We start from the raw sequence: 57,671 nt of genomic DNA, 5'->3' as shown, positions 1-57,671 counted from the left end.
TTTGTTTGGCTGGGGAATCAAAAGGCTGTGCCTTCTCTTTCTGAAAGCAGCACTGTGCTTTATATCGATGTTCGGGAACGGTTGGAACAATTTTAGATTGGCGATTTGAGATTTTAGATGGATTAGTAATGGGTAAACACAGAACCCCGACTTTTTTAATCAGTCGGCGTTCTCAAACAACTACTTATTAGCTTAAAAATACAGATATTTTACTTATTTATCACTGACATAATAGAACTCATGATTTTTTGGAACACGGAAGCTATAAAATTACTCTTACATTAATCCAATTCAAATTTTTCCGGTATCAAGCATGACAGCAACTACCCCGCAGGCAACGTCAACAACGCCCGCTTTTTGCGAAGGCATTCAATATTTTTCTGAAACAGTCCCTGGTTTTGAGACTTATGGAAAAGCACCTGCGATCGCCGATGGGAGCAAGTCGATCGCCGATCCTGCCGATCCCGCAGCCGTCTTTCAAACGATGCTGGGAGCAGACGCCCTGCGCTACCTGACGCTGCAAGTCACCGCCAGCAAGGCATCGGGACATCCGGGGGGTTTTGCTAGCCAAGCTGAGGCTTATGCCGCTTTGGTGATGCTCGGACACAAGAACATTGTCACCGAAGTCGGCCATCACGCCCCCGGCTTTTACAGTGCCATGTTTCTCGATCGATCTTTGGAGGATATGGGAATTGTTAACGTGCAGCAAATGCGCGATAAATTCCGAGAAAAAGACGGTTTGTTAGGACATCTTTCCGGTTTCATTCCCGGCCTTTTAGCACCGGCCGGCCCCCTCGGACAAGGGCAGCATTTCGCAATGGCTGGAGCGCTTTTGCACCCCGAAAAACTGTTTGCTTTCACAATAGGCGACGGCGGTATGGGCGAACCCTATCCGATGAGCAGCATGGCGCATTTCCACACTGCTTATCCCAGCGTTACTAACTTTTTGCCCGTGTTGGTTTGGAACGGATATTCTCAGGAACATCACAGCATGGTTTCGACTAAAACTAATGCTGAAATGATTGCTTATTGGCAAGGCAACGGTTTTGAAGAAGTTATCTTAGTTGATGCTAAGGAATTTGACGATAAAAATCAACCGGAAGATTATGTTGACAGCACTGCTTTTTCGCTCGAACACCGCATGGCATTTACAAAAGCTGTTTTAGAAGGAGTTGACAAAGCGGCAAAATCTGCTCTCGGCGGCAAATTAACTGCGTTTATTATCAAACAGTTGAAAGGTGCCGGCGTCCACGCGCGCGGAGCAAAATCTCACAACCTTTATCCGAAAGATACGCTGGATGCTCCGCACATTATCAGTGCTTTAAAAGAGCGCGCTTTGACTGCTGCTGCTTGGGAGTTGGTGCGGACAAATGCTGAACGTGCGGGCGGCGGGCCGGCGGCAAAAACAGTTGTTACTGAGTTTACATTGCCGCTGCCAGATTTAGGCGAATTGCCTTTAGAAGAATTTGCAGTTGGGGGAGAACCGAAGATTTCGACAACAGCAATGGGACGTTTGGTAGGGAAAGTCGGCGAGCGCGATCGTACTTTTATTGTGACTAATGCTGACGGCAATGAAGCATCGGCAATTGCCAATATCAACCAAGCTCTCAAAATTATTCACCCCACGACAGATGACCTGTACAATCAATCGCCAAACGGTCAAGTTTACGAACCTTTGAGCGAAGATGCTTGCGCCGGTTTAGCCGCAGGTTTATCGCTATTCGGAGCGCGGAGTTTGTGGTGCTCCTACGAATCTTTTGCCATCAACGGTTTACCAATTTGGCAAACTGTCACCCAAGCAATGGCAGAATTGCGCCGTCCAACTCCGGCAACTGTCACCTTATTTACAGCGGGTGCATTGGAACAAGGCCGCAACGGTTGGACGCACCAGCGGCCGGAAATAGAGGCTTATTTTGCTGCGATGATGCGGAACGGAAATGTGTTTCCTTTGTTCCCACCGGATGCTAACAGCATTCAAGCTTGTTACGAGTGGGCTTTGACTGCTAAGAATAAGGGAGTTGTGATTACTGCAAGCAAGTCGCCGCTGCCAATTCGCACTACTTTTGAACAGACTCGCCAAGCTTTGCAAGACGGTGCAATAGTCCTGCACGAAATAGCAGGAGATAAGACAGTTGTGTTTGCAGTTGTCGGCGACATGACGTTAATGCCAGTGTTTGAAGCGGCGGCATTTTTGGAAACAGAAGGCATTGGAGTGCGGATTGTTTCTGTTGTGAATCCCCGGCGTTTGTACCGCCCAACAGATGTTGCTTGGGATACTTGTTCCGAAGCTGACGGCGGCTTTTTGAGCGATGAGAAATTTGCCGAATTGTTTGGCGGAGATGCCTTGATTGGCGTGACAGGCGGTGCTTCTGGGATGTTGGAACCTGTGATGCTCCGCAGCAATTGCAAGCGTGATACTTTCGCTTGGAAGCGGGGGGAAACTACTGCTAGTGCTGGCCAGTTGATGGCGTTTAACGGGTTGACTGCTGAGGCGTTGACTAAAAGGGCGATCGAGCTAGTTCATTAAGTTAGAATGTGAGTGAATGCCCCTGCCTGGTTTTGGCTAGGTAGGGGCTAGTAATATTTAAAATAGGATGGTGATACCTGTGACTGCACAACTTTTAGAAGAAATAGGTACGCTTGCAGAACAGCGATTGATTCTCCCCGGTTATTATACTTGGGAGCAATTTGAGGCGATCGAATCTTTGATGGCTGACTCTCCGGGTTTGCGGATAACTTATCTTGATGGGTGGATCGAGTTTATGACTGTGGGCGAAGCACATGAAAGCTTTAAAAAAGCGATCGCTATATTACTGGAAGCATACTTTTTTGAACTCGGAATAGAATTTTTTCCTGTAGGGATTGCAACTCGCAGAGACCGGGCAAGAGATGTATCATTTGAACCTGACGAGTCTTATTATATAGGTTCAAGAAAAGAGCATCCCGATTTAGCCGTGGAAGTAACGATTACTAGCGGGAGTACAAATAAACTCGCTAAATATCTGCGACTTCGCATTCCTGAAGTCTGGTTTTGGGAAAATAATCAGTTGGCTGTCTATCGGCTGCGCCAGGATGATTACGAGCAAATTTCCAGAAGTGAGTTTTTGCCGGAGTTGGATTTAGCATTGTTAGTACGCTGCGTTTTAATGCCTTCAATAATTGAGGCCAGGAGAGAGTTTCTTAATGGGGTTCGGCAAGTGGGTTGAATGCTGAGGAGTTGGTAAAAAGTGCGATCGACCTGATTGGTTAAGTTATAATGCGAGAATCTCCCAGTTTTTAGCCGGGAGAATTTCTACTTTTTCCTAACTTCTAACTATACAATCATGACAGCAAAAGTTTTAGAAGAAATAGTTACGCTTGCGGAACAGCGATTGGTTCTCCCTGGTTATTATACTTGGGATCACTTTGAGGCGATCGAATCTTTAATGGCAGATTCTTCTGGTTTGCGGATAACTTATCTTGATGGGTGGATCGAGTTTATGACAATGGGCGAAGAACATGAGACAATCAGTTGTCTTCTTAACTTTTTGCTACAACTCTACTTTTGTGAAATGGGAATTGAATATATTCCTGTAGGTAGTGCGACTCGCAGAAACCGGGCAAGAGATGTATCATTTGAACCTGACGAGTCTTATTATATAGGTTCAAGAAAAGAGCATCCCGATTTAGCCGTGGAAGTAACGATTACTAGCGGTAGCACAAATAAACTATCTAAATATCTGCGACTTGGCATTCCAGAAGTCTGGTTTTGGGAAAATAATCAGTTGGTTGTCTATCGGCTGCGCCAGGATGATTACGAGCAAGTTTCAAGAAGTGAGTTTTTGCCGGAGTTGGATTTAGCATTGCTGGTGCGCTGCGTTTTAATGCCTTCAAGGATTGAGGCCAGGACGGAGTTTCTTAATGGGGTTCGGCAAGTGGGTTGAATGCTGAGGAGTTGGTAAAAAGTGCGATCGTCTATGAGGGCTTCGCTAACGGCTTGATTGGTTAAGCTAAAATGTGACAGACAACCACTGGCTCTCACAAACAACCTGTGCGCGATCGGCTCCAACGATTTGTTAGACTTGTATGTGTAAAGTTACTAAATTATTCCTATCTCTCTTCCTTCATCTGCGTGAATTAGCGTCAATCCATTGTCATCTGCGGTTCATAAATTCTCTTTGTTTAACCGCAGATGAGGGCAGATTAACACAGATTAACGCAGATAGATTATCTCAAGTCCGGTTGCACCATCCGTGATTTTTTGCTATTGACTAGATTTGACGGCCGACGATACTACCGGATTTGATATGATAGGATTCTAGAGCTATACGTGCAGCTTTAACCTAATGCTGAGGGGGCAATTTATTCTGAAGTTTTTCCTGGTTGGCTGTTAAATAAGTTTGCTTTGTTAGCTGGGAATGTAGCGAGAGTGCTAGAGGTTGTGCTGCGACGGTACATCAATATTGTGTGAAATATCTATCTTAATTTTATTGCTTTTTTTCCCCGCACGCCATCAACCAAAAACTCATCATCGATCGATCGCCCGCAGCTACAAACTCATCCCGCGAAACCAGATAGCTGGCTATTTCCGACTCTGAAATCAACCCCTGTTTGACCATCTGCAAAATGGGGCCGGAGTCAAGCAAAGGTTGAAACGCCTCTATTCCGATGATATCGCTGTGGCTGACAACGGCTTCTAAATCAACGCTAACAAACCCAGCTTCTTGGAGAATGCGGCACAGCTTTCTCCCGGTGGATAAATCGCCGCCCCGCGATGCCATTACCTGCTTGAATTTCTCCCTGACAATCTCGACTGACAAAGGTGGATTTGTCAGCCAAAACAGATCCGCATCGCTATCGATAATCACCAGTTTGCCGCCCGGTTTCAAGATGCGGAATATTTCTCTAGCTGCTGCGACGGGTTCGGGAAGGTGAACGAACAGCAAACGGGCGATCGCAAAATCGAAAGTGTTAGCCGCCAAACCAGTATCCGCAACCGATGCTTGGATGCGATCTACTCGATCGCCCCCTTTGTCCTGCAAATACGCTACTGCTTTTTCGTGCAGTACCGGGTCAATTTCTAACGCTGTTACCGAACTGTTTGGCAGCAATTCTAACAGTTTTTCGGTAAAAAATCCCGGCCCGCTACCCGCTTCCAAAACATTCATCCCGTCGGCTAAACCAAACCACTTTAAAGTGCGCGCTTCCTTTTCCCAACTGAGGAGAACTTGAGCTTTTAACCGTTGAATTTCTCCCTCAAATTCTAGATTGTACGTGCTGGCTTGATACGAACCTTCTGCTTGCATGAAATTATCCTTCTTCTTGCTCGGATACCAGGATCATAAGAGAAATACAATCAAATCTCCGCTCGAGTTATCTGTGCGTAATATCGTTTCCGGTGGCATCGGAATGATTTAACCACAGAGGACGCAGAGAACGCAGAGTTCGAGAAGAGAGAGATGAATAATTCCAATGAAGTGCGGATTTTGGAACACAATCATCAGAACTGCGCTTTAGCGCAATTCTCGTTGCCGACCTCCACAACCACAGTTGGCGGACAGATGCAGGACGGAAACCCGGTAATTCCTCTATTGTAAGAAGATGACGGATTACCTAAACTAAAGACGCTGATTTTCCCGCATCCCTTACTATTTTTATTTTATGCACTATGGCCAAAACTCTAGCTCAACCGCAGAAACGAACATTTTTAGTTGTGGATGACCATGCGATGGTGTTAGGTGGCACGCTTAACATTCTGAAGCAAGAATATCCAGAGGCAGACATTCTGACGGCTCCGACGGCTCAGGCAGCCCTTGAGCAAATAGCGCAGATGACCCCGGATTTGGTGATTGTGGATCTGGTGATGCCAGAGACGATCGGCGAAATAGCGCAAGCGAATTCAGGGCTTCAACTCCTCAAAACGTTGATGGAGAAGTATCCGAGTCTGAATATTGTGGTGCAGAGTGCCCATGTTCGGACTTTAGTTTGGCTGAAACCGTCGATCGACAATCACATGGGCGGCTTCACAGTTGTCGATAAGAGCCAGCCGATGAAAGACTTGCTGGCAATGGTTGATTGGGCGCTGCACGAGCGGATTTATACACCCAGAGAGATCCGCAATGGGCTGCAACTCAAACCCGCCTGGATGCAGGTTTTGCAATTTGCTTTTCACGAGAGCTTGCAGGATACTGCGATCGCCAAACGGATGAATGTTTCTGAACGCACCGTGCAGTATTACTGGACTAAAATTCGAGATGTGCTAGAGGTGTATCCTGATGATGATAAGAATCTGCGGATTCAAACGGAAGTTCGAGCTAGAGAAGAAGGACTGATCGATTAGTGAAGCGCGATCGATGGCAAGCAGTGAAAGCGGGTGTCACGACTTGGGGACGAGGAGGGCTTCCAGGGGTGATGGTGATTGTCGCTGTGACGATCGCTCGATTGACCGGTGCGCTTCAGTTTTGGGAGTTGGTGACGCTCGATCGATTTCTGCGGCTGCGTCCCCCTGAACCAATGGATCAACGGATTGTAATCGTAAGTATCACCGAGGAAGATATTCAACGCGCCAGAACTTATCCGATTCCCGATCGCGAAATTGCCGATTTGCTTAAACGGTTGCAGACTTATCAACCGATCGCGATCGGGCTGGATATTGTCCGCGATATTCCGGTTGAACCGGGTAATGCTGAACTGACATCGGTGTTTCGCAGCAGCAAGAATGCGATCGGAGTGGAGATTGCCCTGCCCGATCGCAGTGGCTTTACCGTCGCACCTCCGCCCGCGCTGCCATCGGAACAGGTTGGCTTTGCAGATGCCGTTCTCGATGCGGATGGCTACCAGCGCCGGGGTTTATTGGGCGCTCACAATCCCCAGCAGGAATACCGTTTTTCGTTGGCAATCCGGCTGGCAGAACGCTATTTAGCAGCCCGAGGAATTGAGTTGGGTAATGGAATTCGCGACCCAGAGGCGAAGCGCTTTGGCAGCATAGAATTGACCAGAGTGCAGTCAAACTCTGGCGGATATGTGGGGGCGGATGCTGGCGGCAACCAAGTTTTGCTGAATGTTCGCAGCGGGACAATGCCGTTTCGCGTGCTTTCTCTCTCGCAAATCAAATCGGGACAGGTCAACCCGGATTGGATTCGAGGCAAAATTGTGCTGATTGGGATGATGTCTTTTAGCGCGAAGGATCTGGCAAGTTCGGGCGCGATCGCAGGCATCAATCCCGGACAGATTTACGGAGTGGAAATGCAGGCACACGCCACCAGTCAGATCGTTAGCGCGGTGCTCGATGGGCGATCGTTGCTTCGGGTTTGGGCAGACGCATGGGAATATCTCTGGATTGTGGCATGGGGAGTTTTGGGGATAAGTCTGGGACGGTTTTTGCGATCGCCCTGGAAAATTTTGATCGGGCTCTTAATCGCTAGTATTAGCCCGATCGCGCTCTGTTACTGGCTCATTCTTTTGGGATGGTGGGTGCCAATCGTACCTGTATTGCTCGTACTCGTGTTGAATGGGGCTGGGTTGACGGCAGCGTTATTTTATCGCCACGAACAGGAACTCCGACTGCGGTTGGAGGAACGTCAATTTGCGATCGAGCAGACCTTTAACGCGATTCATAGCGGGCCCTTACAAACATTGGTGGCGATTTTGAGAAGCGCTCAGGAACCAGCAACACCGCCGCCATTTCTACCGGAGTTGCAACGCCTGAATCAAGAATTACGGGCAGTTTACGGATCGGTGCAGCGAGATGCGATCGCGGATGAACCGCATCTTCGCATGGGAAGCGCGATCGAATTGGCCCTGCAGGCTCCACTGCATGAATTGCTCTACAAGGTCTATTGCAACACGCTAGAACAAGAACTGCCTTACCTCAAAACGCTCAAATTCAAAATTGTGCAGTTCGATGCCTTGAACACCTCGCATCTGCGGTTGGAACACAAGCGAGGACTCTGCCGCTTTCTGGAAGAAGCGCTCTGCAATGTCGGCAAACACGCGATCGAAGCCACTCGCTTGACCGTTATTTGCACTCAAGAAGGCGATCGGCAGGTGATTCGGGTGGCGGATAATGGCAGGGGGAACCCGTCTGACGCAGAAGCGCTGAGTTCCGGTGAAACGAACTGGGACAGGGAGACAACTCAATATCTAAACTCTCAACTCCAACCTTCAGGATTAGGAACGCAATTGGCAAACAATTTAGCCAAACAATTAGGGGGAACATTTCGGCGCTACCCAAATGTACCGAGGGGGACAGTGTGCGAGTTAACTTGGTCAGCCAAACGGCGCTGGTTCTGGTAATTAGTTCCTCAGAGTTAGCATCCGAATTATTCATCTCTCTCTTCTCTTCCTCTGTGTTCTCTGCGTTCTCTGCGGTTAAATCATTCCGATCCAACTGGAATTGATATCACACTTGCTATATCTTTGCGCTTTCCCGCAAACGAAGCTTGTGGGCAGTCCTCTATTCTGTTTGTGTATTGTTGATTACTGTAGAAATAGTTACAGAGGGAATTGCGATGATGACTCACGGATTGAAGCGTCGAACCATTTACTCTGCGGGCATTGCGAGTTTAATGCTGAGTGTTTCGATCTGGATCGCTCCTGTAGCGCTGGCAAAATATACTCCCCCTAAAAAGCCTTCTGCGCCGAAACAAACGAGCCCGAATACCACTCGCGGCGGCAGTTGCGAAGCTAATTCAGCGGCGGGATTGACTGTCTTGGTGCCGTTTAGCCATGTGGGAGAGACGATTTCTCAGCATCCGACCTTTACCTGGTTTGTACCCGATCGCACTCCTCATCCCCTGCAATTCCGCCTGTTCAGCTCTACGGGACAAGCACTCTACAGAACCCAGATGCAGAGTCAGCCTGGAATTATGCAGTTTTCGCTCCCGCCAAATCTGCCCCAACTGTCGATCGGGCAATCCTATAAGTGGCAAGTGGTGTTGGTGTGCGATCGGAATGTACCTTCGCGGAATGTGGTGGCGGCGGCAGAAATCCAAGTAGTTCAGCCTGCGGAGTCGTTGCAGACTCAACTTGCAGCGGCGCAAACTCCCCAACAGCGGATCGATCTGTATGCCCAGGCCGGGCTCTGGTATGACGCGATCGCCGAAGCGCGCAAAGCCTCTGAGACTTCTCAAAACCAAGCGGCTGTGCTGGAATTGCTAGATGCTCTCGCTAGTTCCGAAGCCGAACCGCTAAAGGAATGGAGCGATCGATTGCGACAAATTAGGGCGATCGAACAACAACGTCAAGAACAGCGCCAACCTCCTCAACCCAAACCCTAAAATCCCATGAAGCCTGACTCGTTAAAACTGCTCAAGTCCAGTAATTGTAAGGTGCGATCGCGCTTTCTCTTTCCCCTAGCCTTTTGCCTTTTGTCTGTTGGCTTTGATATTCCTCCCCAGTTCTCACTCCCGGCTAGTGCTCAGGCGATCGAGGCGAGTGAAGCAGAGGGCGATCGGCTGATACAGCAGGGGCTTCAACAGTATCAGACTAGCCAATTAAGAGCAGCGCTGAATTCCTGGCAACAGGCACTCCAAATTTATCGCGCCCTCAAAAACCGCCAAGGGGAAGGTGCAGCACTAGGCAATTTGGGAGCCGCTTACGACTCTCTAGGCAACTATGCTAAAGCGATCGAGTATTCACAGCAATATTTAGCGATCGCCCGCTCCATTCAAGACCGCCTTGGGGAAGCTACAGCACTGGGCAATTTGGGAGCTGCTTACATCGATCTGGGCGACTCGACCAAAGCCATTGAGTATACACAGCAGAGTTTAGCCATCGCCCGCGAAATTAAAAACCGTCAAGGGGAAGGTGCAGCACTGGGCAATTTGGGAGCTGCTTACATCGATCTGGGCGACTCGGCCAAAGCGATCGAGTATGCACAGCAACAGTTAGTCATCGCCCGCGAAATTAAAAACCGTCGAGAGGAAGGTGGAGCACTGGGCAATTTGGGAATCGCTTACCGCTCTCTAGGCGACTCGGCCAAAGCGATCGAGTATTCACAGCAACATTTAGCGATCGCCCGCTCCATTCAAGACCGCCAAAGTGAAGGTACAGCACTGGGCAATTTGGGAGCTGCTTACATCGATCTGGGCGACTCGGCCAAAGCGATTGAGTATTCACAGCAACATTTAGCACTCGCCCGCTCCATTAAAGACCGCAATGGGGAAGGTGCGGCACTGGGCATTTTGGGAGCTGCTTACATCGATCTGGGCGACTCGGCCAAAGCCATTGAGTATTCACAGCAGTGGTTAGCCATCGCCCGCTCCATTAAAGACCGCAATGGAGAAGGTGGGGCACTGGGGAATTTGGGAGCCGCTTACTTCTATCTGGGCGACTCGACCAAAGCGATTGAGTATGCACAGCAGAGTTTAGCCATCGCCCGCTCCATTAAAGACCGCAAGGGGGAAGGTGCGGCACTGGGCATTTTGGGAGTCGCTTACGGCTCTCTGGGCGACTCGGCCAAAAGGATTGAGTATGCACAGCAACATTTAGCACTCGCCCGCTCCATTAAAAACCGCAATGGGGAAGGTACGGCACTGGGGAATTTGGGAGCCGCTTACTTCTATCTGGGCGACTCGGCCAAAGGGATTGAGTATGCACAGCAGAGTTTAGCCATCGCCCGCTCCATTAAAGACCGCCTTGGGGAAGGTGCGGCACTGGGCATTTTGGGAAACGCTTACCAATCTCTAGGCGACTCGGCCAAAGCGATCGAGTATACACAGCAACGTTTAGCCATCGCCCGCTCCATTAAAGACCGCCTTGGGGAAGGTACGGCACTGGGCAATTTGGGAAATACTTACCACTCTCTAGGCGATTATGCCAAAGCGATCGAGTATAGGCAGCAACAGTTAACCATCGCCCGCTCCATTAAAGACCGCCTTGGGGAAGGTACGGCACTGGGCAATTTGGGAAATACTTACCACTCTCTAGGCGATTATGCCAAAGCGATCGAGTATGCACAGCAGACTTTAGCGATCGCCCGCTCCATTAAAGACCGCCTTGGGGAAGGTACGGCACTGGGGAATTTGGGAATCGCTTACAACTCTCTAGGCGATTATGCCAAAGCGATCGAGTATGCACAGCAGACTTTAGCGATCGCCCGCTCCATTAAAAACCGCCTTGGGGAAGGTACGGCATTGGGGAATTTGGGAATCGCTTACAACTCTCTAGGCGACTCGGCCAAAGGGATTGAGTATGGGCAGCAGAGTTTAGCGATCGCCCGCTCCATTAAAGACCGCGACATGGAAGGTACGGCACTGGGGAATTTGGGAATCGCTTACAACTCTCTAGGCGACTCGGCCAAAGGGATTGAGTATGGGCAGCAGAGTTTAGCGATCGCCCGCTCCATTAAAGACCGCGATGGAGAAGGTAGGGCACTGGTCAATTTGGGAGCCGCTTACCTCGATCTGGGCAACTATGCCAAAGCGATTGAGTATGCACAGGAGACTTTAGCGATCGCCCGCTCCATTAAAGACCGCCGAGTAGAAGGTGCAGCACTGGGCAATTTGGGAGGTGCTTACCTCAATTTGGGCAACTATGCCAAAGCGATTGAGTATGGACAGCAGTGGTTAGCTATAGCACGCGAAATTCAAGACCGCCTTGGAGAAGGTATGGCACTCAACAACCTCGGAGTGGCCCTATTGAAAGCTGGCAACCCAACAGAAGCTGAAAAAATGCTCGTGAATGGGATTCAAGTTTGGGAATCGATGCGGCAAATGCTCGGCTCCAACGACGCGAATAAAGTCTCCATCTTTGAAGGACAAGCTCGCACCTATCGGACTTTACAACAAGTCCGGGTGGCTCAGAATAACCCGATCGCCGCTTTAGAAATTGCCGAACGGGGACGTGCCCGTGCCTTTGTCGATCTCCTGACACAACGCTTATCAACTGGTGATGCCAATTCGGTCATCCCCCCTGCTCCCAACCAGGAGCAAATCCGCCAAATTGCCAAAGCGCAGAATGCCACTTTGGTTCAGTATTCGATCGTCTACGAAGAGTTTCAGATTCAGGGCAAACAAGAAGGGCGTGAATCCGCGCTCTACATCTGGGTGATTCAACCCACAGGCGAAATCACCTTCCGCCAGGTAGACCTCAAACCCCTCTGGCAAAAGTACAAAGTCTCCCTCGCCAACCCAGTCATTTGCACACAAGAATCCTTGGATATCCGCAGTCGCAGCAGCACGGGCTTGACCGAATGCCCAACCGACTTACCCACCCTGCATCAACTGCTGATCGATCCCATTGCCAGTCTCCTCCCCAATGATCCTAATGCCCATGTCATTTTCATTCCCCAAGGTTCCCTGTTCCAGGTACCCTTCCCTGCACTCCAAGATGCTAACGGTACTTACTTAATCCAGAAACATACGATTCGGACTGCCCCTTCGATTCAAGTATTGGATTTGACAAGACAGCAACGGCAGAAGTTAGTACAGAAGCCAGTCAACAGCAGCAGGGCTCTAGTCTTGGGCAATCCCACGATGCCGAGTGTGTCTCTCTCTCCGGGAGAACCCAAACAGCAATTGTCTCCTCTACCTGGAGCCGAAGCCGAAGCAAGAGCGATCGCCCCTCTGCTCAATACTCAAGCGATCTTAGGCGCACAAGGAACAAAAGCTGCGATCGTCCAAAAAATGCCTCAAGCATCAATTATTCACCTCGCAACGCATGGATTGCTCGATGATGTAAACGGATTGGGAAGTGCGATCGCCCTGGCTCCCTCTGGCACCGATGACGGCTTATTGACCGCAGCAGAAATTTTCGACATGAAACTGCAAGCAAACTTAGTTGTTTTGAGTGCTTGCAACACTGGAGAAGGCAAAATAACTGGGGATGGCGTGATTGGTTTGTCGCGCGCTTTGATTTCGGCAGGAGTACCGAGTGTAATTGTTTCTTTATGGGCGGTTCCCGATGCGCCGACATCCGAATTGATGCGATCGTTTTATCGAAATTTGCACAATAATCCCGACAAAGCACAGGCATTGCGACAGGCAATGTTAACCACGATGAAAAACCAAAACCATTCCAATCCGCGAAATTGGGCGGCATTTACGTTGATTGGGGAAGCAGAGTAAGTTTTTATGAAGGGCGATCGCTCTTGGATTAGGGTTAGTTTGTGCGTTGCAGTAGAGTTGGGCGATCGTAGTATTTTCGTAAAAAAACTCGTTTCTCGGCCCCATGTAATTTTATTTCTATCCCCGTAGGGACAAGGCATTGCCGTGTCCCTACAATAAAGCCGTGTCCCTACAATAAAGTTAATCAGGCGGCAAGATATTTTTGGATTAGTTGCACTTTCCCGCAATCAACATTGCACCCCTCTCTTCATCAGGTCTGTGGGTAGAACGAGTGAAATTCCCATCAGGGTTGCTTAAGATTTAAGTAATGAAAGACTCGAATTAAAAAATAGTTTGGCACTACATAAATTCAGTCTTCTGTTTACTAAAAGTCGCTGTTCATTGCAGATATTTGCAAGGTAAAGCCGATGAAAAAACAAAAATCAATTCTGCCAACCAAAGCAAAATGGGTCTCTAAAGTCATTGGATTTTCACTGTTGAGTGTTCCACTCATGTCCAATCTTACCCATGCACAATCCGGACCGCCTACCCCTCAAATTGGATTCAGATTTCAACAATCTGAGGAATTTAATATGGGTGTAATCACTACATCTGTCACTCAATACAATGACTCCGGCGGGTGTCAGTCCTACTCTACCACAGAAGAAATTGGTGGACAAGCAGTATTCATTTCTAGCACGATTCCGCCTGCTCCAGGGTTGCGCGTTGCGATCCGAAATGTCACCCCTAGAATTGACCAAAACCCTTCTCCCTATACCGATCGTGAATACGACAAAGCTCCCAATTCGGACGGATTTAAAGTGTCTCTTGGCACAATTCATAGCGGTAGATATTTAGCGGTGCAACCCGGAGAAAACCACTTTTACTATGAGATAAAAAGCGGTAACACCATCATTGAATCTGGTACTTTCAACGTCAGAATTGACCAAAAAACTCAAAATATTGTTCGCGGAAGTGATAAGGAATGTCAAAGAGAAAATGCCTGGCCGATGGAAGATACCCGGCCGAGGGAAAATGCCTGGCCGATGGAAGATACCTGGCCGAGGGAATTTGATCCGCTGAGAGAAAATTACCTGATGAGGGAATATCACCGACAGAAGGAGAAGCCAAGAAGAAGGCGTTGATTAATAAATCTTTTTAACTCATGAAAGGAGTTGAAATTAAATGAATCGATCAACGCCCAAAAAACACAACAGCAACATCAATAATTGGTTGGAAAAGATATTCTTTTTCATACTCTTGCCTGGTTTTTTCTGGTCATTAGCTGGATGGATGTATGTGACGATTCCCGATCGCTATCGAACCGAAGTGGACTTTCGAGCTAGAGCAGTTAGAACTGACGGCCTCGTCACTAAAAAAAATAAAAAAACAACTTGTTATGGAGGATACGGTTGTTCTTCTAGTTGTGACGTAACCGTGAAATTTCAGACCAACCGGAGAAGAACCATTGTGTTTTCCAACAGTTGCACGTCTGCGAATGAAAATCAAACAGTTCCAGTATTGTATGACCCAAACTCTTCCCCCGTCAAAGCTCGGATTGATATAGGGGATAGTCCTGAAAGTCGAAGAATAAACGATTTTATCTGGTCTTTCATTCTTTTCCTTTTTGGACTCGGTTCACTCATTACTGACTTTTCAATCTATAGAAAAAAGCACACACAGGATTGAAGGGTTGATTGCTTTGTCAATTCAGATGTATTTCACGCACCGTTTCCTCGCCCAGGTGCTGTCTAGTTTCGCAGGAACAGTCTTGGACGCACTCCGACTCCTCGAAACCGGTTTTTACGAAAATATTTGGTTGCGACCCGCAGATTCGCTAAAAAACCCGGTTTCTGACCACCCGTGCGATCGTCCTAATGAATAAATTTTGTAATTTGGAGCAACTTCCATGAAAAATGATTTTGCAGATATAACCTTGTCTACTTCCCTCGCTCAAAACAATCTTCTTCTCGACAGCAACAGCGCTAGCCCGATCGCATTCCCGAATAATCTGAACAATCAGATTCAAGGATTCAACCACTTAAACGATGCGATCGACCGACAAGGCGGCGACGATCGCATGGCTGGACAGGACTGTGATGACATCGTGCGCGGCACTACTGGCAACGATACACTCTGGGGCAACGCTGGCAAGGATATACTCTTGGGCTATGCTGGCAAGGATATACTCTTGGGCAACGGTGACAGCGATACACTTTGGGGTAATGCTGACAACGATACACTCTGGGGCGGTGCGGGGCGAGATGTTTTAATCGGTGGGAGCGATCGCGATATCTTTGCGCTGAAACCACAGGAAGGAACTGATACGATTGTTGACTTCAACCTGAGTGAGCGCGATCGGATCGGTTTAGCTGGAGGGTTAACTTTTGATGAGTTGACCATTTCTCAGGGCACAGGGGACAATCGCAACGATACATTAATCAGCACCGAGACCGGTGAGCTACTGGCAATTCTGAACAACACCCCTGCAAGCACGATCGGCAATGCAGCCTTTCTCACCTTGGGGAATCGAGGATTAGTAACCAGCCAGGGCGATCGGGCAATGCGATCGGATGTCGCGCGCGATGGTTTTCGGGTAGACGGCACGGGCATCAAAATCGGGGTTTTATCTAATAATTTCAACAGGCTGGGTGGCGCGGCCCAAGACATTGCAAGCGGTGACTTGCCCGTAAAAGGCAAGCTGTTGGCAGAAGATTTGGGAAATAACTTTTTTACGCCGACCGATGAAGGCAGAGCCATGCTGCAACTTATTCACGATGTTGCTCCAGGAGCCGATTTGTTGTTTCATACAGGCTATGCCAGCGGTCAGTTTAACAGCCAGCTAGAATTCTACAAAGCAAGTGAAAAGGCTATGGCTGATGGTATTCGCGCATTGGCAGCTCAAGGAGCGCAAATCATTGTAGACGACCTGCGCTTCCCATCTCAACCGATGTTCCAAGATGGCATCATTGCCCAAGCGATCGATGAGGTCGTCAAAAAGGGTGTTTCCTACTTTACTACTGCGGGTAACTCTGCTCGCGATAGCTATCAAAGTGATTTCAAGTCGGCTGGGTTCTTCGCGAATTATGGAGAACTTCATGACTTCGATCCAGGAACTGGGGTCGATTTCTATCAAAGCATCACACTGGCGAAAAACGATTCCCTCACGCTCTCATTCCAATGGGACTCGCCCCTCGATCGTTCAACCAACGACCTCGATATTTACCTGGTTGACAATACAAAACAAAAAATCTTAGCTAGCAGCAAACTGTCAAATGTGGGAGGAGATCCGATCGAGAATTTCACATTCCGCAATGATGGTTCGTTTGGCTCCGATCAGTTCAATCTCATGATTGCCAAGCGATCGGGTTCTGCTCCCGGTTTGATGAAGTACGTGGCGAGTGGTTCCTCTACCTTCAAAATCAACAATTACAACACCCATAGTTCAACTATATATGGCAACGCAAATGCCAGAGGAGTTGCAGCAGTCGGAGCCGCCCCTTACTTTGGCACTCCTGCTTACGGTGTAAATCCGGCAAGATTAGAAGACTTTTCTTCGGCTGGCGGGACTCCGATTCTGTTTGACGAGAGGGGTAATCGTTTACCCAAACCTGAGTTTCGCCCGCAGCCGAAGTTTGTCGGGCCTGACAACACCAATACGACGTTCTTTGGCACAGACATTCCTCAAGATGCTGACGGTTTCCCCAACTTTCGGGGCACATCGGCAGCGGCTCCTCATGTAGCGGCAGTTGCGGCTTTGATGCTGCAAGCAAATCCCCGCTTAAGTCCTGCGGAAATTAATCGAGCACTAGAGCAGACGGCTCTGGAGATGGACGATCCAAACACGCCCGGTTTTGATGTTGGATTTGACTATGCTAGTGGATCTGGTTTGATTCAAGCCGATCGCGCGATCGCTAAAATTGTCGTCTAATTCAGATTAGAGTCCCCATTCCCAGCCGCGAGATCGGGGAGACAGAGTAAGCTTCTATGAAAGTCGATCGCCTGTGGCAGATTGAGGCGATCGCACGACGACGGCAGAAAGGGCGATCGGGCTAATTCTCTAAATTCCAACTCTAGAATCCTATGCTGTATTCCCCATTTAAGCGACTCAAATCGACCCACTCTAGGCTCACTCATGTTTTCCTAGCTTCCATTTCCCTGTTCTTGCTTGCTACTATCCCGCTATTAACTACTCCTGACTCTCTCTTCCCAGCGATCGCTCAAACTACTGATGCTCGTCAAGCAGAGGCCGATCGGCTTGTGGAGCAGGGAATTCAACAGTATAAGACTAGCCAATTCCCAGCAGCGCTGAATTCCTGGCAACAGGCACTGCAAATTTATCGCATTATCAAAAACCGTTACGGGGAGGGCTGGGCGCTGGGCAATTTGGGAGCCGCTTACAACTCTCTGGATAACTATGCCAAAGCCATTGATTATGGACAGCAACAGTTAGTCATCGCCCGCTCCATTAAAGACCGCGAAGGGGAAGTTGCGGCACTGAACAATTTGGGACTCGCTTACCGCTCTTTAGGCAACGATGCCAAAGCCATTGAGTATGGACAGCAACAGTTAGTCATCGCCCGCTCCATTAAAGACCGGAACGGGGAGGGTGCAGCACTGGGCAATTTGGGACTCGCCTACTACTCTCTAGGCGACTATCCCAAAGCTACTGAGTATATGCAGCAGTGGTTAGCGATCGCCCGCTCCATTAAAGACCGTCAAGGGGAAGGTCTGGCACTGGGTAATTTGGGACTCGCTTACGGCTCTCTGGGCAACGATGCCAAAGCCATTGAGTATATGCAGCAGAGTTTAGCGATCGCCCGCTCCATTAAAGACCGCGAAGGGGAGGGTGCAGCACTGGGCAATTTGGGCGCCACTTACCACCGTCTAGGCAACTATGCCAAAGCCATTGAGTATGGGCAGCAACAGTTAGTCATCGCCCGCTCCATTAAAGACCGTGACGGGGAGGGTTGGGCGCTCAACAACCTCGGAGTGGCGTTCTTAAGGGTTGGCAACCCAACAGAAGCTGAAAAAATGCTCGTCAATGCGATTCAAGTTTGGGAATTGATGCGTCAACTGCTCGGCTCCAACGATGCGAATAAAGTCTCCATCTTTGAAGGACAAGCTGGCACCTATCATACTTTACAACAAGTCCGGGTAGCTCAGAATAACCCGATCGCGGCGTTAGAAATTGCCGAACGAGGACGTGCTCGTGCCTTTGTCGATCTACTCACACAACGCTTATCAACGGGTGATGCCAATCCGGTCATTACCGCTGCTCCCTCTGGCGAGCAAATTCGCCAAATCGCCAAAGCACAGAACGCCACTTTGGTGCAGTATTCCATAATCTACGACAACTTTCAGATTCAGGGAAAAAGCGAACCGCGAGAATCCGCGCTCTACATCTGGGTAATTCAACCTACGGGTGAAATTACCTTCCGCCAGGTAGACCTCCAACCCCTCTGGCAGCAGCACAAAGCCTCTCTAGCCAGCTCGATCGTTGGCAATCAAGAATTCCTGGCTGTTCGCAGTCGCAGCAGCGCTGGTTTTGCCCAACCCCAACCCAACTTACCGACACTGCATCAACTGCTGATCGACCCAATTGAAACGCTTTTGCCAAAAGATCCCAATGCTCATGTCATTTTTATTCCCCAAGCTTCCCTGTTCCAAGTACCTTTCCCCGCCCTGCAAGATGCCAGCGGCACTTACTTAATCCAAAAACACACGATTCTCACCGCCCCTTCGATTCAAGTATTGGATTTGACAAGACAGCAACGGCAGAAGTTAGTACAGAAGCCAGTCAACAGCAGTAACGCTCTAGTTTTGGGCAATCCCACGATGCCGAGTGTGTCTCTCTCTCCGGGAGAACCCAAACAGCAATTGTCTCCTCTACCTGGAGCAAAAGCGGAAGCTAGAGCGATCGCGCCTCTGCTCAACACCCAAGCCATTACGGGCGCACAAGGGACAAAAGCAGCGATCGTCCAAAAAATGCCCCAAGCATCAATTATTCACCTGGCAACGCATGGATTGCTTGATGATGTAAACGGATTGGGAAGTGCGATCGCTATGGCTCCTTCTGGCACCGACAACGGCTTATTGACTGCAGAAGAGATTTTTGACATGAAACTGCAAGCAAGCTTAGTCGTTTTGAGTGCCTGCAACACTGGAGAAGGCAGAATTACCGGGGATGGGGTGATTGGCTTGTCGCGCGCTTTGATTTCGGCAGGAGTGCCGAGTGTAATTGTTTCTTTATGGGCGGTTCCCGATGCGCCGACATCGGAATTGATGCAGTCGTTTTATCAAAACTTGCAAAATAATCCCGACAAAGCGCAGGCACTTCGGCAAGCAATGTTAGCCACGATGAAAACTCATCCTGGGCCGCGAAATTGGGCGGCATTTACTCTGATTGGGGAGGCAGAGTAAGGACGATCGCGACAAGCAGATTACAGAGTACGATCGGGGATACTGCTCCTATCGCGAAACTGGCGGCTGCAAAACTTCAGCCTCCTTTGCTATTTCCATTTCCTCCAAAACCGGCTCTAAAACTGGAGGAGGAATCGGTACTTCTTCAACTACCTGATGCTTTTCCAAAGTCAAGCGAGACTGCGACGAACCCGACAATCTTTTCAACAATTTCGGTGTCGGATCGTACAGCAAATAAATAATTCGATCGCCTGCTTGCCAAATCTGGGTCGCCGACACTACTTGCAAGTACCCCTGCCTTTCCAGCAGCAGCGGTGCCAACTCCCCGGCTTGAACCAAAGCTTGCAAGTGAGCAATCTGAAACTGCAACCCCTCGCTTTTTAACTCAGTTTCCCCCAACTTTACTTCGCCGTCGCTCAAATATTTGTTCCAATCCTTCAGCGACAAATCGGAGACAAAAGCTTGATTGATTTTAGCCTGATTTGCAGGCGTATTTGCTTGCGGATCTTTGGGGAATATTGCCAAAACTCTCGGCGGTGCAAACTCTTCGGCCGCTCGCTGAGCTAACACTAAGTTTACCTCTCCGTTGTTAGTCATTGCCAGAAAAGTTCCCATCGAATCAAGTCCGGCTTCTTCTAACACGCTGTGGTCGAGAGCACTGCTCAAAAACACTCGCAAACCTTCTCGTTCTGCTTGTGCGCAAGCTTCCGGGTTTGTGTCGATAATTGCCACAGATTCTCCGCGTTCTTGAAACAAGCGAGCAATTAATCTGCTTAAAGGATTTGATCCCACAATTGCTGCACCGGTTACAGATTTTGAGGTGATGCCCAAAAGTTGAGCTATCCATCCGGCGGTTAATCCCTGCACGAAAACTGTCATAATAATTGTTAGGAAAACTAAGGCTTTAATCGAGTCGCCGCCGTTGATTCCCCGCTGGGTGAGCAAAATTGCAAATAAAGATGCGATCGACGCTGAGACAATTCCCCTCGGCGCTACCCAACAAACAAATAATTTCTGCCGCCAATTCAGTCCGCTGTTCCAAGTACACAACCAAACATTGATCGGCCGGACTATCCACATTAAAGCTAAAACTGTAAACAAACTTCCCCAACCGAGGGCAACCACACTAGCGAGGGATAAATCGGCCGCCAGCAGCACGAACAGCACAGAAATAGCAAGGACTGTAAGTTGACCTTTAAACCTCCTCAGCAGCCTTTCTTCAGGGACAGCAGCGGTTTTGAGGACGATGCCGGAGAGGACTGTTGCCATCAGTCCCGATTCGCTGCGGATTTCTTCTGCTAAGCCGAAAAATCCCCACAAACCTGCTAAAACGACTAAGTTTTTGAGGTCTTCTGAGAGAAATTGCGATCGCTTGAGAATGAATCCCAGCAACCAACCGCCTGCTACTCCGACGACTGCGCCAACGAAAAGCCGCACGATTAAATCTCGGAACAAAACCAGCAAATCAGGATTGCCGTTTAAAATAATATTCAGCACCAATACCGCCAGAATTGCTCCGACAGGATCGATTAAAACGCCTTCAGCTTCTAGCAAGGCGGCAACTTTTTTGTCAACGGATACTTGTTTGAGCAAAGGGCCGATTACTGTCGGGCCTGTGACCACTACTAGAGAAGCATACAGAAATGCGATCGGCCAGGGAAATTCCCCCAACCAGTGTGCGGCCATTCCGCCGCCAATTAGCGTAATTAAAGTGCCTACCGTAACTAAATTGCGGATGCTGCCGGAAACTTTGCCCAAATCTCGCAATTCCAAATTCAAGCCGCCTTCAAACAGAATTAACGCTACGCACAGCGATACCATAACTTCCAAACCGCTGCCCAACAGATTTGGGTGCAGCACTCCCAAGCCGTCTGGGCCGGCTAAAATGCCGAAGAGCAACAAAAATACGATCGCCGGAACTTTCAGATAAGCTGCCAGAACTTGAGCGCTGATACCGCAGGTGACGGTCATGACCATCAACAGGGTGATGTTAAAGGGGATTTCCATAGATACAATTGTTACAGGCTGCCCGCTTAGTTTTCAATGTTCGATCGCGGGTAATTTGAGTGCAGGCGCTATATTCGGCGCAGCTTACAAACTCGGCAGGGCCTTGGATTTTTGCGAATAAGATTAAAAAACCTTGATATTGGCTACAACTTTATCAGATAATTCTCTTAGCGTCAAAGATTGGAGCAGCCCCTTCAGAAGGTAGAAGCTATAAGGCTCAAAGGTGAAGACTTTTAGGCTCAAGAGTAAAATCTCAATTACCAATTACAAATTACCAATCTGTACCTCACGCAAATGAGATTCGTTTGTATTGAGGACTTTGTTCCTCAAATTTTTTATGAGGAATCAAATCTTCAATACAAACCTTACAAGAGTTATTTTACCGGAGGAAATATTACTTTCCGTCACGGCTGGCAGTCTGCCACCTGCGAAAAAACTCCGAGAGAATTGCCGGGGAAATTCGCCCTTCCAGCCAATCTAAAGCCTGGTTTTGGTTTGGTGCGGCCCGATAAAATTTGCACGCATCTATCAGCCGAATCGGAGAATTAGTGACAATAGATTGAGAGCGCCATTTTTGTGCAAACTCGGTAAGAATAGCCGGAGAAATTTGTTTTTGCAGCCAATCTAAAGCTTGGTCTTGTTGTGCTAAACCGCGATAAAATTTGCCGACATCTATCAATCGCAAATTAGTGTCTGGAGGCAAGGCAGTTGCCCGCCATTTTTGAGCAAATTCCCCTAAAACAGAGGGAGGAACCTGACTTTGCAGCCAAATTAAGGCAGTATCTTGGCTAGCCTTAGCTTGATAAGACGAGAATAGCTGAGTCAGCCGCACGTCTGATATGGGAGGGGGAGTGGGAGTGGGAGTGGGAGTGGGAGTGGGAGTCGGCCGGGGGGTGGGTGTCGGGGCTGGAGGGGGGACAACTACTTTGGGAGATTTTCGCATCAAAGCGGCCCAGGTTTTGATGCCTGCAATGCCGTCTGGATTGAGACCTTGAGATTTCTGAAACGAGATGAGCGCCGCTGTGGTGGTGGCTCCAAATTTACCGTCCATCGCGCCTTGATAGAAACCTTTGATTCTTAATTCTCTCTGGATGTCTGCAACTTTATAACTTACGGCGCCTTCTCGGACGCTTTCATAAATATTGGTGTCTACATTGCCCGAGACGCCGGAGACGCTGCCGGTGTCGCTGTACTGCCAAAAAGTCCAAGTTTTCCAGCCACCGGGCACCCAAGGTTTCTCAGCACTGGTATAGTGAGCAATCCACAGCGGGTAATCGGCAAACCGTTTTGTCCCCAAGTTGTCCCAGAAAGCTGGGTAGGTGTAGATAATCGGTCGCATCAAGGTGGCTTTTTCGACTGCTTCTAACCAAATTGCGGCTCGATCGCACAATTGATCTGCACTCAAACCGCCTGTAGTTTCCAAATCCAAGACGGCCGGCAAATCCCCCGCTTCGAGTTTTACGGTTTTCAAGAACAAATCTATTTGTCCTTGAACGCTGCTGGCAGGTCGAAAAAAGTGGTAAGCACCGCGTTGAATCCCCGCCGCTTTCATAGCTGCCCAATTGCGGGCAAAAGTTTGGGCAACGAAAGTTGCACCCTCCGTCGATTTGACAAAAGCGAAGACTATGCCTCCCCGGGCAACTGCTTGCCAATTGACATTGGGCTGGTAGTCGGAAACATCTATACCGCGAATACTCATATTACGGAGAGTTGAGAAAAGCTGGTTTGGTCTGAAGCAGCGACTCGATTAAGGGTACATTTAATTGTAATGCTAAGTCGCTAATTGTTTTTTTTTGCAGGGGAGATTGTGCAAGTGAACTTCGATCGAATAGAGCCCGGTCCAGGTCAAGAGTCTGTTTGGGATTACCCGCGTCCCCCTCGCCTTGAGCAATCGACCAAACACGTACAGATAATTTTTAATGGAGTGACGATCGCCGATACGCGCCACCCTCAGCGAGTATTGGAGACAAGCCACCCTCCTGTCTACTATATCTGCCCCGAGGACATTCAAATGGAATATTTGCACAAAACTTTACGGGGCTCTTGGTGTGAGTGGAAGGGACAAGCCGGTTATTACACTGTGGCGGTAGAGTCAAAAGAAGCAGTAAATGCTGCTTGGTTTTATCCCAATCCCAATCAGGTTTTTGCAGCTATTAAAGATTATGTGGCTTTTTATCCGAGCAAGATGGATGCCTGTTATGTGGACGGGGAATTAGTGCAATCTCAACCAGGGGATTTTTACGGCGGCTGGATTACCAAAGATATTGTCGGCCCGTTTAAGGGAGGGCCAGGAACGTGGGGGTGGTGAGGGAAGGTTGAGTTTTGAGTTTTGAGTTGAGGACAGGGGCAGACACCGCGTTTTTTTACGCAAAATCTCGTTACAGCCTCGACCCCGGTTTAACAACCAGGTTTTTTGAGTTTTTGTGCGCCGCGAATGAGTTGAGGACTCGTGCAGAAACTGGTTTTTTTTACGGCGCAAAAAACCAAGAGTAAAAAATTCAGTAATATTTTAATAAATCTATAATTGAGTGAGGATGAATCAACGCAAAGCAATGCAGGCAGGGCATAAACTAACGCAGGAGCTTACTTCCCTAAATATATAGTGTAGTTAAAAATACAGCCCCTGGGAATAAATACTTATAAGTTAATAGTTTAGACTAGGTTTGTTGCTTTATTATTTATTCGGGTCTGCGCTGTGTCTGTTGAATTTATCGCGCCATCTAACTCGCCAGAAAAACCACCTGAAAATTTATCTTTAGAGTCTACTCTTAAGGATCTGGCTGTATTCAATTTTCAGGTTGACTCCTCATATCTTGCCAAAGAAGTAGCCCGGTTTTTTCAATCTTACCCGCTGCTTCCGGGAGTTATCTTGACCGTAAATGGGGAATTTTTAGGGATGATATCGCGTCGGCGATTTATGGAACGCATGAGCCGCCCTTACGGAGTAGATATATTTGCTTGCAGACCGATTATAGCCTTGTATCAAATAGCTCAAACCGATGTTTTGATTTTACCAGGAGTAACCTTAATTGTCTTGGCAGCTCAGCGAGCCATGCAGCGACCGCCTGAACTAATTTACGAGCCAATTGTTGTACAGTTAGAACCTCAAGTTTACCGATTGTTAGACGTGCATCAAGTGTGGGTAGCTTTATCCCAAATTCACCAACAAGCTACTTGGTTTCTAAGCGAACTTTATTACAACTTATCGCTCACGCAATCCCAGCTAGAAGCAGCTAATTCTCAATTAAGAGCAGCTAATAGCGAACTGTATCGCCTTGCCAACTTAGATGGCTTAACTCAGGTTGCCAACCGTCACTGTTTTAACGAATACTTAGAGAAAAAATGGCAAGAATTGGGAGAAGCAGCAGCAGAAATATCTTTGATTTTATGCGATGTTGACTTTTTCAAGAAATACAACGATACTTACGGACATCAGGCAGGAGATGCTTGCTTGCAGCAGGTTGCCCAAGCTATTTTGGCTGCGGTAAATTACTCAACAGGCGAAGTTTCGGGCGAGACTCTGGTAGCCCGTTACGGAGGCGAAGAATTTGCAATAATTTTGCCTCGGACTTCGCCTGAAATAGCTGTCTGGATTGCAGAGAAAATTCGAGTGTGGATTAAAGAACTAGAAATCGAACACATTAATTCGGAGGTGTGTTCTCGCGTGACGCTGAGTTTGGGGGTAGCGAGTACGTTTCCTCGATCGTCCGCAACACAAAAAAACTTGATTGCAGCGGCAGACCGCGCGCTTTATCAAGCTAAAGACAAAGGGCGCGATCGAGTGATTTTAGATTTGAGATTTTAGATTTTAGATTGGAAAAAGCGATCGACGGATTTATCCGTGGGGTTGTTTAATGGTTTCCATCACAGATTGTCTGGCAAGCCCTCGAGTGATTTTAGATTTTAGATTTTAGATTTTAGATTGGAAAAAGCGATCCGCAGATTTATCCGTGGGGTTGTTTAATGGTTTCCATCACAGATTGTCTGGCAAATCGCCGATCGACCTCCCGATGCTAGCCAGCAATTTCTCCAAAGCTTTCATCTGCTTGACGGTGAACGTCGGCACATTCTTCCCCAACTCCCAACGGCTGATTGTTTGCGACGAAATGCCAAGCTCTCGCGCCAAATCTTCCTGGCTCATCTCCAGTTCTTCCCTGAGCTTCTTCAAATGCGACTCTTCATTTTCTGGTCGCGGAACGGGCTTTTTCGGCATAACCTCGATCGCACATTTTTTATATAAGATGCTTAAGCATCTTAACTAAACAATAAATTGATTAGACAATTTTGGAAAGGAGCATGAATCGATCATGCCTTACAAACAGCATCTGAATTCCTAGGTTATTGTTCGCCAGCTTCCCAATTGACAATAGAAGCGTCGTGAGTCGGATTTGGACAAGTATTTAGCTTAAAGGTGTGCAATACTGCGTAAAAATGTTATCGGGCGATCGTCCCGCGCCTACAAAGACTCGCACCAAGCACGCTCCGCCGTCCAGTGTCTGTCCGAAGATTCGTAAATCCTCAATCCATCCAACCCGGCATTTTGCATCATCTCCTCAACTTCATCCAGCGTAAATGCTGCTTGCAGCGAATCGCTGAATAACTGTTTCTGATGCGCGTTGCAATCTCCCGCATACAGCTTGACTAAATTATCCCTGATTTCCGCTTTTTCCGGCCGCAGCAAATCCCGCAAAAAAATTGCTCCCTGCGGCTTCAACACCCGCTTGACTTCCTGCAAAAACGGCAGCGGATCGGGCAAATGGTGGATAATGCTGTTGGAAATCACCATGTCAAAATAACTGTCAGGGTAAGGCATTGCCTTAGCATCAATTAATTCCAGACTAATTTGCGATCGCGCGCCCGCCTTTTCCACATTTTGGGCCCCGACTTGCAGCATATTTGCCGACAAATCGATGCCAGTCAATTTCCAGGCTGGCCGGAGTTGACAAAGGGCGATCGGAATTCTCGCCGTACCCGTCCCCGCATCCAAAACGTTTCCAAAAACCGGCCCCAACGCCGCAGCACTCTGAGCAAAAGCAGCATTAACCTCAGTAAAGTCCATCGAATCGTATTCGATCGCCTCTTCCAAGGAATCCATCACTTCCGGTTCCAAAACTCGCTGCATAAAATTTATCTCGTTCTCTGGCATTTCCATATAGGGGTTCAGTTTCGCCTGCAAAAGCTCGACTAACTCCGGTTCCATATATTCGTAATTGTCCGGGATTTGCAGGCAAATAACTTTCTTGCCTTCGAGACTTTCGGGAAATTTGCTGCGAAGTCGATCGCCGTGCTTCTTCTCCATCACAAATATCAAATCCGCCCAACCGACAAGACCCTCAGTTACTCTAATTCTTGCACCTTTTTCCGTTCCAGCCGATCGCACGCTGTAGCCGCTAACCTTCTGGCATATTTTCTCGGCAGTCAAACTCCTCCACTTATTCTGACTGCACACAAACAATATCTTGATTTTATCCATTCAGACACAATTACAAAATTCTATGTTTATCGTGGCACTGGCGTCCCGCCTGTGCTTCCGAAGCGGTTAAAAATTTCCTTCTAAATTTCCCGCCGATCGCACCTTACATACCACAACTACTGTATTTTGTCAAATTCGGCAAAATCTCCTTTACAATTCTTAAACCATAAAATGCGGATTTTGCATAAACAATTGTACTTATTACATTTGAAGAGTTTGCTAATTTTATGAATTAAGTAGGTTTCAGCGTCCAAAAGTTAAATTAGTCATAATGCCCCTGGATTGTGAAAATCGTACCACAAGCCTCAAAGCAAGTAAATAGGTAAAATAATTGAGAATGAAGTCAATAATTTCGGTTGTCTTTAGATTTTCTTAAGATTTGAGGGGTCAAAATAGATCGAACATTTAAAACTAAATCGACTTTTAGATTGTTTTTGCTTATTAAAGTAACTGGAATTGCCCCGAAGACCGATCGACCCTCAAAAATAGATACAGATGCTCGATCGCACAATGGCATCAAACCAAACTCGATCGAACTCTGCTAGAATTAATAAAACGAAGTCGTTATGAGTTTGAATTAACAGCTATGACCGAACAAACCGTAGAAAACCTAGTAATTATCGGCTCAGGACCGGCAGGCTACACAGCAGCAATCTACGCCGGGAGAGCAAACCTGAAACCCATAGTCTTTGAAGGCTACCAAACGGGAGGCATCCCCGGCGGTCAACTGATGACAACCACAGAAGTCGAAAACTTCCCCGGCTTTCCCGAAGGCATCACCGGGCCGGAACTCATGGATCGGATGAAAGCTCAAGCAGTGCGCTGGGGTGCCGAATTATACACAGAAGATGTAATTTCGGTGGATTTGACCAAGCGTCCGTTTACAGTGCGATCGGAAGACAGAGAAATCAAAACCCACACGATAGTAATCGCTACAGGCGCGACGGCGAAAAGGCTGGGGCTGCCTAGCGAACACGTATTTTGGAGTCACGGCATTTCTGCCTGTGCGATTTGCGACGGCGCTACCCCAATTTTTAAAGGAGTAGAATTAGCTGTAATCGGCGCGGGCGACACAGCAGCGGAAGAATCTATTTATTTGACAAAATACGGCTCTCACGTACACATGCTGGTGCGGCGCGATCGAATGCGCGCCAGCAAAGCCATGCAAGACCGAGTGCTGAACAATCCCAAAATAACCGTGCACTGGAACACCGAAGCAGTGGATATTTTGGGCGAAGCGGGCAGCAAAATGGACGGGGTGAAAATTAGAAATATCCAGACCGGCGCCGAGAGCGATTTGCCGGTGAAAGGATTGTTTTACGCGATCGGTCACACTCCCAACACTCAACTGTTCCAAGGTCAGTTAGAACTCGACGAAGTAGGCTATATCGTTACCAAACACGGTTCGGTAGAAACCAGCGTCGAGGGAGTTTACGCCGTCGGCGACGTGCAAGACCACGAGTTTCGCCAAGCCATCACTGCGGCCGGCAGCGGCTGTATGGGGGCGATGCTGGCAGAACGTTGGCTGTCGTCGAACGATTTAACGCAGGAATTCCATCAAACTGAGGAATCCGAGCAACCCGCAGCAGCGCCGGAAGCTCAAAAAGTACGCAAAACCAGCGAGAACTTTGATATCAAAGACACGCGCCACGAAGGAGGTTATGCTTTGCGGAAGTTGTTCCACGATAGCGATCGACTGATTGTAGTCAAATATGCCTCTCCGACTTGCGGCCCTTGCCACAGCCTCAAGCCAATTTTGAGCAAAGTAGTAGATGAGTTCGAGGGCAAAATCCACTATGTGGAAATCGACATTGAAGAAGATCCAGAAATTGCTGAAAATGCTGGCGTAATCGGTACGCCGACGATTCAATATTTCAAAAACAAAGATTTGGTGGCTGAGCTCAAAGGAGTTAAGCCAAAAAGCCAGTACCGCGAGTTAATTGCCAGTAATGTGTAGGACAATCGATCGATTTTAGATTTGAGGTTCGCCAAGGGAGATTTAACCTAAACTCGACTTGCCTCCCGCCTGCCAAAAACACGGTTTCTCCCCTGTACGAAACTAACGCGCAGGGAAGAAATCGTTTTTTTTAGCCGCATCCCTCGAAAAAACCCGGTTTGTCGCGAGTGTTTGGCGAATGAGAAAAAGGATTTTTGACTGTTCCGGGTTTTTTCGCCTGAGTGCTACTAAAATCGAAAAGTCTTATATAGGTCGATCGTCATTATGGCTCAAAGCCGCCTCCGACTACCGCGATTTCTCAACAGTGCCTCACCGTCAAGCCTGTCAATGAAAATGATGTGGGCAGGTTTGACAATAACTGCCGTGTTTGTATTGGTAGCCGCTTTGTCTCCAGCTATGCAAGCTTGGGGATGGCTGCAAAATCCTACTGATGCTTTGATTAACCCCATCCACGAACCGCCGTCGGCGAATTATTGGTTCGGTACTACCCGCAGCGGCTACGACGTGTTTTCTCGCACGCTGTTTGCTTCCCGGGCGGCTTGGCAAGTAGTAATTTTAGCCACTGCTTTGAGTTTGTTTATCGGTGTGCCGCTGGGTTTGGTTAGCGGTTATTTGGGCGGCAAGCTCGATCGAGTGCTGTTATTTTTAATGGATACAATTTACACTTTGCCGGGGTTGCTGCTTTCTCTCACGCTAGCGTTTGTAGTGGGAAAAGGAGTTTTGAATGCGGCGATCGCCCTGAGTATTTCCTACATCCCTCAATACTACCGCGTAGTCAGGAATCACACCGTCAGCGTCAAAACCGAATTGTTTGTCGAAGCTGCCCGAGCAATGGGTGCTGACACTTGGACAGTGCTTTCGCGCTATCTGTTTCTGAATGTGATTCAGAGCGTACCGGTGCTGTTTGCGCTCAACGCTGCAGATGCAATTTTAACATTAGGAGGTTTGGGATTTCTGGGATTAGGACTTCCCGAAGCAACTCCCGAATGGGGACACGACTTGCGTTTAGCTTTAGATGCACTACCTACTGGCATTTGGTGGACGGCTTTGTTTCCCGGTTTGGCGATGACTTTAATGGTGGTGGGATTATCTTTGGTGGGAGAAGGATTAAACGAGTTTGTTAACCCTCGGCTGCGGAATCAGCAGTAATTTGTCTCGCGGTCAAATTAAGTTCGCAGTCAGGACTTTAGTCTTTATTCACCAACATAAACAAAATGAAGTTCTGATTGCAAACACGCCCTATAAAGAAATGGTAATATCTGCCAGGTTAATTACTAAATCTTTCTGTCATCAAGGTTAATTATGTTTAATAAACTTTTTTTGTAGTCCACTTATATACAGGTAGCGGAATTTTTTTTGATAGCTTCATTTCCTAACGGTCAATCCAGATCATTTAAACCAGACTAGAGGAGAAAGACCGGATAGGCGATTTCTGAGGACACGCTCTAAATAAACTTAACACAATTTTTAGCGATCGCACTAGCGTCCTACCCCTCCACATCTTTAAGCGCATTCTGCAGCTTATGCCTGGGAGCATCTCATCTTTGTAAAAATACTTCTTTTGGCTCCTTCCTTTTTCCTCTGTCCTTGCAGCAAGAGAGCCTCAAAACCCCAATTTCTAGCTTGGATGCTTTCATTGAGATGATCCCTTATGCCTTCTCCAACAATAATAACCACATCGCTAATGGGGTAAATTTTCCTTCCATTAGGGATTTATCGTCTGTCAGCAGTTGCAGCAACGCCCCTGTGCTTGTTGTTGCGCCTGCTGGAAATTATCAAGACAATTCGGGAATGCTACCTAAAATTGATGGAAGGAATTTATTGAATCTTTACACTGTCACGATATTTTAAAGGAATTGTGAAGTTATACTTCCGGAAGATGCCAAATTGTGTTGCTTGTGAGAGAGTGCGATCGCGCAAGTGCGAGCCGAAAGCCAACAAATTTTAGAGCAGTCGGCAGCCGGGAGTTGCGCACCGGGTTAACTGTCAGTAGAATTTATCCGGGTGGTTTTTGCTGCTGACGCGACAAACTCGTGTCAAACTGCTTAAATAAGAAAGTGACGTTAAGAACTTAATGTGATTTAACGTCAAAATTAAACCCAATTTCTGAGATTTGAGCTAACTTAACAATGAAAGCCCCTGTTGCACTACTAAACCCGCAACGCTTCATTTGGGGTCATCGTCGGTCTCTAATCCAGAGTTGCCGGCTTTACAACTAAAGCTACGAGCTTTATTCAATCGCAGATTTCGTATGATTCAATTCAGGGAAACAGGGTAAAGATGGGTGCATCTACACGAATTGTATTGGTCTCAATTCCGGCAAGTCAAAAATTGTCTGCTAACTGTCTGGCCAACTACGTCGCAGCCGTTCACCCAGATACGCGCAGAAAACAGCGCCGTTCGATCGTGCCAAAGTTTTTGCTGGGCATTCTCAGGATTTAGCAGAGCCGGAAATGAGTTAGTATTGTCAAGCTAAGCTGACAAAGTTTTCCTAGTTCTTGACAAAAAACGGAAAACAACTTCCATTTTTTGTGAGAAAGGCTACAATCGGAAAGGTCTTTGCAAGATCCGATTCTCACCCTTAGGTACTTCGACCATCTGTTGTTCATTTGAGGCAGCAGACCCGCATCCAAGGTGGCGAAAATTTGCCGTGCAACTGTGATGTCTGACAACCAGAGTGAAAGCAGCAGGCGAATCAAAAGTTCGACACCTCAAACACAAAAGTTAGAGGGTTCAGTGCCGGAAAACTTGTACGGGTAAAAGCTCGAAGTACCGAGTAAAAAAGCCACTATTTTTGAAGGTGCGATCGCTCGCATCTCTGGGTTCGCTTCTCAGGGCAAGGTATCGCAGATGATGCGGTAACTCGCTGCGAAAGAAAAAGCCCCACGCTCAATTCGAGGTCGCGACGTTCAAGTCAGCGATTAATTCAAGGCGCTCGCTCATTCAAACCAGAACTCAAACTTTGACTCGTAAAACTGGTGCAGTTTCGGTAACAGATTCAGTTAGCAGACCGAAAATCCCACTATTTTTTGCTGCGGGAATGCCAATATTGGCTAACTTGTCTAAACTACAAACAGACACTATTCCACTGTTATTTATTCTTCAATTCAGGAGCATGAGGAAGGCGGCATGATCCAGGCTAACACCGTACTCGAAACCACACTTAAACCCGAAATGGAAACAATCGAGTTGCTTAGGAACGCCGAAAGCGTTCTACCAGAGAACGAGTTGGAACTCTTCATCGACGAAGAAGACGATCGAGAAGATTTTCTAGACTCTCAATCTGAGGAGGACGACACTAAATCTGGCAAAGGCGTCAAAGCCCGCCGTCGGGCTCAGGCAAAGAAAAAGCATTATACAGAAGACTCTATTCGTCTTTACCTCCAAGAAATCGGTCGGATTCGGCTGCTGCGAGCCGATGAAGAGATCGAGCTGGCTCGCAAGATTGCAGATTTGCTGGAATTAGAGCGCGTTCGAGAACAACTGCTCGAAGAGTTAGACCGCGAGCCCAAGGACAACGAATGGGCTAATGCTGTAGATATGGCACTACCTGCATTCCGTCACCGACTCCACGTCGGTCGGCGGGCAAAGGAGAAAATGGTGCAATCAAACCTGCGTTTGGTGGTGTCGATCGCCAAAAAATACATGAATCGCGGTTTGTCTTTCCAAGATTTGATTCAGGAAGGCTCTTTGGGTCTGATCCGGGCCGCTGAAAAATTCGATCACGAAAAAGGCTACAAGTTTTCTACCTACGCAACTTGGTGGATACGTCAAGCCATTACTCGGGCAATTGCCGACCAATCCCGGACTATCCGCTTGCCGGTTCACCTTTACGAAACCATCTCGCGGATCAAAAAAACTACCAAACTCCTGTCTCAGGAAATGGGTCGCAAGCCTACGGAAGAAGAAATTGCTACGCGCATGGAGATGACGATCGAGAAGTTGCGGTTCATTGCTAAATCCGCACAGTTGCCAATCTCTTTAGAAACTCCGATCGGCAAAGAGGAAGACTCGCGTCTGGGAGACTTTATTGAATCTGACGGAGAAACACCAGAAGATCAAGTCTCAAAAAACTTGCTCAGGGAAGACTTGGAAAGCGTTTTGGATACTCTCAGCCCCCGAGAACGGGATGTACTGCGGCTGCGCTACGGCTTAGATGACGGACGGATGAAGACCTTGGAGGAAATTGGTCAAATCTTTAACGTCACTCGCGAGCGGATCCGCCAAATCGAGGCTAAAGCCCTTCGCAAGTTGCGCCATCCCAACCGCAACAGCATCTTAAAGGAATATATCCGCTAGAGTAATTTTCTAGCATCACCCAAAAGAGTGATTCGCACTCTGTTTTTTGGGGGGGAGACCCCCCGCCCCGGTTTCAGCTATAGCTGTTAAAGTTTGTGCTTCTAACCGGACGGAGCAAGTGGTTATTTGCTGCCCAAATTGCGCTGTCAAAATTTAGGGAGTCCGTTAGGGAACTCCCAGGCTTTGCAGTGTCACAAAAGTCTTAACTAGAAAATTACATCAGGCCCCAAAAGTGAAGCAGGCCTTGACCGGAAACCAATTCTATGATGACAGCGGCAGAAAAACCAATCATCGCCAAACGACCGTTCCAATTTTCGGCTCCTTCGCTGAAGCCCCAGTTCCAAGCGTTGCGTTTTGGTTCTTGCATAGTGCCAACTCCTTCCGTTAACTTTTGTAAGGCTTATATAAATTAATATAACAAAGACTTGAAAAAAGTGCAAAATTGTGAGAAGGGGATAGGTGACAGCGGTCGATCGAGCTTGATGATTTTACCTAACAGGAAAAATAGCCAACTCGGTATCGGGGTCGAACAAGTGAATCTTGTCATGGGCAATGGCCAGCCACAGTTCCTCGCCAACTCGGATCGATCGCTCAGGAGGAACCCGCACTTGCATCCGCACGGACGGAGCATCCGTCAAACCGACCCGCAAATAAGTTTCGTGTCCCAAAGCCTCTACAATTTCCACTTGTACCGAAAGATTTTTGGTAGCAGGAGGGTGAATGCTCAGATGTTCCGGCCGAATGCCCAAAATTAGCCCTCGCCCGTCATATTGTTGTAGACTTTTTGCCCAAATATCCGGTAAAGTAAAGCGAAATTGGGGGTGAGAAATCAACAGCGGAGCACTAAATTGCACCGACAAAAAATTCATCGGCGGAGAACCGATAAACTCAGCAACAAACAAATTAGCCGGCTTGTTGTAAAGCTCTAGAGGTTGAGCTACTTGCTGAAGCTGACCTCTATTCATAATAGCAATCCGATCGCCCATAGTCATCGCCTCAGTTTGGTCGTGAGTTACATAAATAGTTGTAGTTCCCAACTGTCGCTGCAACTGCACAATTTGCGATCTAGTTTCCGCCCTCAATTTCGCATCAAGATTCGATAGCGGTTCGTCCATCAAAAACACCTCAGGATTTCGAGCCATCGCCCTACCCAAAGCTACCCGCTGCTTTTGCCCTCCCGAAAGTTGTTTCGGCAAGCGATTTAAAAGAGATTCTATTTGCAATAATTCAGCTACCTTCAGGACTCGTTCTCCTACTGCCTTTTCTCGTTCCGATAAATAGCGCAAGCCCGGAGGCAGCTTGCGAGTTACTCCTCCTAAAAAGTCCTCAAACAAAAGATAAGCTAGATTAGTCTTAAAAGAATTAGAAGCTAAATAATTAATAACCTCTTCTACCTTCTTCCTAATTTTTTCTCCCTTCTGGATTTTTCCTTCTTCTCCTTGGATATTCCCCCTTTTCGCTTCTACTTTCTTCCCTCTTTCTGCTTCCTGCTTCTTTCTTTCTGCTTCCTGCTTCCTTCTTTCTTCTTCTTTCTCCCTTTCAGAGCGGCGCAATCCAAAGGCGAGATTATCGTAAACTGTTAAATGAGGATAGAGAGCATAATTTTGAAATACCATAGCGATATTTCGGTCTTTAGGAGGTAAATCGTTAACCACCCGATCGCCAACCCAAATATTGCCGGCAGTCAAAACTTCCAAACCGGCGATCGAGCGCAGCAAAGTGCTTTTTCCGCAGCCCGAAGGTCCCACCAGCACCATAAATTCCCCATCTTCGACCGTCAGGTTAATACGACGCAAAACGCTGTTAGACGAAGGGCTATCGGCCGCAGGCGAGACACTTTCTGCGACCCTGTTTGCTTCTTTTTCCTGTTCTCCTTGGCGGAGCGGAAAACTTTTGTAGATATTTTCTAATACAACTTGCGCCATCAAACAATTTTAGATTTTAGATTTTAGATTTTAGATTGGGGAATTGGAGGCAGATCCTTTGGGTCTGTATTCCCAGGCTCTGCCTGGGAATAACGCTGAATGAGGAAAGGAATTGGATGTATACGCTCGAAGGCAACAAAGGCAAGCTTTAAATTGACTCACAGCGAATAATGACACAATGAATGACTCATGACCCATCACCAATGACTAATGACTATAGACTGCTGATAACTTTGATAATTTTTTCACCCGGATTGAGGTCAAAAACTCGATCGCCCGCAGCATCTTTCCCCCAAAAAGCTATAGCATCAATAGCCGATCGCAGCAGGCGGCCAGAATTAGTAAAAAGTTTGACATCCGTACCCGGAACAGCCGGCAGCAAGCCAACTAAAGCATCTTTAGGCTCTGCGAAGCGAAAAGCTTGAGTGCCAATTTCACCTCGGTTAGTAAGTCTGACAGAACCTGCAGGCATTCGTTTTGCCCAACCCAACTCCGAAAATAGTACCAGACTGTCGTCCGGGTCGAGAGTGATGCAACCCACCAACTCTTCCTGCTTCCGCAACCTGGTTACTTGAGAGCCCTGGGCCGCGCGGCCCATTGGCGGCAGTTGTTCGTCATCAATCTCAAACCGGAGGACTCGGCCTCCTGAAGTTGCGATCGCCACTTGCTCGCCGACTTTAGCCAGACTCGCACAGCGCAGCCGATCGTCCTCCTTGAGTTTAACAACAGTAACGCCGCGATTAGTCAAATCAGCAAATTCCTGCATCGGCAAGCGCTTAATTTTCCCTTGCTGAGTCAGAGTTACTAAATCTGCCGCTTCCGAATTTTCCGGCAAAATAAAGTGTGCGACTGTGATTTCCGACAAAGCGCGACCGGCACTTTCTTTAGTAGCACTCGGCGACAACAAACTAACGATCGGCGTTCCCCGGTCTTTGGCGCTACTACTAGGAATATCGGCCACTTTCAGCGGGTAAGCTTTGCCGTTAGGAGTTAAGATGACCAAAGTGCGATCGGTTTTTGTCAGCTTTGCGGTAACAATAAAATCTTCATTTTTTTCTAAAGCTGAAACCGATTTTTCGCGACTTTTCGAGCGAGGTCGTTCGCCAGCTGGCAAGCGCCGCACGTACTGCTTGTGGGAAAATTCAACAATAGTTTCCTCTGCCTCTAGAACGGGCAATAAGTTAGGCTGAATCGTTGCCGGCGACAACTGCTTCACCGCAGAATTTTTCTTACCAGAAAATTGCGGTTCGGCGTTGGCTGCGCGTCCGGTTCCATTGGCGAATTTAGTGCGGCGGGGGTCAGCGTACTTGCGTTTGAGCGATCGAAATTCCTTCTTTAAAGCCTTCAAAAGTTCGCGCCGGTCGCTCAACAACCGCTGCAATTCTTGAATATTAGCCATCAACTCATCAAACTCAGACTGCAAATTTTGCCTTTCCAAACCAGTCAGCCTGCGCATCGGCATCGCCAAAATAGCATCAGCTTGACTTTCGCTCAAATTGAGGCGAACTTGCAAAGTTTGCTTAGCAGTAGTGCCGTCAGGAGAATTTCTGAGAATGTCGATCGCTGTATCGAGATTTGTCAAAGCCAAGATTAAGCCTTCGACAATATGACAGCGGCGTTCCGCAGCCTGCAACTCGTAACTGTAGCGGCGGGTAAGAGTCACTTCCCGGAAATCCAGAAATTCCTGCAACAATTGTCTCAGCGTCAACTGTCGCGGTTGACCGTTAACAATTGCCAGCAAAATCGCGCCAAAATTTGTTTGCAGGTCAGTTTGTTGGTAAAGGCGAGCCAGAACCGCTTCTGGGGTAAATTCCCGCTTGAGTTCAACCACAACTCGAATGCCTTCGCGATCGCTCTCGTCACGCAAATCAGAAATACCGTCGATCCGGCCGGAATTGACCAACTCCGCCACCTTTTCAATCCAAGCCGCCTTATTTACCTGAAACGGAAACTCCGTCACCACGATCGCCGTTTTAGTGCGCACCTTGCGATTACCTGGCACCTCTTCCACCCCGGCTACACCCCTGACCGCAATGCTGCCTCGACCCTTAGTGTAGGCGTCAACAATGCCCTCTGTAGCGACGATTTCCCCTCCAGTGGGAAAATCAGGACCCGGAATCAGTTCTATCAACTTCTCGTCGGATAGTTCAGGGTTTTCAATCAAAGCGATTAAACCGTCTACCACCTCGCCCAAATTGTGCGGCGGGATATTAGTTGCCATCCCCACAGCAATGCCAGCACAGCCGTTGAGTAACAGAAACGGCAACTGAGCAGGCAGCGCCGTCGGTTCCTGCTGCGAACTGTCAAAGTTACCAGTAAAATCAACAGTTGCCTCGCCGACTTGGGTTAGCATAGCTTCGTGGGCGATCGGTGCCAGCCGAGTTTCCGTATACCGCATAGCAGCAGCCGGGTCATTGTCCACCGAACCGAAATTGCCGTGACCCGCCAGCAAAGGATAGCGGCTCGAAAACTCCTGAACCATGCGTACCAGAGCGTCGTAAACCGATTGGTCGCCGTGGGGGTGATATTTTCCCAAAACATCTCCAACTACCCGGGCGCACTTGCGGTAAGGTCGGTCTGGCGTCAGACCGAGTTCGTGCATCGCGTACAAAATTCGACGGTGAACCGGTTTTAAACCGTCGCGGACATCAGGCAAAGCTCGCCCGACGATCACACTCATGGCATATTCGAGGTAGGATTGCTGCATCTCGGCGTGCAGAGGCGTAGAAATTACTTGCCCGGAAAGTAGGTTGAGTTGTTTAGCCATGAGTCCTTGTGTCCGTTAATTCCTGAGTGAAGACAGCCTCGGTCAATAGTGCTGAGGTTGCCTGTCTCGAGTGAAAAGCGTTTGCCGCAGGCAAACCGAAAGTCCGACAAAACCGCCCAGCGGGAGGATAAAAATAAACTTAATTACTGAAAGCAGAATCAGAGTGCCGAAGACGGGCAACACTTGCCTCTTACTCTCCACTCTTACCCTAACCTCTATGTTGCCTTCATTTGTGCCTACCTGTTTATTTACCTTCAGCCGTGAGTAAGGTTGATTCACAGCCCTGCTTTTCCTTATAATCGCTCACAAATGCCGATCCTTAAAAATTCAGCAGTCAAAAGCTCTCCTCGCCAGAGGGAGAGTCAGACCGCACCTCGATCGACGGAAGCCTAGATCTTTTGAGCCGTCTCGATGCTCAAAACTGAGAATTGGGAATCCCCCAAAATCCCCTGCTATATTCGCTACTCCGAATGCAGCAGCGGGAGTATATAAATAAACATTGCTTTATTCTAAGAGCATGAAAGAAAATAATTGTCACACATCCCGGACTCCAAGCCAGAGGCTTGACCGAAAGAGAGGATACTAGAAACCTATTACCTGGGAATCTTTAGCCTCTAGCAGTGTCAGGTCTCCTTCTAAAAAACAACTAAACTGTCTGTGTGTAGTAGTCTAAATGATGGTACTGGATGCTTCAGGGCATCTGTACACCCTCTTACGGCTAGTACCTCAAGGATATAAATACGGGTTTTGCAGGGTTCCCGGCTGATGGCGCTAAAAACTCTGCATTTTTGACGGGGAATCTAGTCCCCGTGCCGTGTTCTTCTTTGGACTAAAGTCGCAAAGTTTCCATACTTCCCATATTTATTTATGAAAACCGTTCTGATTGTAGAGGACGATTTGGTTAATGCTCGGGTTTTTTCCAAAATTCTGACTAAGCGGGGGGGCTTAGCCGTGAAGCACACGGAAAATGTTGAAGAGGTGATGCAGATTGCTGCGAACGGCGAAGCTGATTTGATTTTAATGGATGTGTCTCTTTCGCGGAGCGTGTACCAGGGAAAAGCTGTGGACGGCATCAAGATTACTCAACTGCTTAAAGCTGACCCGCAAACAGCCTCGCTGCCGATTATTTTGGTAACAGCTCACGCGATGGCCGGTGATAGAGAAACCTTTTTGGATCAAAGCGGTGCCGACGGTTACATCTCTAAGCCTGTGGTAGACCATCAAGAGTTTGTCAATCAGATCAAGGCTTTGCTCCCTGACTGAGCGAACCGAAGGAAGAAGGAAGAAGAAATAAGAAAGAAGGAAGAAGGAAGAAGGAACAAAGAGTTTTTTGTTTGAACTAACAAACCATTAAAACTCTTGAATTATAAATTATTCTTTTATTCTGACTTATGCCTTCTGACGAATACTTCCTACCTTATTCCTTCTTCTTTTGGATGTGCCGATGGCACAATGCTATGACTTCTGAGGTTTAAGTTTTGAGATAAAGAATTTAATATTTTTCAACTCATGCTCTCGGGGCGTGCGATCGCGAAGAACCAAAAAATCTCCGCGCAGCTCACTCTTATTGCTTGCTGCGCGGCCATCTCAAAACATGAGATTAGTCTTCGTCCTCGTCGAAGTCGTAACCGATATCGTCATCGTCATCGACCACTTCACCTAGGGAATCATCATCGCTCTCAGCGACAAAATCGTCCTCATCAACCTCAACCTCCTCAAAATCCTCATCAACCTCAATGTCAGACCCGCGTCCAATCTCGAAACCGCTGTCGATCGTATAAGCGCGGCGCGCAGTGCGATCGTCGAGTACCACATCCTCCTGCAAATCGTGGATTTCGTCATCAAAAACAGCACCGTCAAAAGCCGCATCCTGAACCCCAGCATCCTCATAGGCATTGAACCCAGTCCCCGCAGGAATCAGGCGGCCGATGATGACATTTTCCTTCAAACCGCGCAGCCAGTCGGACTTACCCTCGATCGCAGCCTCAGTCAGCACCCGGGTAGTCTCCTGGAACGAAGCAGCGGAAATAAAGCTATCTGTATTCAGCGAAGCCTTAGTAATCCCCAGCAGCACCGGAGTGTAGTCAGCCGGAGCCCCGCCAGTAATCGACATCGCCTCATTCACCTGTTCCACCTGCCGCAGTTCCACCAACTCGCCCGGGAGCATAGTAGTATCGCCGCCGTCCTCCATCCGCACCTTGTTAGTCATCTGGCGGACGATTACCTCAATGTGCTTGTCAGAAATATCCACGCCCTGAGACTGGTAAACCGACTGTACCTCATTCACCAAAAAGGTCTGCACCTGCTGGAAACTCTCTAAAGCTGCCTCAAAAGTAGGCTGCCGTTCCTTAAGTACGTGGAAGAACACCTCCAGAATTTCGTGAGGGTTGGCAGGCCCGTCCGTCAAGGCTTCGGCGACACCGACGCGCTGACCGTCGGAAACGATCGGGTTTTGACCCGGTAACAAAGGATACTCTTCAATCCGGCCGTCATCCTCAATCACGGCTAGCTCGACAGCATCGTCATCCGCAACCACCCTCGCCGTACCCGGGCGTTTGGCTAAAATACAAGCTTCCTTGGGCTTGCGCGCCTCCAGCAGTTCCTCAATTCTCGGCAAACCCTGAATGATATCCCCGGTTTTTGCCCGCTCGAACACCAGAATCACCAAATTATCGCCCCGCTGTACCAAGTCGCCGTCCTCTACGTGCAGCACTGCACCTGCGGAAACCCGGTAAGGGCGAGCCACTCTGAGCAAAATTTTCGCCGGTTCCTCGCCTTTTGCCGGTACAACCTTGACCACTTGACCGGATTCTTCCAAAATAATTCCCGGAGCTACTTCGGTACCTGCAACCAGCAGTTGACCGGGTGTGACGGCAGGGGTACCTGCCACAGAAATCGAAATAGAATCGGCATCGCGCATCACCAGCAGGCGGCGCACGGGTTCGTTGTGCCCTTCGCGGATGCCCCGGACTATGCCCGCTTCTTTGCAGAGAATCTCGGTGCGGGCCACGACTGCGCCAGGGGCGATCGACTGACCGTCTTCTACCAACAGCCGCGTATGAGTGCTGCCCTGAGTCGGGTCTGCGGACACGTCCCGCCGAATTACTAGCGATTCCAAAATCACTAACTGCAAGCGGAAAATCCTCGAAGGCTGCTCGTTCTCGCCGTCTTGAGGCAGCGCCAGTTCGCCTGAGACCTCGGCGGCATCAGACGAAGTCCAAGCAGGCCCGGAACCGTCGGCTCCAAAAGCCAGAGCCTCGGGCTCATCCGGCAGCAGCTCGATATCTGCTGCCAGTTGCGGAGCTCCGGAACCGATTTCCAAAATAAGCTGAGTCCGCAGCAGTTCGAGTCCCTCCACCGACTTGACGCGCTCCCCGTCCTTGTAGGGCAGCCGCTGGACTGCTTTGAGGGAGATCGACTCGTTGAGCGCTGTCTGAGAAGGTACGGGCGGCTTGTCGGGGACTGGAAATTCGACCACCGGCCGCAGCAGCAAAGCGGGGCCTTCGGGTGTTTCGATATATTCTGCATAGCCCAATTTGTCTGCAACCAAGCCGGGGAAAATTTGCTGGCCGGCGCTGACAATTTGACCTTCCCCAAAAGTCAGGGGCGGGCGATCGACTGCGTGGAGTTCCCCGGGTTTGATGACAATCTCCCGCAAGATGTCGTTTTTCTGAGTGACTTCTACCGCCCCGCTGGTTTGGCAGAAAATATCTTTAACTACTTCGGTACCGGCCTCGACGTACTGGCCGTCTTCGACCAGCAGCAGGGAAATATCTTTGTTGACCTCGTGACATTCTTCGGGTATCCACAGCAGGGTGCCGCCTTTGACCACTTCGTAGCCGAGTTTTGCCTTGCCCCGCTTGTGGACTTCTACCCCAGCGTACTTGACAATGCCTCCGGTAGCGGTGCGGTAGCTGTCGTCGAGCAATTCTGCGACTACTTCGCCGTTGATGACTTTGCTGCCGGGAGCTGTTTTGAGCGAAAACCGCTGGTTTGATGCTGTTTCGATCGTGTAGTGGTCCCGGCCGCCGGCGCTTTCGGCCCGCACGATTGCTTGGTCGAGCAGGACTTGGGCGGTGATAATTTCGATCTCTCTGGGGTCAGCGATGCGGACTACGCCACCGTGTTCGGAAACGAGTTTTGTTTCGGCGATCACGCTGTTTGCTGGAATCCGATCGCCGTTTTTGACCGCTGGTTCGGCACCGGGGGGCAAGTTGTAGACTTCTCCCGAGAGAATCCAAATCAGCCCGCCTTTGCTGGCGGTGCGGGTAGTGTTGCCTTGGCGGTCGGTTTTTTCCTCCGGCACCAAATCAGCAAATTTGGCTTCTCCTGCTAAGTCGGAGGCTACGTCGGTAGTGACTTTTTCTGTGGTTTTGCGGGCGGCGCGGCCGGCGATGGGCACTTCGGCTAAAACTTGACCGGGAATCGCCCGCTGTCCGTCTTTGACCATTAAAGTAGAACCTTGGGCGATCGCCAGCTCTATTTTCAGTTTTTGATTTTTGGCCCCGGATTTGCCTTCTTCAAAGCCTTCGCCTTCAAATACGAGTTTGCCGTTGTTTTCTGCTACCAGTGCTTCTTCGCCGTGTCTGGTGCGGAAAGAGCGGGTTCGCAAGTTCTTGAATTTGACTGTACCCGGGAAAGGCGCTCGTTCTTGTTTGGCGACTTCTCCGGTGAATACGCCGCCGGTGTGGAAAGTACGCATGGTAAGCTGAGTTCCCGGTTCCCCGATCGACTGAGCTGCAATAATCCCGATCGCCTCTCCCATGTCTACCATTTGCAAGTGGGCCAGACTCCAGCCGTAGCAGTGCTGGCAAACCGAGCGCGTGGATTCGCAAGTCAGGGGCGATCGTAAATAGACCTCTGTCACCCCTGCTTTACCAATTTCTGCGGCCAACTCCTCAGTAATTGGCTGATTGCGGACAGCTTTTTCGCTGCCGTAAGCAACGATTTCCCCGGTTTTGGGGTGCACTACGTCTCGGGCAAAAACACGTCCCAGCAGCCGTTCTTTTAGGGGAATGAGCACGGTAGCTCCGTCTGTCATCGCTCTTACCCGGATGCCCCGCTGAGTACCGCAGTCTACTTCGCGCACGATTACGTCTTGGGATACGTCCACGAGTCGGCGAGTCAAATAGCCGGAGTCTGCGGTGCGTAATGCTGTATCTACCAAGCCTTTGCGCGCTCCGTAGGAGGAAATAATGTATTCGGTGACTGTCAGTCCTTCGCGGAAGTTGGTTTTAATGGGCAAGTCGATGATTTCTCCTTGCGGGTCGGCCATCAATCCGCGCATTCCCACCAACTGCCGCACTTGAGAAATATTCCCCCGCGCGCCGGAGAAGGCCATCATGTAGACCGAGTTGAGCGGGTCTGTGGCTCGGAAGTTTTTGACTACTTCGTCTTTGAGGTCTTCTGAGGTGCTGTTCCAGGTGTCGATTACTTTTTGGAAGCGTTCGACTTCGGTGATTTCGCCTCTGGTGTATTTTTGTTCTGTGATGCGGATTTCTTCTTCCGCCGCATCTAGGAGCGATCTTTTAGAAGGCGGTACTTGCAGGTCATCTACGCTGATGCTGACGCCGGCTTTCGTGGCGTAGCGGAAACCCAAGTCTTTGAGTTTGTCGGCCATTTGGGCTGTACGGGCCGTTCCGTAGTGCATGAAAGACCAAGAGATTAATTTTTTGAGCTGACCTTTGTCAACAACTCGATTGCGAAAAACAATTTCTTTATTTTCTGTCATTTCTCTGGTGTTGGTAATTGGTAATCCGTAATTGGTAATCCCTAATTCATAATTCGTAATTGGCAATCTGTAATTCGTAATTGGTAGTTTTCACGGCGCGTCGAATGCTATTACTTTTTAGCTATTCTTTGTCAGTTATTACCAATTACCAATTACCGATTACCAATTACCAATTTCTAATTGTTAATTACCGATTCGATCGTCTTGTGATAGATAATCCTGCCCGGAGTAGTGCGAATAAACTGATTGATCAACTTGCCCTCTCCGTCTTCCCGAACCCGGCGGAACTTGTATTCTTTCGTCACTATACCGTCGGCAGAGCGTTCCACCTTCAGCGGTTCTCCTTCAGGTTCTGTGTTTTCTATGGGGCCTTGAAACCTCACCCACACGTATGAGTGCAAGTCAACGATTCCTTGTTCGTAAGCGACAACCGCGTCGGTAAGGTTGGAGAAATAGTGACCGGCTCCTTTTTGAGCGTCAGGATTTTCGGCTGTCAAGTAATAGCAACCGAGCACCATATCTTGAGAAGGAGTGACGATCGGTCTTCCGGTTGCAGGCGACATAATGTTGTTAGAAGCCAGCATCAGCAAGCGCGCTTCCGCCTGAGATTCCAGAGACAAAGGCACGTGTACGGCCATTTGGTCGCCGTCAAAGTCAGCGTTAAAAGCCGGACAGACTAGCGGGTGAAGCTGAATTGCCCTGCCGTCCACCAAAATCGGCTCAAAGGCTTGAATCCCCAAACGGTGCAGCGTCGGCGCCCGGTTCAGCATCACCGGGTGTCCTTCAATCACCTCCTGAAGCACGTCCCAAACGCTGGGATCGTTGCGCTGGATCAGTTTTTTCGCAGCTTTGATATTGTTGACCAATCCTTGGCGGATCAAGCGGTGGATGACGAAAGGCTGGAAAAGTTCGATCGCCATTTCCCTCGGCAAACCGCACTGGTGAATTTTCAGTTTCGGACCCACCACAATCACCGAACGCCCGGAGTAGTCAACCCGTTTCCCGAGCAAGTTTTGCCGGAAGCGGCCTTGTTTCCCCTCAATGATGTCCGACAGCGACTTCAGCGGGCGGTTGTTTGCCCCCACAACTGTCCGGCCCCGACGCCCGTTGTCTATCAGCGCGTCCACAGCTTCTTGCAGCATCCGCTTTTCGTTGCGGATGATAATCTCCGGTGCCAGAATTTCTTGCAGTCTGGCCAAACGGTTGTTGCGGTTGATGACTCTCCGGTAGAGGTCGTTGAGGTCGCTCGTTGCAAAACGCCCGCCGTCTAGCTGCACCATCGGCCGCAAGTCGGGGGGAATCACCGGAATCACGTTGAGTACCATCCAATCTGGTTGAGATCCCGTAGCGATGAAGTTGTCAATAACCCGCAAGCGTTTAATTAACTTTGCCCGTTTTTGACCTTTAGCATTAGCAATATCTTCGCGCAACTTTTCCGCTTCACTTTCTAGCGGAATATTTTGCAGCAAAACTTGCAAAGCTTCAGCACCTATGCCTACTTCTACGCCCGTCAGCGTGGAATCTTCGCTGTAAAGTTCGTCTTCTATTTCCAGCCAAGCATCTTCCGTGAGCAATTGCTTGTATTGCAGCTTTTCGGCATTACCGGGATTGAGGACTACATAGGCGTTGAAATAGACGATTTGTTCGACATCTCGCAGGGGCATATCTAATAGAATTGCCATGTAACTCGGGATGCCTTTGAGATACCAAACGTGAGCTACTGGAGCTGCTAATTTGATAAATCCCATGCGATGGCGGCGGACGCGAGATTCAGTGACTTCAACACCGCATCTTTCGCAAACAATGCCTCTATGGCGAACTCGTTTGTACTTCCCACAATGACATTCCCAATCTTTTGCAGGTCCAAAAATGCGCTCGCAAAACAAGCCGTCCATTTCGGGTTTTAATGTCCGGTAATTTATTGTTTCTGGTTTTGTCACCTCGCCAGTTATCTGACCGTTGGGTAAAGTTCTCTCTCCCCACTGTCGAATTCTTTCTGGTGAAGCTAATCCTATCTTGACGTAATCAAAGCGTTGTTCTACCTTAGCCATTTTGACTCCAATTGATTATTTACTGTCGATTAGTGCTGGCACTTTATATTTTTTGTTTGCTTCGTTTTGAACTCAAATCAATATTACTCTCCTCTATAGGTGACGTTTCTTTTAATATCAGAAATGATATTTCTGGATACTCCAAATTCCAGAGCAATTTTAGCAATGGATTCTCCGGCTTGGATTCGTTCTCGGATCTCAATAGCTTGAGCAAAAGTAAATTTGCGTTCGACATATCCACCCGTGCGAGGAAGTGGAACCTGTTGACCTACTTCCTTCCAAGTGACGTGATATTTAATATCGTGTATGGTTTTGCGGCCGACACTGTATTCCTGTGCTACATCCTTCATCCTCTCTCCTGCTGCTAGCTTTTGTCGAATTTCTCGCACCTTTTCCCAATCTAATTTGGCATTGGAAAGAGGATGACTTTTTCCTTGAGTGCGTCCTTTCTTAGAAGCATCTAAGAAATTTTGAGTGCGAGTACCAGCCCAAAGGTGTTCTGGATTGATGCAACTGGGATTGTCGCAGGTATGACAAGCATCCATCGAAGTCGGAAGTTCATATCCTAATTTCTCGGCTAAAACAGCACGAGTCACTGATTTTGATTTTCCATTTTTCAAGTACCTGCCATAACCTGGACCGTCTTGTGAACCTTGGAAAATGATGCAGCCGCTATCTTGAATTTCTCCTAAAAAATTGGGTGAAACTGTAGTGAAGTTATCGGGAATATTTGTCTGAAGTATCTTAGTAATAGTTTCATGTTGTACTCCATACTCTTTTGCTAGGTGGTTCTTGATGGTTCCAGATAAATATTTAGTCTGAATTTCCCGCAGTTGTGCGATCGACAATATGCCAATACCCCGAATACTTTTGCGTCTGGGAGTTTTGCGATCGCGCCCAATCATCTGCCCGGTATTCTCAGCAGCAGTACCTACTACCAGATGTGCCGGGTTGATGCAGCTTCGATTGTCGCAGGTATGGCACCCAAAATAACCGGAACCGAGGAACCCTGCTATTTTCGATTCGAGGACTAATCGATGGACTAATACCGTTTTGCCATCGAGCCACTTGCGCGCGTAACCGTTGCCAAACTTGCTCCCTTGCCAGTTAATACAGCCAGTCTTCAGGTCAACTTCTCCTTCTATTCCTGGGACAACTGTTACAATATTCATGTTCAGCGTCTCTCCTGTTTAGAGCGTTGATTCGCCTCAGCAGTGTTCGTACCACTGCTGAGGCATTTTAATTTGAGATTGTCGATTAAAGATTTTAGATTGAATGCTGTCAAAAAAGCTTGAATCTAAAATCTTTAATGCCTAATCCTCGTCAAGTTCGTCACGAGAAAGCGATTCGTAAGTAGGCCGGGAGGGCGATCGCCTGCCCCCGGCATCGGCCATCAAATCAACCTCAACGTGTTCGCTGCCGTCGTCAGAGGTATTGACCTTGTGCACGGCAATATCCAAGCACAAAGACTGCAACTCCCGCATCAGCACCTTGAAAGATTCCGGTGTACCGGGACGCGGAATAGCCTTGCCTTTGACGATCGCATTCAGCGCTTCATTCCGCCCCTGCATATCATCCGACTTGACAGTCAGCAACTCTTGCAAAGTATAAGCTGCGCCGAACGCTTCCAGAGCCCAGACTTCCATTTCTCCGAACCGCTGACCTCCCTGCTGCGCTTTGCCGCCTAGAGGCTGCTGCGTTACCAGCGAGTAAGGGCCGGTGCTGCGGGCGTGGATCTTATCGTCTACCAAGTGCACCAGCTTCAGCATATAGGCGATGCCGACTGTAACGGGGCGATCGAACGGTTCTCCAGTTCTGCCATCGTAGACAATCGTCTTGCCGGGGTGCTTTTCGTTAAATACCCACGGCTTGCCCGTTTTTTCGCGCGCCTCCTGTAGCTTGCCGTGTACGGTTTCGCGAGACTTTTCAGCGCCGTGCATTTCATCAAAAGGCACCATCTTGAAGCGCATCGACAGATTTTCGCCGGCCCATCCGAGCAAACACTCAAAGATTTGACCTACGTTCATCCGCGACGGCACGCCCAAGGGATTGAGCACCAAATCAACCGGAGTCCCGTCTGGCAAGTAAGGCATATCCTCCATCGGCAGAATCCGGGACACAATACCCTTATTCCCGTGGCGGCCGGCCATTTTGTCGCCGACTTGAATCTTCCGCTTTTGAGCTACATACACGCGGACGACCATGTTGGCACCGGGGGGCAGTTCGTCCCCCTGTTCGCGGGTAAACACCCGCACGTCCACCACGCGGCCTTTTTCGCCGTTAGGGACGCGGAGGGAATTGTCTCGCACGTCGCGGGCTTTTTCGCCGAAGATTGCCCTGAGCAGTTTTTCTTCCGGCGGTTGGTCGGATTCGCCTTTGGGGGTGACTTTGCCGACTAGGATGTCGCTGGCTTCTACCCAGGCACCTTTGCGGATAATGCCCTGTTCGTCTAGCTGGCGCAGCGCGTCTTCGCCGACGTTAGGAATTTCGCGGGTGATTTCTTCGGGGCCGAGTTTGGTTTGGCGGGCTTCGATTTCGTATTTTTCAATGTGGATCGATGTGTAGATATCTTCGTACACCAAACGCTCGCTAATTAGCATGGCGTCTTCGTAGTTGTAGCCTTCCCAAGGCATATAAGCTACGAGGATGTTGTGACCCAGAGCGAGTTCGGCTCCTTCGGTGGAGGAACCGTCGGCGAGAACTTGACCTGCTACGACTCGATCGCCCTCATAAATCAGCGGACGCTGGTTTAAACAAGTATCTTGGTTAGAGCGCTGATATTTTTGCAGTTCGTGTTCGATGCAGCCAGCATATTTTTGCTTCCAAACCGAGGGCTGTTTGACTTTGAGATCGTCGTATTCCTTAATCAGGAAATGTTCTTCGCTGGAATTAGATTCGGCATCCTCAGCCAGGGGTTTGACAATAATCCGGGTAGCGTCGATGTAAATCACCTCGCCGTTAATCCGGGAAACCACAACCATCCCGGAATCTCGCGCCGCCTGAGCTTCTAAGCCCGTACCGACTAGGGGCCGTTCTGGTTTCAGCAGCGGCACAGCTTGCCGCTGCATATTCGATCCCATCAGAGCTCGGTTGGCGTCGTCGTGTTCCAGGAACGGAATCAGCGATGTCGCGACGGAGACGATTTGCACCGGCGAAATCGCCATGTAGTCCACCTGCATCGGCGTAGTCGTCGTAAATTCTTGGCGGTAGCGGACGGCTACGGTTTCGCCCAAGAGGTTGTTGTTTTCGTCGAGGCTGATGTCTCCGGGGGCGACGCGCAAATCGTCTTCTTCGTCGGCTGTCATGTAAACGGGGGCTTTGTCGCGCAGCACCCGTCCTTTTTCTACTGGATAAAAAGGAGTTTCAATGAAGCCGTAGGGGTTGACTCGGGCGTGGGTTGCCAAGGAACCGATCAGACCGGCGTTGGGGCCTTCTGGTGTTTCGATCGGGCAAATCCGGCCGTAGTGGGACGGGTGAATGTCCCGCACCGCAAACCCGGCGCGCTCGCGAGTCAGACCTCCAGGGCCCAAGGCGGAAAGCCGGCGCTTGTGAGTCAGTTCTGCCAGGGGGTTGGTTTGATCCATGAACTGGGATAGCTGGGAGGAACCGAAGAATTCCTTGATTGCTGCTACCAGCGGTTTGGGGTTGACCAGAGAAGCGGGGCTGAGGGAGTCGGCATCCGAGACGGTCATCCGTTCGCGGATGATCCGTTCTAAGCGGTTGAGGCCGACCCGCACTTGGTTTTGCAGCAGTTCTCCGACACTGCGGACGCGACGGTTGCCTAAGTGGTCGATGTCGTCGGTGGAGCCGATGTCGAATTCGAGGTTAATTAAGTAGTCGATCGCCGTCAAGATATCTTGCGATGTCAGCACCCGCATGGTATCGGGGACTGTCAAGCGCAATTTTTTGTTGAGTTTGTAGCGGCCGACTCGGCCCAAATCGTAGCGTTTGGGGTCGAAAAAGCGCGAGTTGAGGAGCTGTTCGCCGCCCGCGACGGTGGGGGGTTCGCCTGGACGGAGTTTGCGGTAGAGCTCCATCAAAGCTTCTTCTTCGCCGAATTGTCCTTCTTTCTCGATCGTTTTTTGGAAGTATTCCGGGTGGCGGAGTGAGTCGTAGATTTCGCCGTCTGTGAGTCCGAGGGCTTTGAGCAGCACCTGGGCTGAGAGCTTGCGGGTTTTGTCGATTCTGACCCAGACTAAATCGTTTTTGTCTGTTTCAAATTTCAGCCAAGCACCGCGGTTGGGGATCAGACTGGCGTTGTAGGAACGGCGACCGTTTTTGTCGGTTTCCGATTTGTAGTACACGCCTGGGGAACGCACGATTTGGTTGACAATCACCCGTTCTGCGCCGTTGATAATGAAAGTGCCGCGCTCGGTCATCAACGGCAAATCGCCGATGAAGACTTCTTGTTCTTTGATTTCCCCTGTTTCTTTGTTAATCAGGCGGGTGGGTACGTACATTTGCACCGAGTAGGTGCTGTCCCTGCGCTTGGCTTCGTCCACATCATATTTTGGGCGCTTGAGTTTGAAGTCTTTGCCCATGAAGTGGAGTTCCAGCTTGCCCGTGTAGTCTGTAATCGGGGAGAAGCTGTCGAGTTCTTCGATCAGCCCGGCTTCTAGGAACCAGCGAAAACTTGCCCGCTGGATTTCGATCAGGTCGGGCAAGGTGAAGGCGAATTCTGTGTAATCTTTAGTGGTCATGGGGGTCCTTTTTCCGCAGTGGCTCTAGCTTTTTACATGGCGCCAAGGCTTGGCGTTTTTACCTTGTTGCGTTTTTTTGATGGATTGTGTGAGAGAATTTATATGATGTTTTCGATCGCCTGCCAACTGATGCAACGGTTATTATTGCTGGTGGCTCGCATTATTTTTGTGCGGATTTTTGTTTCGATAGAGATGCTTTTAGCTCTGATCTCGTGGTATACCAGGGTTAATTCCCTACACTTTTGACTCCTAAAATTGACTTGACAGCTATTGCCAAATTGCTGAGGTTCCAAGTTTCTTCTGATGTGTAAGTTTGAGTGTGTAAGTTTGAGCTATTGCCTGAAGTTTTGACCGCTCCCGAAGGTTAGCGTACTCGCGTTGTGTTGGCCTCAAGCGGGCGACATCGCAGTCGCGGATACTAAGCCAACGCCCGATCGGTCGGTTCTTTTTATTATAGGACGCAAATCCGATCGCAACAGGCAACGCCAAAAGAATCTCCTATAAAGGATGAATCCGGTTTTTCTGGCAGGAGATAAATGGGATTGTCCCGATCGCTGGCTCCTAAATCGACCTGTTTTCCTGGTTTCTCTGCTCTGCTATAACTAAACTGAAAAGCCGAATAGCTGACAGGCATTTTTGGTTGTCTGCTGGGACAAAGTTAAGAGAGAAACTCCTCTCAATTTAGCAACTTGCTCGGCTACGTAGTAGACATAGGCTGGTTCGTTGCGTTTTCCCCGCTGGGGTACGGGGGCGAGAAAAGGGCAATCTGTCTCGACTAGGATGCGATCGCTATTTACCATACAAGCTGATTCTTGTATTTGCAAGGCTTTTTTAAAGGTGACTGTTCCGCTAAAACTGATGTAGAAACCTAGGTCTAAAAACCACTGGGTTTCTTCGGGTGTGCCTCCCCAGCAGTGCATGACCCCGCGCACTGGCCCGCGTGTTTGCCAAAAGTTCCTCAGCATTTCGGCCATTGGGGCGGCGGCGTCGCGACAGTGGATAATGACTGGTTTGTCAAGTTCCTGGGCGATTGCAAGCTGTGCCTCAAACACTTTAAACTGGTGTTCTCGATCGTCAGCTTTATAAAAGTCCAGTCCGGTTTCGCCGATCGCCACTACCCTAGAGTCCGAACTTGCTAATTCCCTAATCTGGCTCGCAGTCTCGTCTTTCCACTTGTCCGCATCTAGGGGGTGGAGTCCAACCGCAAAGGACACTTCTGCAAACTGGTTGGCGATTGCTTGAATGCCGGCAAACTCTTCTGGCTCTACACAAGAATGAACCAGCCGAACTACACCAGCTTCGCGCCAGCGTTCTCGAATGGCTTCTAACTCAGATTTGTAGATTTCAAAGTTGATATGAACGTGAGTGTCGATGAGCTGCATGGGGGAAGCAGATTAGAGGTGATACGGGAGAGTCCTGGTGGGATAGGGCGAGGGGGGAGTGAGAGAGTCTGGGAGTGGCAGTGGGAGAGAGTGTGCGGGAAAAATCTTCCGTCTTCTTTCTTCCTTCTTCCTTCTTCACGCTTGACAATCAAGCATCCAGGATACCCGCCACGTGATTCATTCCGAAAGCAGACTCAGGATCCAGAAATAAAAAACCTGTATCCGATGAAACTTGCCGAACGTATTTATCTCGCGCAAGTCAATGCTTCAATCGAAAATCGAAAATCGAAAATCGAAAATCGATTGACTTCTTCCCTCAACATCCATCCCTTCAATCTTGTACACTGCTTCGTTGCCGAACTTTCTGCTTCCTTAAGATGCTACCGATACTTCGTGCGGCTTGAGGGTTCTTGCCAAGCGGGACTTTTTGCGAGCGCCGTTGTTGCGGTGGAGTACACCTTTTTTGACAGCTTTGTCAATTTTGCTGTAAGCCTCAGACATTCGCTGCTGGACTTCTTGCATTAATTCCGGGCTCGGAGCTGCGGCGTACTTCTCTACGGCAGCGAAATACTTCTTCATCAAAGTTTTGACCGCTGACTTGTAAGATTTGTTGTACAAGCGGTTACGTTCGGCGATTTTGACTCGTTTGACGGCGGACTTAATATTTGCCATAGTTCAGTTGCTGGAAGTAGGTATTCATTGATACACCCTAGTCTCAAGACAGTCCCAAGACACGGGGATTTTGAAGGACAACCTTTTCGGGATCGATCCGCAAAAAGCTTGATTTTTAATGGCGGAGTGAGACAGCCACTCTCCATTCGCTCAGATTGAGCTGAGTCTGTGGCTACTTTTTGGCGACGCCCGCGCAATAATTTTTTATTGACTCATTTAACTGCCTGTTTTTTACCCCTGACAATACCCACAGGTATGACACGGCTGTTACGGAGGCGTTTTGCGGTGTTTCCACCGTCACGAGTTAAAGTCACGGTTTCTTGCGCGCAATTTTCAAGTATACAATAATTTGGCGTTTTTTTATAAAAAAATTATCAGGTGTTGGAAAAACCAATATAACACCTATTTTGCTTAAAATCCAATTCTCGGAAAAATCCAAGTTAAGCTATAACAAAGAGTACGGGTGATTTGGGCTTCGGCAAGAAGCACTTACCGAAGGTAGAAGGTAAAAAGCTGAAGGTAGAAGGTAGAAGACAGCCGGATCTGAAGGTAGAAGCTAGAAGGCAGAACAAAAATTCTCCCGCTCGAACACTCTCCCTCTCGGATATTATCGGGGTCGGACACTCTCCCCCTCTGCGTTCCAACCCTCTCCCTCCGCACCCGGTTCTTTGGCGGGCAATTCCTAGAGAAGGTTGTGACTTGTCCTCAGTGTGGCAAAATCCTCGACAGAGATTTAAACGCTGCACTGAAGCCTTGGAAAATTCCGCGACTATCCCGGTTTAAGCTTGTGGACTGGTGGTAGCCTACTTCTCTAGGAGCTCCCCACAAAAATCCCCAATTGTCAAGCAAATGTTAGTGAATTTATAGACGGCATTCCTAATCTCCATGCTGCGAATCATTACTCAGTGGGTTGAGGCACAAGCTGAACTGCGACGGATCTGCGATCGCACCCATGACGAACTTGTCGTTCACAAAGAAGCCACCGTGCGGGAGGTGCTGCAAGCTGTAAGGCGCAGAGGCGATCAGGCTGTGCTGCACTACACTGCTGAATTTGACCGCATAACCCTAAATGTCGAAGATGTACGGGTGAGTGGCGCCGAATTGGATGCTGCTTACCAGCAGGTGTCGAAAGAATTATTAAATGCCATCCGCACAGCTTGCAAACAGGTAGAGGCGTTTCACCGACAGCGCGTACCCAAGTCTTGGGTGCAGTTTGGCGATGACGAGATTGTTTTGGGCAAGCGCTACACGCCGGTCGATCGAGCGGGAATCTACATTCCTGGCGGTCAGGCGTCCTATCCGAGCTCGGTGATCATGAATGCGATTCCTGCGAAGGTCGCCAAGGTGCCGAGACTGGTGATGTGTACTCCCCCCGGACAGGAGAAGAAAATGAATCCTGCGGTGCTGGTAGCGGCTCAGGAAGCGGGAGTTGATGAGATTTATCGGGTCGGCGGGGCGCAGGCGATCGCGGCTTTGGCCTACGGTACGGAAACTATTCCGAAGGTGGATTTAATTACAGGGCCGGGGAATATTTACGTCACCCTGGCTAAAAAACTGGTTTACGGGACTGTGGGGATCGATTCTCTGGCTGGCCCGTCGGAAGTGCTGATTATTGCCGATGGTTCGGCGAATCCCGTGCACGTGGCTGCGGATATGTTGGCTCAAGCTGAGCACGATTCGATGGCGTCGGCAATTTTGCTGACGGCGGATTCGGTGCTGGCTAGGAAGGTTGTGGCTGAGGTAGACAGACAGTTGGCAAATCACCCGCGCCGAACTTTAACAGAAAAGGCGATCGTCAACTACGGTTTAGTCGTAGTAGTTGACTCGCTCAAAGCGGCGGCGGAACTCTCTAACGAGTTTGCGCCCGAACACTTGGAATTGCAAGTTGCAGATCCCTGGGCTTTGCTCGACCAAATTCGCCACGCTGGGGCGATTTTCTTGGGCTGCTCGACGCCGGAAGCTGTAGGTGATTATTTGGCTGGCCCGAATCACACTTTGCCGACTTCTGGGGCTCCGCGCTATGCGTCGCCGCTGGGTGTCGAAACTTTTATCAAGCATTCGAGTTTGATTCAATATTCGCCTGCTGCACTTAAGAAGGTGAGTAGGGCGATTAATGTTTTAGCCGAAGCAGAGGGGCTTCCTTCTCACGCGGATTCGGTGCGGCTGCGGACTGAAAATGAGGGAAAGGGTGAGTTTTAGATGGTAAATTTGAGATTGGCGATCGGCAAAATACATAGGTAGTCAAAAGCGAGTGAAATGCAATGAAAGGAAGCAATTCTCTTGCGATTATGGTAGCTTTACATTCTGTGACAAGCGATCCAGTTTATTTGCACCTACCTACTTACGCACTGCGGGCTTAAGAAACCCGGTTTCTTCAAGAATCTTGCTTAAATGACGCAATTATGTTAAGAAACCGGGTTTTTGGGTAGGTAATAATGATGTTGGTGGGGAGCGCGAAATTGTGGAAATTAGGCGACAATCAACGAAAAATTTAAAGTCTAAATATCTGAAATTTAAAGGTGCATGGTATTGAATACTGTTTTGGTAGCGATCGACAATTCAGAGTTAGCGACTCAGGTACTGCAAGTTGTCGGACACTTTCACCTAGAACCGACGGCAAAGGTGATTCTAGTTCATGTTGTCAGTTATGGTACGTCGGATTTTGACGAGGTTGTCGATCGACCTCACGCTCAGGGAGATGAAATTGCTTACCGAGAGGTAGAGAAGTTGCTGCAATCTTATCAGGAAAAGTTGCCTTGCCAGAGCGAATTGGAGATTGTTTCGGGGGAGCCAGCGGCGGAAATTTTGCGTTTGGCTCATATTTATAAGGCCGATTTAATTGCGATCGGCTGTCGGGGTTTAACCGGTTTAAAGCGGATTTTGGAGGGTTCGGTGAGTGCTGAAGTTGTGGCTGAGGCTCCTTGTTCGGTGTTGGTGGTGCGCGCGAGATGAGCGGGAAAACCCCATAACCGCTGCAATGGGTAGAGTAGATATCAACCGAATTGCTGCAATCCCTTACTGTGCAAATTCTGCTCGATGTGCTGCATTTCCTTCATATCCTCACCCGCAACTATCCCGTAAATTTCCGTGTAGATTTTTCCGTATTTAACCTTCTCTAAAGCCGACAAGATTATCAAGTCCTTGCGATCGAGTTCGGGTTTCAGTGTGACAAGAATGGAATCCAAAGTTCCATCCATTCGCCAGTCACTGGAATATTTAGCCACCTCCTTTCCCAGCCCCAGTAAGGTATGGCGCTGCACACAAAGCGGAGTCGATCCATTAACTCGGAAATTGGCATCTATGGCATACAACTGTCCCTCGGAGTCTTCCAGCACGTCGAAGCCAATAACCCCGAAATAACCCTGTTGGTGAGCATATTTACCAATAGCGGCAATCATCTCAAAAAACCTACTCATGTTGGTTTCGCGGTAGTGAATCAGTCCCCCTAAATAGCTGCCTTCAGGGGTAACAAGTTGGCTGGTAGTGCCGATGAGCCTGATATTTCCTGTTTTGCTTACATAAAACTGCACGCAGTAGTTCTGCACTTCATTCTTGACGAATTCCGAGACAATAATCGTATCCAGCAACTTAATATCGAGATATTTCCTCACTTCCTGCAAGCAGTATTTCAGATCGCTGGCGCTTTTGATAATATAAGTGCCTTCTCCAGAAAGTCCGTGGGATGTTTTAATCAAGTAGGGGAATTGCTCTGGTAACTCAATGCTTTCGAGATTGACTTGGTGCAGATTGTAGCTTTGGTATTTCGGACATTGCACCCCTAATTCTGCTAGCGTTGCTTTGCTGAGCAAGTGGTAGTGGATGTCGGGATGGACGGCGTGTTTTTCCGGTTTGAGATTGTCGAAGGGAAATAGAGTCAGGAGTTTGTCAAAGCGATCGCTTATACTGAGATCTTCGAGATAAGTTGAGCAGTCAATCATCTCCATACTGCTGTAGCTGAAGCCCAAATGCTCCCGCCAATAGTCAATCAGCGAGTTCGGCGGCTCATTAATTACAATCCCTGGAATGGCATCGCCTAACACAGCCAGATTTTTCCAAGGTTCCTTCTGACCGATCTTGTCGAAAGAAGTTTTGGTAGCTTCACTGCTGCCGTCTTGAATAAAGTATTTTTTCCTGTTGGGGTAAGCAGCCCAACTGGCAGTTGCAGGGTAATTTAGGATGAACGCATAACGTGCATCTGTGATGTCTGGAGCAAACAAATCGGAAAGAGAATTGCCTTGAAAGTAAGGAAAGTCGTATGTTGAGTTCATAGAAACCTCCAAGTCGAGTTTGAATAGAATTGTTTTCCCGGCCGCTAAGTAGCTCGACATAATTAAAAGTAGGGTGGGCAATGCCCGCCCTACAAATTGAAAAAGTGTTTATTGATGTCCAGCTACTTAATACCTAGGAAACAAGATATTAGTTGCGGAATTTTAACTCTCTCCAACCATTGGTGACAAGTTAAGACTTAATTGCATTTGTCAATCAGTAATATTACTCACAAAAACTGCTGTTTTAGGAGTGGAAAATTTACGATTTGAGAGGGAGTAGGTATAAGTATCACCCTCGGCACGATCGCACGATCGCCTAAATCTCAGTTTTGAGCCCAAAATCCGAGTAAATATCGAGCATAATTGCTGATTGACAAATGCTTTTTTAGCTTAACTTGTTACCAATGCTCTCCAACTAGAGAGAATGCAACCTCAATAATTTCAACGATGGACGAGTTGTTTTTTCTTAGTGAACACAGCCACCTTGTCCATTTCTTCGGTTCTATAAGCACAAGCCATGTCGGTTGAATTATGCGCCCAGCCAACCCGCCCTCATTCGTAACAAGTTAAGCTTGGATGGCAATTGTCAAGGGGATTTGAGAAGATGTTTCAAAGAAAAAGCAGTCAGCTCCTCGCTGTCGTTCGGGGAAAGGCGCAATAATTAACTTAACATTGGGTTTTCGCGGAGATTTAACAATACCTAAATCGCGGTTTTCTGGCGCGGCAAAATACTCAATTGGGTCAGTTGCTTGACCTTTTTGATGGGCTACATAAAAATGGTAAAGACCTCGGTAAATCATTTCTAATGAAATCGCATCTATTGGTAAAGAGAGTTGGTCAGCAACGGCATCACCTAAATCGACCAAAATTGCATAAAATATCCAAGTCCCCCAAATTTGAAGCTGAATGCCGTTGAGAGAACCCGTCCACAAATAACTTAAGCCCAACAGCCGCTTGACGGTATTGAAAGCTTCTTCGATTCTCCAACGCC

41 protein-coding genes and 1 pseudogene (1 of these 42 running past the window's edge) are annotated in these 57,671 nt (G+C 48.7%); 22 read left to right on the top strand and 20 right to left on the bottom strand.

Going from position 1 to position 57,671, the window contains the following annotated elements; all coding sequences use genetic code 11:
• From QUA80_RS10785 to QUA80_RS10770, 4 genes are all read left to right on the top strand, one after another.
• A protein-coding gene (locus QUA80_RS10785; RefSeq protein ID WP_333423974.1) for a COP23 domain-containing protein crosses the window boundary here: on the top strand, positions 1-96 show its end. Its footprint begins 1,128 nt before the window's first position; only the last 96 of its 1,224 coding nucleotides appear in the window; the start codon falls outside the window, past its left edge; it ends in the stop codon at positions 94-96.
• A gap of 217 nt (positions 97-313) precedes the next feature.
• On the top strand, positions 314-2,527 hold the full coding sequence (locus tag QUA80_RS10780; protein ID WP_333423972.1) for a phosphoketolase: 2,214 nt from the start codon (positions 314-316) through the stop codon (positions 2,525-2,527).
• Positions 2,528-2,606: 79 nt separating this feature from the next.
• Positions 2,607-3,206 carry a Uma2 family endonuclease gene (locus QUA80_RS10775; RefSeq protein WP_333423971.1) on the top strand — a complete coding sequence of 200 codons (600 nt, stop codon included), beginning with the start codon at positions 2,607-2,609 and terminating at the stop codon, positions 3,204-3,206.
• Between the two features lie 117 nt (positions 3,207-3,323).
• On the top strand, positions 3,324-3,923 hold the full coding sequence (locus QUA80_RS10770) for a Uma2 family endonuclease (RefSeq protein ID WP_333423969.1): 600 nt from the start codon (positions 3,324-3,326) through the stop codon (positions 3,921-3,923).
• Positions 3,924-4,466: 543 nt separating this feature from the next.
• Here QUA80_RS10770 and QUA80_RS10765 read toward each other — a convergent pair.
• Positions 4,467-5,285 (bottom strand): methyltransferase domain-containing protein, encoded by an 819-nt coding sequence (locus tag QUA80_RS10765; protein WP_333423967.1) that lies wholly within the window; start codon positions 5,283-5,285, stop codon positions 4,467-4,469.
• A gap of 153 nt (positions 5,286-5,438) precedes the next feature.
• Here QUA80_RS10765 and QUA80_RS10760 point away from each other — a divergent pair, with 153 nt between their 5' ends.
• The 8 genes from QUA80_RS10760 to QUA80_RS10725 all read left to right on the top strand — a co-directional run bounded on the left by QUA80_RS10760 (position 5,439) and on the right by QUA80_RS10725 (position 16,956).
• Entirely contained in the window at positions 5,439-5,576 is a 138-nt protein-coding gene (locus QUA80_RS10760; protein WP_333423965.1) for a hypothetical protein, read from the top strand.
• Positions 5,577-5,647: 71 nt separating this feature from the next.
• Positions 5,648-6,319 (top strand): response regulator transcription factor, encoded by a 672-nt coding sequence (locus tag QUA80_RS10755; protein ID WP_333423963.1) that lies wholly within the window; start codon positions 5,648-5,650, stop codon positions 6,317-6,319.
• On the top strand, positions 6,319-8,274 hold the full coding sequence (locus QUA80_RS10750; RefSeq protein WP_333423961.1) for a CHASE2 domain-containing protein: 1,956 nt from the start codon (positions 6,319-6,321) through the stop codon (positions 8,272-8,274). The genes QUA80_RS10755 and QUA80_RS10750 overlap by 1 nt, the downstream gene beginning before the upstream one ends.
• 179 nt (positions 8,275-8,453) lie before the next feature.
• Positions 8,454-9,257 carry a DUF928 domain-containing protein gene (locus tag QUA80_RS10745; RefSeq protein ID WP_333423959.1) on the top strand — a complete coding sequence of 268 codons (804 nt, stop codon included), beginning with the start codon at positions 8,454-8,456 and terminating at the stop codon, positions 9,255-9,257.
• Between the two features lie 6 nt (positions 9,258-9,263).
• The gene (locus tag QUA80_RS10740; RefSeq protein ID WP_333423958.1) at positions 9,264-13,046 is read left to right on the top strand and encodes a tetratricopeptide repeat protein; all 3,783 of its coding nucleotides are present in this window, start codon (positions 9,264-9,266) and stop codon (positions 13,044-13,046) included.
• Positions 13,047-13,453: 407 nt separating this feature from the next.
• On the top strand, positions 13,454-14,170 hold the full coding sequence (locus tag QUA80_RS10735; RefSeq protein ID WP_333423956.1) for a hypothetical protein: 717 nt from the start codon (positions 13,454-13,456) through the stop codon (positions 14,168-14,170).
• A 40-nt stretch (positions 14,171-14,210) separates the two neighbouring features.
• The gene (locus QUA80_RS10730; RefSeq protein WP_333423954.1) at positions 14,211-14,714 is read left to right on the top strand and encodes a DUF3592 domain-containing protein; all 504 of its coding nucleotides are present in this window, start codon (positions 14,211-14,213) and stop codon (positions 14,712-14,714) included.
• 220 nt (positions 14,715-14,934) lie between these two features.
• The gene (locus QUA80_RS10725; protein ID WP_333423952.1) at positions 14,935-16,956 is read left to right on the top strand and encodes a S8 family serine peptidase; all 2,022 of its coding nucleotides are present in this window, start codon (positions 14,935-14,937) and stop codon (positions 16,954-16,956) included.
• Here QUA80_RS10725 and QUA80_RS10720 read toward each other — a convergent pair.
• Complete coding sequence (locus QUA80_RS10720; protein ID WP_333423951.1) at positions 16,953-17,162, bottom strand: hypothetical protein; 210 nt, start codon at positions 17,160-17,162, stop codon at positions 16,953-16,955. The genes QUA80_RS10725 and QUA80_RS10720 overlap by 4 nt on opposite strands.
• A 27-nt stretch (positions 17,163-17,189) precedes the next feature.
• Here QUA80_RS10720 and QUA80_RS10715 point away from each other — a divergent pair, with 27 nt between their 5' ends.
• Positions 17,190-19,448: a CHAT domain-containing tetratricopeptide repeat protein gene (locus tag QUA80_RS10715; protein WP_333423949.1), complete on the top strand. Its 2,259-nt coding sequence runs from the start codon at positions 17,190-17,192 to the stop codon at positions 19,446-19,448.
• Positions 19,449-19,496: 48 nt separating this feature from the next.
• Here the strand turns inward: QUA80_RS10715 and QUA80_RS10710 are convergent, their stop codons facing one another.
• Together QUA80_RS10710 and QUA80_RS10705 are read right to left on the bottom strand one after the other, a co-directional pair.
• Complete coding sequence (locus QUA80_RS10710; protein ID WP_333423947.1) at positions 19,497-21,455, bottom strand: cation:proton antiporter domain-containing protein; 1,959 nt, start codon at positions 21,453-21,455, stop codon at positions 19,497-19,499.
• 394 nt (positions 21,456-21,849) lie between these two features.
• Positions 21,850-23,154, bottom strand: a complete 1,305-nt coding sequence (locus QUA80_RS10705) for a GH25 family lysozyme (protein WP_333423945.1) — start codon at positions 23,152-23,154, stop codon at positions 21,850-21,852.
• A gap of 114 nt (positions 23,155-23,268) precedes the next feature.
• Between QUA80_RS10705 and QUA80_RS10700 the strand changes: the two genes are divergently transcribed.
• Together QUA80_RS10700 and QUA80_RS10695 are read left to right on the top strand one after the other, a co-directional pair.
• Positions 23,269-23,763, top strand: a complete 495-nt coding sequence (locus QUA80_RS10700) for a DUF427 domain-containing protein (RefSeq protein ID WP_333423944.1) — start codon at positions 23,269-23,271, stop codon at positions 23,761-23,763.
• Positions 23,764-24,150: 387 nt separating this feature from the next.
• Positions 24,151-25,260: a diguanylate cyclase gene (locus tag QUA80_RS10695; RefSeq protein ID WP_333423942.1), complete on the top strand. Its 1,110-nt coding sequence runs from the start codon at positions 24,151-24,153 to the stop codon at positions 25,258-25,260.
• Positions 25,261-25,428: 168 nt separating this feature from the next.
• Here QUA80_RS10695 and QUA80_RS10690 read toward each other — a convergent pair whose 3' ends face one another.
• Positions 25,429-25,668 (bottom strand): helix-turn-helix transcriptional regulator, encoded by a 240-nt coding sequence (locus tag QUA80_RS10690; RefSeq protein ID WP_333423940.1) that lies wholly within the window; start codon positions 25,666-25,668, stop codon positions 25,429-25,431.
• A gap of 243 nt (positions 25,669-25,911) precedes the next feature.
• Positions 25,912-26,928 (bottom strand): methyltransferase domain-containing protein, encoded by a 1,017-nt coding sequence (locus tag QUA80_RS10685; RefSeq protein WP_333423938.1) that lies wholly within the window; start codon positions 26,926-26,928, stop codon positions 25,912-25,914.
• Positions 26,929-27,514: 586 nt separating this feature from the next.
• Between QUA80_RS10685 and trxB the strand changes: the two genes are divergently transcribed.
• The 3 genes from trxB (at position 27,515) to QUA80_RS10670 (ending at position 31,327) form a co-directional block, all read left to right on the top strand.
• Positions 27,515-28,885 (top strand): thioredoxin-disulfide reductase, encoded by a 1,371-nt coding sequence (trxB, locus tag QUA80_RS10680; protein WP_333423937.1) that lies wholly within the window; start codon positions 27,515-27,517, stop codon positions 28,883-28,885.
• A 264-nt stretch (positions 28,886-29,149) separates the two neighbouring features.
• Complete coding sequence (locus tag QUA80_RS10675) at positions 29,150-30,034, top strand: ABC transporter permease (RefSeq protein ID WP_333423935.1); 885 nt, start codon at positions 29,150-29,152, stop codon at positions 30,032-30,034.
• Between the two features lie 1,131 nt (positions 30,035-31,165).
• Positions 31,166-31,327 carry a hypothetical protein gene (locus tag QUA80_RS10670; RefSeq protein WP_333241355.1) on the top strand — a complete coding sequence of 54 codons (162 nt, stop codon included), beginning with the start codon at positions 31,166-31,168 and terminating at the stop codon, positions 31,325-31,327.
• 513 nt (positions 31,328-31,840) lie between these two features.
• On the opposite strand, the gene QUA80_RS10665 is transcribed toward QUA80_RS10670, so the two are convergent.
• Entirely contained in the window at positions 31,841-31,966 is a 126-nt protein-coding gene (locus QUA80_RS10665; protein ID WP_333343549.1) for a hypothetical protein, read from the bottom strand.
• A gap of 48 nt (positions 31,967-32,014) precedes the next feature.
• Here QUA80_RS10665 and rpoD point away from each other — a divergent pair, with 48 nt between their 5' ends.
• Positions 32,015-33,184 (top strand): RNA polymerase sigma factor RpoD, encoded by a 1,170-nt coding sequence (gene rpoD, locus QUA80_RS10660; RefSeq protein ID WP_333241354.1) that lies wholly within the window; start codon positions 32,015-32,017, stop codon positions 33,182-33,184.
• 214 nt (positions 33,185-33,398) lie between these two features.
• Here rpoD and QUA80_RS10655 read toward each other — a convergent pair whose 3' ends face one another.
• The 4 genes from QUA80_RS10655 to QUA80_RS10640 form a co-directional block, all read right to left on the bottom strand.
• Complete coding sequence (locus QUA80_RS10655) at positions 33,399-33,551, bottom strand: chlorophyll A-B binding protein (RefSeq protein ID WP_333241353.1); 153 nt, start codon at positions 33,549-33,551, stop codon at positions 33,399-33,401.
• 121 nt (positions 33,552-33,672) lie between these two features.
• Entirely contained in the window at positions 33,673-35,109 is a 1,437-nt protein-coding gene (locus QUA80_RS10650; protein WP_333423933.1) for an ABC transporter ATP-binding protein, read from the bottom strand.
• 214 nt (positions 35,110-35,323) lie between these two features.
• The gene (locus tag QUA80_RS10645) at positions 35,324-37,876 is read right to left on the bottom strand and encodes a DNA topoisomerase (ATP-hydrolyzing) (RefSeq protein WP_333423931.1); all 2,553 of its coding nucleotides are present in this window, start codon (positions 37,874-37,876) and stop codon (positions 35,324-35,326) included.
• Between the two features lie 42 nt (positions 37,877-37,918).
• Positions 37,919-38,155: a hypothetical protein gene (locus QUA80_RS10640; protein ID WP_333423929.1), complete on the bottom strand. Its 237-nt coding sequence runs from the start codon at positions 38,153-38,155 to the stop codon at positions 37,919-37,921.
• Between the two features lie 588 nt (positions 38,156-38,743).
• On the opposite strand from QUA80_RS10640, the gene QUA80_RS10635 reads away from it, so the two are divergent.
• Entirely contained in the window at positions 38,744-39,139 is a 396-nt protein-coding gene (locus QUA80_RS10635) for a response regulator (RefSeq protein ID WP_333241348.1), read from the top strand.
• Positions 39,140-39,476: 337 nt separating this feature from the next.
• Here QUA80_RS10635 and QUA80_RS10630 read toward each other — a convergent pair whose 3' ends face one another.
• The 7 genes from QUA80_RS10630 to rpsT all read right to left on the bottom strand — a co-directional run bounded on the left by QUA80_RS10630 (position 39,477) and on the right by rpsT (position 52,412).
• Complete coding sequence (locus QUA80_RS10630) at positions 39,477-43,625, bottom strand: DNA-directed RNA polymerase subunit beta'' (protein WP_333424049.1); 4,149 nt, start codon at positions 43,623-43,625, stop codon at positions 39,477-39,479.
• Between the two features lie 158 nt (positions 43,626-43,783).
• Positions 43,784-45,658, bottom strand: coding sequence for a DNA-directed RNA polymerase subunit gamma (locus tag QUA80_RS10625; RefSeq protein ID WP_333423928.1), 1,875 nt, complete (start codon positions 45,656-45,658; stop codon positions 43,784-43,786).
• Between the two features lie 83 nt (positions 45,659-45,741).
• Complete coding sequence (locus tag QUA80_RS10620; protein WP_333423926.1) at positions 45,742-46,830, bottom strand: HNH endonuclease; 1,089 nt, start codon at positions 46,828-46,830, stop codon at positions 45,742-45,744.
• 141 nt (positions 46,831-46,971) lie between these two features.
• The gene (rpoB, locus tag QUA80_RS10615) at positions 46,972-50,358 is read right to left on the bottom strand and encodes a DNA-directed RNA polymerase subunit beta (protein ID WP_333423924.1); all 3,387 of its coding nucleotides are present in this window, start codon (positions 50,356-50,358) and stop codon (positions 46,972-46,974) included.
• Positions 50,359-50,809: 451 nt separating this feature from the next.
• Entirely contained in the window at positions 50,810-50,992 is a 183-nt protein-coding gene (locus tag QUA80_RS10610) for a hypothetical protein (RefSeq protein ID WP_333423922.1), read from the bottom strand.
• Complete coding sequence (locus tag QUA80_RS10605; protein WP_015179156.1) at positions 50,961-51,740, bottom strand: TatD family hydrolase; 780 nt, start codon at positions 51,738-51,740, stop codon at positions 50,961-50,963. Before QUA80_RS10605 ends, QUA80_RS10610 begins: the two co-directional genes overlap by 32 nt.
• 372 nt (positions 51,741-52,112) lie before the next feature.
• A complete protein-coding gene (gene rpsT, locus QUA80_RS10600) occupies positions 52,113-52,412 on the bottom strand; it encodes a 30S ribosomal protein S20 (protein WP_015179155.1) in 300 nt (99 codons plus the stop codon).
• Between the two features lie 885 nt (positions 52,413-53,297).
• Here rpsT and hisD point away from each other — a divergent pair.
• Positions 53,298-54,611: a histidinol dehydrogenase gene (gene hisD, locus QUA80_RS10595; RefSeq protein WP_333423919.1), complete on the top strand. Its 1,314-nt coding sequence runs from the start codon at positions 53,298-53,300 to the stop codon at positions 54,609-54,611.
• Positions 54,612-54,935: 324 nt separating this feature from the next.
• Positions 54,936-55,364 carry a universal stress protein gene (locus QUA80_RS10590; RefSeq protein WP_333423917.1) on the top strand — a complete coding sequence of 143 codons (429 nt, stop codon included), beginning with the start codon at positions 54,936-54,938 and terminating at the stop codon, positions 55,362-55,364.
• 41 nt (positions 55,365-55,405) lie between these two features.
• Here the strand turns inward: QUA80_RS10590 and QUA80_RS10585 are convergent, their stop codons facing one another.
• Both QUA80_RS10585 and QUA80_RS10580 read right to left on the bottom strand, forming a co-directional pair.
• A complete protein-coding gene (locus QUA80_RS10585) occupies positions 55,406-56,680 on the bottom strand; it encodes a carbamoylphosphate synthase large subunit (RefSeq protein ID WP_333423915.1) in 1,275 nt (424 codons plus the stop codon).
• A gap of 566 nt (positions 56,681-57,246) precedes the next feature.
• Positions 57,247-57,671, bottom strand: a pseudogene (locus QUA80_RS10580) (IS4 family transposase); the annotation flags it as partial.

This window comes from Microcoleus sp. F4-D5, assembly GCF_036704885.1.
Classification (GTDB): domain Bacteria; phylum Cyanobacteriota; class Cyanobacteriia; order Cyanobacteriales; family Microcoleaceae; genus Microcoleus.
The sequence above is the reverse complement of the archived record's forward strand: the minus strand, read 5'-3'. Positions and strand labels throughout refer to the sequence as shown.

Excerpts from the sequence above, each read along its gene's own strand:
- QUA80_RS10780 (WP_333423972.1), top strand. The coding sequence starts at position 314 with ATGACAGCAACTACCCCGCAGGCAACGTCAACAACGCCCGCTTTTTGC.
- QUA80_RS10770 (WP_333423969.1), top strand. The coding sequence starts at position 3,324 with ATGACAGCAAAAGTTTTAGAAGAAATAGTTACGCTTGCGGAACAGCGA.
- QUA80_RS10765 (WP_333423967.1), bottom strand. The coding sequence starts at position 5,285 with ATGCAAGCAGAAGGTTCGTATCAAGCCAGCACGTACAATCTAGAATTT.
- QUA80_RS10760 (WP_333423965.1), top strand. The coding sequence starts at position 5,439 with ATGAATAATTCCAATGAAGTGCGGATTTTGGAACACAATCATCAGAAC.
- QUA80_RS10755 (WP_333423963.1), top strand. The coding sequence starts at position 5,648 with ATGGCCAAAACTCTAGCTCAACCGCAGAAACGAACATTTTTAGTTGTG.
- QUA80_RS10740 (WP_333423958.1), top strand. The coding sequence starts at position 9,264 with ATGAAGCCTGACTCGTTAAAACTGCTCAAGTCCAGTAATTGTAAGGTG.
- QUA80_RS10735 (WP_333423956.1), top strand. The coding sequence starts at position 13,454 with ATGAAAAAACAAAAATCAATTCTGCCAACCAAAGCAAAATGGGTCTCT.
- QUA80_RS10730 (WP_333423954.1), top strand. The coding sequence starts at position 14,211 with ATGAATCGATCAACGCCCAAAAAACACAACAGCAACATCAATAATTGG.
- QUA80_RS10725 (WP_333423952.1), top strand. The coding sequence starts at position 14,935 with ATGAAAAATGATTTTGCAGATATAACCTTGTCTACTTCCCTCGCTCAA.
- QUA80_RS10720 (WP_333423951.1), bottom strand. The coding sequence starts at position 17,162 with ATGAGTGAGCCTAGAGTGGGTCGATTTGAGTCGCTTAAATGGGGAATA.
- QUA80_RS10710 (WP_333423947.1), bottom strand. The coding sequence starts at position 21,455 with ATGGAAATCCCCTTTAACATCACCCTGTTGATGGTCATGACCGTCACC.
- QUA80_RS10705 (WP_333423945.1), bottom strand. The coding sequence starts at position 23,154 with ATGAGTATTCGCGGTATAGATGTTTCCGACTACCAGCCCAATGTCAAT.
- QUA80_RS10690 (WP_333423940.1), bottom strand. The coding sequence starts at position 25,668 with ATGCCGAAAAAGCCCGTTCCGCGACCAGAAAATGAAGAGTCGCATTTG.
- QUA80_RS10685 (WP_333423938.1), bottom strand. The coding sequence starts at position 26,928 with ATGGATAAAATCAAGATATTGTTTGTGTGCAGTCAGAATAAGTGGAGG.
- trxB (WP_333423937.1), top strand. The coding sequence starts at position 27,515 with ATGACCGAACAAACCGTAGAAAACCTAGTAATTATCGGCTCAGGACCG.
- QUA80_RS10675 (WP_333423935.1), top strand. The coding sequence starts at position 29,150 with ATGGCTCAAAGCCGCCTCCGACTACCGCGATTTCTCAACAGTGCCTCA.
- QUA80_RS10670 (WP_333241355.1), top strand. The coding sequence starts at position 31,166 with ATGGGTGCATCTACACGAATTGTATTGGTCTCAATTCCGGCAAGTCAA.
- rpoD (WP_333241354.1), top strand. The coding sequence starts at position 32,015 with ATGATCCAGGCTAACACCGTACTCGAAACCACACTTAAACCCGAAATG.
- QUA80_RS10655 (WP_333241353.1), bottom strand. The coding sequence starts at position 33,551 with ATGCAAGAACCAAAACGCAACGCTTGGAACTGGGGCTTCAGCGAAGGA.
- QUA80_RS10650 (WP_333423933.1), bottom strand. The coding sequence starts at position 35,109 with ATGGCGCAAGTTGTATTAGAAAATATCTACAAAAGTTTTCCGCTCCGC.
- QUA80_RS10645 (WP_333423931.1), bottom strand. The coding sequence starts at position 37,876 with ATGGCTAAACAACTCAACCTACTTTCCGGGCAAGTAATTTCTACGCCT.
- QUA80_RS10635 (WP_333241348.1), top strand. The coding sequence starts at position 38,744 with ATGAAAACCGTTCTGATTGTAGAGGACGATTTGGTTAATGCTCGGGTT.
- QUA80_RS10625 (WP_333423928.1), bottom strand. The coding sequence starts at position 45,658 with ATGGCTAAGGTAGAACAACGCTTTGATTACGTCAAGATAGGATTAGCT.
- QUA80_RS10620 (WP_333423926.1), bottom strand. The coding sequence starts at position 46,830 with ATGAATATTGTAACAGTTGTCCCAGGAATAGAAGGAGAAGTTGACCTG.
- rpoB (WP_333423924.1), bottom strand. The coding sequence starts at position 50,358 with ATGACCACTAAAGATTACACAGAATTCGCCTTCACCTTGCCCGACCTG.
- QUA80_RS10610 (WP_333423922.1), bottom strand. The coding sequence starts at position 50,992 with ATGCCTGTCAGCTATTCGGCTTTTCAGTTTAGTTATAGCAGAGCAGAG.
- QUA80_RS10605 (WP_015179156.1), bottom strand. The coding sequence starts at position 51,740 with ATGCAGCTCATCGACACTCACGTTCATATCAACTTTGAAATCTACAAA.
- rpsT (WP_015179155.1), bottom strand. The coding sequence starts at position 52,412 with ATGGCAAATATTAAGTCCGCCGTCAAACGAGTCAAAATCGCCGAACGT.
- hisD (WP_333423919.1), top strand. The coding sequence starts at position 53,298 with ATGCTGCGAATCATTACTCAGTGGGTTGAGGCACAAGCTGAACTGCGA.
- QUA80_RS10590 (WP_333423917.1), top strand. The coding sequence starts at position 54,936 with ATGGTATTGAATACTGTTTTGGTAGCGATCGACAATTCAGAGTTAGCG.
- QUA80_RS10585 (WP_333423915.1), bottom strand. The coding sequence starts at position 56,680 with ATGAACTCAACATACGACTTTCCTTACTTTCAAGGCAATTCTCTTTCC.